General features: G+C 62.2%; 54 protein-coding genes and 1 tRNA gene (1 of these 55 only partly in view). 27 read left to right on the top strand and 28 right to left on the bottom strand.

The window, feature by feature from the left end:
- From ACZ5YV_RS09045 to ACZ5YV_RS09070, 6 genes are all read right to left on the bottom strand, one after another.
- A protein-coding gene (locus ACZ5YV_RS09045; protein ID WP_464787332.1) for an aromatic ring-hydroxylating oxygenase subunit alpha crosses the window boundary here: on the bottom strand, window positions 1-659 show its start. It extends 739 nt beyond the left edge of the window; 659 of the gene's 1,398 nt are visible here — the first part of the coding sequence; the start codon lies at window positions 657-659; the stop codon falls past the left edge of the window.
- A gap of 67 nt (window positions 660-726) precedes the next feature.
- Window positions 727-1,518 (bottom strand): glucose 1-dehydrogenase, encoded by a 792-nt coding sequence (locus ACZ5YV_RS09050; protein WP_464787333.1) that lies wholly within the window; start codon window positions 1,516-1,518, stop codon window positions 727-729.
- A gap of 50 nt (window positions 1,519-1,568) precedes the next feature.
- Window positions 1,569-2,108 carry a VOC family protein gene (locus ACZ5YV_RS09055; protein WP_464787334.1) on the bottom strand — a complete coding sequence of 180 codons (540 nt, stop codon included), beginning with the start codon at window positions 2,106-2,108 and terminating at the stop codon, window positions 1,569-1,571.
- Window positions 2,109-2,644: 536 nt separating this feature from the next.
- Complete coding sequence (locus tag ACZ5YV_RS09060) at window positions 2,645-2,839, bottom strand: helix-turn-helix domain-containing protein (protein ID WP_464787335.1); 195 nt, start codon at window positions 2,837-2,839, stop codon at window positions 2,645-2,647.
- A complete protein-coding gene (locus ACZ5YV_RS09065; RefSeq protein ID WP_464787336.1) occupies window positions 2,836-3,252 on the bottom strand; it encodes a CopG family transcriptional regulator in 417 nt (138 codons plus the stop codon). Before ACZ5YV_RS09065 ends, ACZ5YV_RS09060 begins: the two co-directional genes overlap by 4 nt.
- Before the next feature lie 79 nt (window positions 3,253-3,331).
- Window positions 3,332-3,946, bottom strand: a complete 615-nt coding sequence (locus tag ACZ5YV_RS09070; protein ID WP_464789183.1) for a DUF3363 domain-containing protein — start codon at window positions 3,944-3,946, stop codon at window positions 3,332-3,334.
- Between the two features lie 28 nt (window positions 3,947-3,974).
- Here ACZ5YV_RS09070 and ACZ5YV_RS09075 point away from each other — a divergent pair.
- From ACZ5YV_RS09075 to ACZ5YV_RS09085, 3 genes are all read left to right on the top strand, one after another.
- Window positions 3,975-4,743 (top strand): IS5 family transposase gene (locus ACZ5YV_RS09075; RefSeq protein WP_464787337.1). Its coding sequence is split into 2 segments (ribosomal slippage): window positions 3,975-4,283 and window positions 4,285-4,743, totalling 768 coding nucleotides; the frame shifts between segments, so codons are not numbered across the junction.
- A 144-nt stretch (window positions 4,744-4,887) separates the two neighbouring features.
- Window positions 4,888-5,256, top strand: coding sequence for a PH domain-containing protein (locus ACZ5YV_RS09080; RefSeq protein ID WP_257540705.1), 369 nt, complete (start codon window positions 4,888-4,890; stop codon window positions 5,254-5,256).
- Window positions 5,257-5,273: 17 nt separating this feature from the next.
- Window positions 5,274-5,633 (top strand): hypothetical protein, encoded by a 360-nt coding sequence (locus ACZ5YV_RS09085; RefSeq protein ID WP_460989372.1) that lies wholly within the window; start codon window positions 5,274-5,276, stop codon window positions 5,631-5,633.
- Between the two features lie 208 nt (window positions 5,634-5,841).
- Here ACZ5YV_RS09085 and ACZ5YV_RS09090 read toward each other — a convergent pair.
- A tRNA-Thr gene (locus tag ACZ5YV_RS09090) sits at window positions 5,842-5,917 on the bottom strand.
- Between the two features lie 187 nt (window positions 5,918-6,104).
- On the opposite strand from ACZ5YV_RS09090, the gene ACZ5YV_RS09095 reads away from it, so the two are divergent.
- The 6 genes from ACZ5YV_RS09095 (at window position 6,105) to ACZ5YV_RS09120 (ending at window position 15,428) form a co-directional block, all read left to right on the top strand.
- Complete coding sequence (locus ACZ5YV_RS09095; protein ID WP_464787338.1) at window positions 6,105-7,379, top strand: PAS domain-containing protein; 1,275 nt, start codon at window positions 6,105-6,107, stop codon at window positions 7,377-7,379.
- Window positions 7,380-7,554: 175 nt separating this feature from the next.
- The gene (locus tag ACZ5YV_RS09100) at window positions 7,555-12,225 is read left to right on the top strand and encodes an NAD-glutamate dehydrogenase (protein WP_464787339.1); all 4,671 of its coding nucleotides are present in this window, start codon (window positions 7,555-7,557) and stop codon (window positions 12,223-12,225) included.
- A 199-nt stretch (window positions 12,226-12,424) separates the two neighbouring features.
- Window positions 12,425-13,063 (top strand): PepSY-associated TM helix domain-containing protein, encoded by a 639-nt coding sequence (locus ACZ5YV_RS09105; RefSeq protein ID WP_464787340.1) that lies wholly within the window; start codon window positions 12,425-12,427, stop codon window positions 13,061-13,063.
- 19 nt (window positions 13,064-13,082) lie between these two features.
- The gene (locus ACZ5YV_RS09110) at window positions 13,083-13,607 is read left to right on the top strand and encodes a DUF2271 domain-containing protein (RefSeq protein WP_464787341.1); all 525 of its coding nucleotides are present in this window, start codon (window positions 13,083-13,085) and stop codon (window positions 13,605-13,607) included.
- Between the two features lie 10 nt (window positions 13,608-13,617).
- Window positions 13,618-14,457 (top strand): DUF4198 domain-containing protein, encoded by an 840-nt coding sequence (locus ACZ5YV_RS09115; protein WP_464787342.1) that lies wholly within the window; start codon window positions 13,618-13,620, stop codon window positions 14,455-14,457.
- A 98-nt stretch (window positions 14,458-14,555) separates the two neighbouring features.
- A complete protein-coding gene (locus tag ACZ5YV_RS09120; protein WP_464787343.1) occupies window positions 14,556-15,428 on the top strand; it encodes an FAD:protein FMN transferase in 873 nt (290 codons plus the stop codon).
- A gap of 14 nt (window positions 15,429-15,442) precedes the next feature.
- Here the strand turns inward: ACZ5YV_RS09120 and ACZ5YV_RS09125 are convergent, their stop codons facing one another.
- From ACZ5YV_RS09125 to ACZ5YV_RS09165, 9 genes are all read right to left on the bottom strand, one after another.
- Window positions 15,443-16,126, bottom strand: a complete 684-nt coding sequence (locus ACZ5YV_RS09125) for a Fe2+-dependent dioxygenase (RefSeq protein ID WP_464787344.1) — start codon at window positions 16,124-16,126, stop codon at window positions 15,443-15,445.
- A 27-nt stretch (window positions 16,127-16,153) separates the two neighbouring features.
- On the bottom strand, window positions 16,154-16,921 hold the full coding sequence (locus ACZ5YV_RS09130; RefSeq protein WP_464787345.1) for an energy transducer TonB: 768 nt from the start codon (window positions 16,919-16,921) through the stop codon (window positions 16,154-16,156).
- A 176-nt stretch (window positions 16,922-17,097) separates the two neighbouring features.
- The gene (locus tag ACZ5YV_RS09135) at window positions 17,098-19,530 is read right to left on the bottom strand and encodes a TonB-dependent receptor (protein WP_464787346.1); all 2,433 of its coding nucleotides are present in this window, start codon (window positions 19,528-19,530) and stop codon (window positions 17,098-17,100) included.
- 68 nt (window positions 19,531-19,598) lie between these two features.
- A complete protein-coding gene (locus tag ACZ5YV_RS09140; protein WP_464787347.1) occupies window positions 19,599-19,892 on the bottom strand; it encodes a ribbon-helix-helix domain-containing protein in 294 nt (97 codons plus the stop codon).
- A complete protein-coding gene (gene phbB, locus ACZ5YV_RS09145; protein WP_464787348.1) occupies window positions 19,892-20,614 on the bottom strand; it encodes an acetoacetyl-CoA reductase in 723 nt (240 codons plus the stop codon). Before phbB ends, ACZ5YV_RS09140 begins: the two co-directional genes overlap by 1 nt.
- Window positions 20,559-21,614, bottom strand: coding sequence for a ferrochelatase (hemH, locus tag ACZ5YV_RS09150; RefSeq protein ID WP_464789184.1), 1,056 nt, complete (start codon window positions 21,612-21,614; stop codon window positions 20,559-20,561). The genes phbB and hemH overlap by 56 nt, the downstream gene beginning before the upstream one ends.
- Window positions 21,615-21,622: 8 nt before the next feature.
- A complete protein-coding gene (locus ACZ5YV_RS09155; protein ID WP_464787349.1) occupies window positions 21,623-23,899 on the bottom strand; it encodes a molybdopterin cofactor-binding domain-containing protein in 2,277 nt (758 codons plus the stop codon).
- Window positions 23,900-23,938: 39 nt separating this feature from the next.
- A complete protein-coding gene (locus ACZ5YV_RS09160) occupies window positions 23,939-24,373 on the bottom strand; it encodes a CoA-binding protein (protein ID WP_464787350.1) in 435 nt (144 codons plus the stop codon).
- A gap of 66 nt (window positions 24,374-24,439) precedes the next feature.
- Window positions 24,440-25,399 carry an Mrp/NBP35 family ATP-binding protein gene (locus ACZ5YV_RS09165; RefSeq protein ID WP_464787351.1) on the bottom strand — a complete coding sequence of 320 codons (960 nt, stop codon included), beginning with the start codon at window positions 25,397-25,399 and terminating at the stop codon, window positions 24,440-24,442.
- Window positions 25,400-25,472: 73 nt separating this feature from the next.
- Between ACZ5YV_RS09165 and hflK the strand changes: the two genes are divergently transcribed.
- From hflK to ACZ5YV_RS09205, 8 genes are all read left to right on the top strand, one after another.
- The gene (gene hflK, locus ACZ5YV_RS09170; RefSeq protein ID WP_464787352.1) at window positions 25,473-26,600 is read left to right on the top strand and encodes an FtsH protease activity modulator HflK; all 1,128 of its coding nucleotides are present in this window, start codon (window positions 25,473-25,475) and stop codon (window positions 26,598-26,600) included.
- Complete coding sequence (gene hflC, locus ACZ5YV_RS09175) at window positions 26,600-27,451, top strand: protease modulator HflC (protein ID WP_464787353.1); 852 nt, start codon at window positions 26,600-26,602, stop codon at window positions 27,449-27,451. Before hflK ends, hflC begins: the two co-directional genes overlap by 1 nt.
- Window positions 27,452-27,587: 136 nt before the next feature.
- Window positions 27,588-29,099: a Do family serine endopeptidase gene (locus ACZ5YV_RS09180; RefSeq protein WP_464787354.1), complete on the top strand. Its 1,512-nt coding sequence runs from the start codon at window positions 27,588-27,590 to the stop codon at window positions 29,097-29,099.
- Window positions 29,100-29,222: 123 nt separating this feature from the next.
- Window positions 29,223-30,854: a helicase HerA-like domain-containing protein gene (locus tag ACZ5YV_RS09185; protein WP_464787355.1), complete on the top strand. Its 1,632-nt coding sequence runs from the start codon at window positions 29,223-29,225 to the stop codon at window positions 30,852-30,854.
- 25 nt (window positions 30,855-30,879) lie between these two features.
- The gene (locus ACZ5YV_RS09190; protein ID WP_464787356.1) at window positions 30,880-31,284 is read left to right on the top strand and encodes a hypothetical protein; all 405 of its coding nucleotides are present in this window, start codon (window positions 30,880-30,882) and stop codon (window positions 31,282-31,284) included.
- Between the two features lie 104 nt (window positions 31,285-31,388).
- Window positions 31,389-32,693, top strand: coding sequence for an MFS transporter (locus ACZ5YV_RS09195; RefSeq protein WP_464787357.1), 1,305 nt, complete (start codon window positions 31,389-31,391; stop codon window positions 32,691-32,693).
- Window positions 32,690-33,619, top strand: coding sequence for a cysteine synthase A (gene cysK, locus ACZ5YV_RS09200; RefSeq protein WP_464787358.1), 930 nt, complete (start codon window positions 32,690-32,692; stop codon window positions 33,617-33,619). Before ACZ5YV_RS09195 ends, cysK begins: the two co-directional genes overlap by 4 nt.
- An 18-nt stretch (window positions 33,620-33,637) precedes the next feature.
- Window positions 33,638-34,954, top strand: coding sequence for a cell wall hydrolase (locus tag ACZ5YV_RS09205; RefSeq protein WP_464787359.1), 1,317 nt, complete (start codon window positions 33,638-33,640; stop codon window positions 34,952-34,954).
- 481 nt (window positions 34,955-35,435) lie between these two features.
- Here ACZ5YV_RS09205 and ACZ5YV_RS09210 read toward each other — a convergent pair whose 3' ends face one another.
- A complete protein-coding gene (locus tag ACZ5YV_RS09210; RefSeq protein WP_464787360.1) occupies window positions 35,436-37,922 on the bottom strand; it encodes an autotransporter domain-containing protein in 2,487 nt (828 codons plus the stop codon).
- A gap of 373 nt (window positions 37,923-38,295) precedes the next feature.
- Between ACZ5YV_RS09210 and ACZ5YV_RS09215 the strand changes: the two genes are divergently transcribed.
- Window positions 38,296-38,460: a hypothetical protein gene (locus ACZ5YV_RS09215; RefSeq protein WP_464787361.1), complete on the top strand. Its 165-nt coding sequence runs from the start codon at window positions 38,296-38,298 to the stop codon at window positions 38,458-38,460.
- Between the two features lie 208 nt (window positions 38,461-38,668).
- Here the strand turns inward: ACZ5YV_RS09215 and ACZ5YV_RS09220 are convergent, their stop codons facing one another.
- Window positions 38,669-39,517: a cold-shock protein gene (locus tag ACZ5YV_RS09220; RefSeq protein WP_464789185.1), complete on the bottom strand. Its 849-nt coding sequence runs from the start codon at window positions 39,515-39,517 to the stop codon at window positions 38,669-38,671.
- 242 nt (window positions 39,518-39,759) lie between these two features.
- On the opposite strand from ACZ5YV_RS09220, the gene ACZ5YV_RS09225 reads away from it, so the two are divergent.
- The 4 genes from ACZ5YV_RS09225 (at window position 39,760) to ACZ5YV_RS09240 (ending at window position 42,571) form a co-directional block, all read left to right on the top strand.
- Entirely contained in the window at window positions 39,760-40,377 is a 618-nt protein-coding gene (locus tag ACZ5YV_RS09225; protein WP_464787362.1) for a ribonuclease D, read from the top strand.
- A 21-nt stretch (window positions 40,378-40,398) separates the two neighbouring features.
- Entirely contained in the window at window positions 40,399-41,046 is a 648-nt protein-coding gene (locus ACZ5YV_RS09230; RefSeq protein WP_464787363.1) for an LPS export ABC transporter periplasmic protein LptC, read from the top strand.
- Window positions 41,046-41,594, top strand: coding sequence for an LptA/OstA family protein (locus ACZ5YV_RS09235; RefSeq protein ID WP_464787364.1), 549 nt, complete (start codon window positions 41,046-41,048; stop codon window positions 41,592-41,594). Before ACZ5YV_RS09230 ends, ACZ5YV_RS09235 begins: the two co-directional genes overlap by 1 nt.
- A 149-nt stretch (window positions 41,595-41,743) precedes the next feature.
- Window positions 41,744-42,571, top strand: a complete 828-nt coding sequence (locus ACZ5YV_RS09240; protein WP_464787365.1) for a hypothetical protein — start codon at window positions 41,744-41,746, stop codon at window positions 42,569-42,571.
- A gap of 114 nt (window positions 42,572-42,685) precedes the next feature.
- Here ACZ5YV_RS09240 and ACZ5YV_RS09245 read toward each other — a convergent pair whose 3' ends face one another.
- The 4 genes from ACZ5YV_RS09245 to ACZ5YV_RS09260 all read right to left on the bottom strand — a co-directional run bounded on the left by ACZ5YV_RS09245 (window position 42,686) and on the right by ACZ5YV_RS09260 (window position 46,376).
- A complete protein-coding gene (locus ACZ5YV_RS09245) occupies window positions 42,686-43,276 on the bottom strand; it encodes a histidine phosphatase family protein (RefSeq protein WP_464789186.1) in 591 nt (196 codons plus the stop codon).
- Between the two features lie 4 nt (window positions 43,277-43,280).
- A complete protein-coding gene (gene kdsB / locus ACZ5YV_RS09250) occupies window positions 43,281-44,075 on the bottom strand; it encodes a 3-deoxy-manno-octulosonate cytidylyltransferase (RefSeq protein ID WP_464789187.1) in 795 nt (264 codons plus the stop codon).
- A gap of 8 nt (window positions 44,076-44,083) precedes the next feature.
- A complete protein-coding gene (locus ACZ5YV_RS09255; protein ID WP_464789188.1) occupies window positions 44,084-45,091 on the bottom strand; it encodes a KpsF/GutQ family sugar-phosphate isomerase in 1,008 nt (335 codons plus the stop codon).
- 286 nt (window positions 45,092-45,377) lie between these two features.
- Window positions 45,378-46,376 carry an NAD-dependent epimerase/dehydratase family protein gene (locus ACZ5YV_RS09260; RefSeq protein ID WP_464787366.1) on the bottom strand — a complete coding sequence of 333 codons (999 nt, stop codon included), beginning with the start codon at window positions 46,374-46,376 and terminating at the stop codon, window positions 45,378-45,380.
- 191 nt (window positions 46,377-46,567) lie between these two features.
- Between ACZ5YV_RS09260 and ACZ5YV_RS09265 the strand changes: the two genes are divergently transcribed.
- Together ACZ5YV_RS09265 and ACZ5YV_RS09270 are read left to right on the top strand one after the other, a co-directional pair.
- Complete coding sequence (locus ACZ5YV_RS09265) at window positions 46,568-47,698, top strand: GNAT family N-acetyltransferase (protein WP_464789189.1); 1,131 nt, start codon at window positions 46,568-46,570, stop codon at window positions 47,696-47,698.
- Complete coding sequence (locus ACZ5YV_RS09270) at window positions 47,695-48,555, top strand: cupin-like domain-containing protein (protein ID WP_464787367.1); 861 nt, start codon at window positions 47,695-47,697, stop codon at window positions 48,553-48,555. Before ACZ5YV_RS09265 ends, ACZ5YV_RS09270 begins: the two co-directional genes overlap by 4 nt.
- Here the strand turns inward: ACZ5YV_RS09270 and ACZ5YV_RS09275 are convergent.
- The 3 genes from ACZ5YV_RS09275 to ACZ5YV_RS09285 form a co-directional block, all read right to left on the bottom strand.
- The gene (locus ACZ5YV_RS09275) at window positions 48,533-49,603 is read right to left on the bottom strand and encodes a GNAT family N-acetyltransferase (protein ID WP_464787368.1); all 1,071 of its coding nucleotides are present in this window, start codon (window positions 49,601-49,603) and stop codon (window positions 48,533-48,535) included. The genes ACZ5YV_RS09270 and ACZ5YV_RS09275 overlap by 23 nt on opposite strands.
- A 58-nt stretch (window positions 49,604-49,661) precedes the next feature.
- Window positions 49,662-50,027, bottom strand: coding sequence for an Mpo1-like protein (locus tag ACZ5YV_RS09280; protein WP_464787369.1), 366 nt, complete (start codon window positions 50,025-50,027; stop codon window positions 49,662-49,664).
- 63 nt (window positions 50,028-50,090) lie between these two features.
- A complete protein-coding gene (locus ACZ5YV_RS09285; protein ID WP_464787370.1) occupies window positions 50,091-51,062 on the bottom strand; it encodes a serine hydrolase in 972 nt (323 codons plus the stop codon).
- A gap of 84 nt (window positions 51,063-51,146) precedes the next feature.
- Between ACZ5YV_RS09285 and ung the strand changes: the two genes are divergently transcribed.
- Complete coding sequence (ung, locus tag ACZ5YV_RS09290; protein WP_464787371.1) at window positions 51,147-51,839, top strand: uracil-DNA glycosylase; 693 nt, start codon at window positions 51,147-51,149, stop codon at window positions 51,837-51,839.
- 158 nt (window positions 51,840-51,997) lie between these two features.
- Here ung and ACZ5YV_RS09295 read toward each other — a convergent pair whose 3' ends face one another.
- On the bottom strand, window positions 51,998-52,669 hold the full coding sequence (locus ACZ5YV_RS09295; RefSeq protein WP_464787372.1) for a spermidine synthase: 672 nt from the start codon (window positions 52,667-52,669) through the stop codon (window positions 51,998-52,000).
- 145 nt (window positions 52,670-52,814) lie between these two features.
- On the opposite strand from ACZ5YV_RS09295, the gene ACZ5YV_RS09300 reads away from it, so the two are divergent.
- The gene (locus ACZ5YV_RS09300) at window positions 52,815-53,261 is read left to right on the top strand and encodes a hypothetical protein (protein WP_449474674.1); all 447 of its coding nucleotides are present in this window, start codon (window positions 52,815-52,817) and stop codon (window positions 53,259-53,261) included.
- A 211-nt stretch (window positions 53,262-53,472) separates the two neighbouring features.
- Here ACZ5YV_RS09300 and rpoZ read toward each other — a convergent pair whose 3' ends face one another.
- Complete coding sequence (gene rpoZ / locus ACZ5YV_RS09305; protein ID WP_449474068.1) at window positions 53,473-53,817, bottom strand: DNA-directed RNA polymerase subunit omega; 345 nt, start codon at window positions 53,815-53,817, stop codon at window positions 53,473-53,475.
- A gap of 123 nt (window positions 53,818-53,940) precedes the next feature.
- Here rpoZ and ACZ5YV_RS09310 point away from each other — a divergent pair, with 123 nt between their 5' ends.
- Window positions 53,941-55,143, top strand: a complete 1,203-nt coding sequence (locus ACZ5YV_RS09310) for a phospholipase D-like domain-containing protein (RefSeq protein ID WP_464787373.1) — start codon at window positions 53,941-53,943, stop codon at window positions 55,141-55,143.
- Window positions 55,144-55,153: 10 nt separating this feature from the next.
- Here the strand turns inward: ACZ5YV_RS09310 and ald are convergent, their stop codons facing one another.
- Entirely contained in the window at window positions 55,154-56,269 is a 1,116-nt protein-coding gene (gene ald, locus ACZ5YV_RS09315) for an alanine dehydrogenase (protein WP_464787374.1), read from the bottom strand.
- Between the last annotated feature and the right edge of the window lie 228 nt (window positions 56,270-56,497).

Genomic DNA, 56,497 nt, shown 5'->3' on the forward strand with positions numbered 1-56,497 from the left:
CAATTGGCCTCCATGACCTTGGTTACGCGGGTGGCCAAGTAGACGTCGTCCCGAGACCAGTCGGCAAATTCCTCGATCAGCGGCCCCAAATATGTTTCCAGCGATGGTGATGCAGCGTCGCGATTGACGAATACGAAACCTCCCCAGATTCCAACACGAGCTTCAGGTAGTGCAAGTTCGGAGTCTTCGACCGGATCGAAATCCCAGCGGGCAGGCAAATTCTGAAGGGAGCCGTCGAGGTTCCAAGTCATGCCATGATACGGGCAGCGTATTTTGTTTACGCTCGTATCCGATGCGCATAATTTCATGCCGCGATGCAGACATCCATTATAGAAAGCTTTGATCACGTCCGGAGCACTGCGCATGATGATCAGCGACGCACCGGGCGAATCATACAATACGCAATCACCAACTTCCCTTACTTCTTCGACACGGCAGGCGACTTGCCACGTGCGCGACCACATCCGTTCCTTTTCCAAGTCGAAGAAAGCCTGGCTGGTATAACGCTCGCGAGGGACGCGCGGCATTTCGATATGCGTGGGATGGATTTGGCGTAAGCTCGCCGGCGCCTCGATGGGGTCGCGCGCAATTACTTGCTGATATGTCGGAGCAGGGCTGTCCCGGTAATCGGGTGCGCCATTGGTATCGAAATCAGTCATGTTCAGTCTCCCATCGGGGGTGGGGTCGATTCAAGCTGGCTGTCCAGCGTAGCTTTCGCGGGCCACATCACCCCGCTGGGATCGCGCCGGTCAGCAAATAGCCACCTTCAACAGGAAGCGCGTGACCGGTGACCAATGAAGCTGCGTCCGAACTCAACCACAGAATGGCAGCGGCCAACTCGTCGGGGCGTCCGAGACGTTTTTCCAGATTGGCGACCTGTTCGATCATGGAACGCTCCGCTCCCACGAGGTCCATCTTAAACGCCAACATCGGTGTGTCAGTCACGCCAGGGCATACCGCGTTGATGCGGATCTTGCGCGACGTGTAAGCCAATGCCGCGCTTCGCGTCATGGCAAGAACAGCCGCTTTTGTACCATCGTAAACGGCACTGTCCGGCCGCGGTCGAAGTGCATTCATCGAGGCGACATTCACGATCGAGCCACCACCCTGATCGAGCATTTTGTCGATCTGGCGTTTCATGCACAAAAATACGCCCATGAAGTTGATCTCGACAACGCGGCGGGCCTGCTCATCTTGCACATCAGCAAGCCCGGTATCCTCCAGTTCCACTGCCGCGTTATTGCAGGCGAAATCGAGACGTCCGTAGGTGGCAATGCAGGTGTCGATCAATGAATCGACGTCATCGGATGACGTCACATTGAAGCGAACGAAAATGGCCCTGCCACCAGCCGCCGTGATGGCGTGTGTCGTTTCCTCACCACCTTCCGCCTGGATATCAGTGACAACCACATTCGCACCAGAAGAAGCGTAAGCGATTGCCGTCGCCCGACCGATACCACCGGCTGCTCCTGTGACCAACGCTGTCTTGCCCGCGAAATTATAGGTCAAATCGGCCATCTGCCCAAAATCCTTGTATTTTGCAGTCGGCAACTAGCCTCCGACTGCTGCTATATGAGGGAGAAATCGCGTACCGGATCGGTGCCGTCGAAATTCACGGATGCGCTCTTGACCCGGTGATAAACCGACAGGAGCGGTATCGAGGGTTCGTACAACTCGACGAAGTGGCCGAATTGTTTGGTCGCATCCATCATCGCAAATCCGGACCCCGGCTGGACTTCGCCGTAAAAGCCCTCTGGAAATCCTGCGGACTCGAATTCCTTCATGGCCGCGGGTAGGTCGTCGACGATCAGCGCGATGTGATGGAAACCGGTCCCGCCATTCGGGAAAAGATCTGAAAAGACCGAGGGTTCGGGACTGTGGACCTGAACCATTTCGATCATGACGTCACCCCATTGTCCGTAGGCGGAGGAATGATCGAAAACGCCCGGCTTGCCGCGATAGCGCGCCAGGCTCATGGGAATATGCTCCATGACGAAGTAAGGGCCTGAACCGAAAGCCTCCGCATGCTGACGGGCGGCTTCGCGCACGTCGGGCACATAAAATGCGACCTGCCGGATCGGATAGCGCATGAATGTCTTAGTGGACATGCGGGATACTCCTGGAAGCACGATCAGGCAGGGAGGGGGCGATCACTTGGCCGATAATCCGACCGGCGGCGGCGCCAAGCACGACGGCCACTTTTCCATCAAGCCACATCTATATCCTCTCCTTATTGTTAGCATGCATCCTAACGCGGCAAAAGCTCGCCCGTCAATATATTTAGGCGACATAATATTGACCTGACTGATCACCTCGTGGTGCTGATCAATCTGTGGCCATTAGGATGGTGCTGGCCAAACGACACAGGTGCCGAGCGGTCCGATACAGCCAAAGTCAAGTCAGGAGGATTTGCAGCAGTTCCGGGCACCGAGCAGGCTCGTTGACGCGTCCCCAAGTCCGCTGGTGACAGACTTCGTCCCGCCGGACGCCGCCCTGCGGCTGCTGGAGCTCGGCGCGAACATCGGACAGGCGAGCGCAGCATCGTTTAACCTGTAGAGAGCTACAGAATGTGCCAACCCCAGTCGTAATTTTAATGTCCGCTCCTAAGCGCAGGGAGATCGCAGTGAACGCCGAAAAATGGCGCTCACCGGCTATCCTTTTGACTGCGAAGAAACGCTTCAAGCGACGCAACCGACACAAGCGTCATGCTACCCACCTTGATGGTCTCGATCGCGCCCTGGGCAATGAGCAGGTAGAGCTTAGACCGCCCGATCCCCGTCATGCGGCAGGCATCCTTGATCCGGACCGTGATGGGGGCGGGCGATGGATCAAGGCTCATGCCTGTTCCTCCTGTTTCGCGAGGGCTGTCGCTTCACCGCTGTCGGCTCGCACTAGCCGGCGCTCGACCAGTTCCATGAACCTGAGATAGCGGGTCTTGCCCAGCCGGGCGGTGTCGCTGTCGAACGCGTGCTGATGGGCCACGAGCGTCAACTGATGGAGAATGAAGACACCCAGCATCTCGGTCAGCACGTCGCCCTTGCGCTCAAGCCGCTCGGCGGTCCGGTTCTGGCGGTCGAGCCGCGGACCGAAGCGCTTGTCCAGTTCCTGCGCGCCCTTGCGGTCGAGCCAGGCGTTGAGCGCGTCGGTCAGGATCTGTGTCTTCGACGTGCCCGGGCTGGCGGTCAGTGCGTCCAGCTTCGCCGACAGGTCATCGGGCAGGTAGAATTGATGGCGGGTCTTGAAGGTTTTCATGACCCGCAGGATCGACCATGCCGCGCCCGGACGACAGTGCCTCCATGGTGCCGCTGGATGCCTGTCCGAGGGCAGCCGGTCAGCCCATGCCTAGCCCCCTGTTCCTGCCGCCAATGGTCCAGCTGATCGGACCGTCGCGCTTGATTCCCGATACAGGCTTGCCGACGGTGCGCTCGAGCACCGGCCGCCAGGGCACCAGGCTGAACTCATGCGCCTTCTCGATCATGGCATAGCGCTGGTCCCCGACCATGACGGCCCGGCGGTAGACCCCTTCGACCATCTCGCCGCGCCGCGGCATGACATGCCTCAGGCCCGTTTCCTGTTCGATCTGCTGGCTGGTTCGGCTGAGCTCGCGCTGCTGGAGGACGACCAGCACGTCGCGGCGGAGGCGGACAGTCTGCCCCTCCTGTTCTGCCAGCCCCTGCTCGACGAGCCATGCCTGGCGCTGAGCCAGGCCCTTCCTGACGTCCGCCCCGAACCCGTCGGCAAGCTGCTGGGGCTGGTGGCTGGCGATCTCGCGGTCCAGCCATGTCGCGCCATCATGGTGGGGGAGCTGTTCGAGTGGCCTGACGGAGAGCGTCTCGATGCGGACCGGCAGGCGTCGACTCTTATCCCGTTCATAGCGTTCGGCATCTGCCAGATGGTCTAGGTTACATACCCATAAACGGGATTTCCAACGGGCGTGATTTCTGATTCAGTTTCCCGATGAAGGGAGACTGGCTTTGGCGCGTTTTGATCTGACGGATTTCGAGTGGTCGGTGATCGAGCCGCTGCTTCCGACCAAGGTTCGCGGAGTGGCGCGGGTCGATGATCGGCGGGTACTGAACGGGATATTCTGGCGGTTGCGCACGGGTGCGCCCTGGGCGGACATTCCGGCACGCTATGGTCCGCACACGACCTGCGTGAACCGCTTCAACCGCTGGCGCAAGGCAGGTCATTGGGCGCGCATATTGCAAGCGGTGTCAGCAGCTTACGAAGGGGATATCCAGATGATCGACTCCTCGTCGATCCGTGTCCACCAGCACGCTGCCAACGCCCAAAAAAAATGGCCGATCCCGTTGCATGGGTCGCTCGCGCGGCGGCCTGACCACCAAAATCCATGCACTGGTCGATGCGCTTGGCCTCCCCATCGGGCTAAAGCTGACCGAAGGACAGGCCCATGACGGACGATCGGCCGACGATATGCTTGATGGTCTTGGCAAAGGCTGCGTCCTGCTGGCCGACCGTGCCTACGATAGCGACGCCATGCGCAATGCCTTGGCGGCGCGCGGTGCATGGGCCTGCGTCAAGCCAATGCCAAACCGAAAACGCATCCCGGCCTTCAGCCCGTTCCTCTATCGCTACCGCAATCTCGTCGAACGCTTCTTCAACAAACTCAAGCATTTCCGAGCCATCGCCACCCGGTACGACAAGCGAGACGACAATTTCCTCGCCTCCGTCCAACTCGCCTCAATCAGGATTTGGTTGCGGCATAATGAGTCGGTGACCTAGAGCAGCTTCGCAATAGGCGTTTGATTCCGCCTGTTCATATAAGATGGGGAAATTGCCGCGCGATGGTTGCCCCACCGGAACAAAATCATCTTGCTCTGTGCCAAAAGCTGGACAATTAATCCCGTCTAGATTCAGGGGGATGGGATGATTGATTTTAAGAGCGGCGCGCTTTTCAAGTTGAAGGCGAATGAAGAATATCGCCACACTGTAGATAGGCTTTTGGTTCAGGGCGAAACGGTCGTCGGTTCGTTCAAAGGGATCCGTGATGGCGTCGTTTTCACCGACAAGCGCATTATCGCCGTCAATGTGCAGGGCATAACCGGAAAGAAGCGGGATTTTTCTTCTCTTCCCTACAGCAAGGTTGTCGCCTTCTCCGTCGAAACAGCAGGCACCTTCGACCTCGATGCCGAACTGGAACTTTGGTTTTCCGGCCTTGGTAAGGTGAAGTTCGAATTCACTGGTCAGACCGACATTGCCGAGATCTCTCGCTTGATCGCTGGCTACGTTCTTTGACTGTCAGGGATGCAATAATGAAGAAGGCTTTTATCGTTGTAGCGGCCATCGCGGTTGCCAGCGCCGGAACTGGCAGCGCGCATGAAATCACGGAAACGATGGCAACCCCCGTCCGCGCCACTCTTTCAAGCGCGAAACGGCCCATCGACCTGGAGTTTTGCGTTGCAGACGCCATTACCCAAATCGGTGGCGCGGTGCCTGTCGCCATCCGTGACGGGGACAACAAAGTCCAGATGCTGGGCTATGGCCACACGCCCAAAATCATCGTGTCCTTGATCGGCTCGGATCGGGGGACCACCATCGAATTGCGCACGAAAAGCGGCGATATGGATGACAAGATGGTCAAACATCTGAAAGACGCTTGCCAGATTTCTTGACAGGCAGGCCGCCCGCTGTTCGGCCTTGGGTCGGAGATGAGATGCCCCAGCAGCAATGACCGGCATCGCGACAATCCCATTTCCGCCCCACGCTTCACCCATTGGACACTTCCGGGATCAAGCCAAAAGCACATAAACAAGCCAACCTCTCAGCCATCAGCCGAAAGGCACTTTCGCTAGGATTTTCAGGAAGTTCCTACGGAAGGACTGGTGCCGCTTACGTGACTCGAACACGTGACCCCATCATTACGAATGATGTGCTCTACCAACTGAGCTAAAGCGGCGCTGGGTGGGCCAGATAACAGCGGTTGGTGCGCAGGACAAGCGGGCAATGCATCTTCGTGCACCATCTCTTCCGGGGCATGGGGCAAGGGCGTTGCGTCAGGCGCCCCGCTTCTTCACGGCATGTTTACCATCCCATGGCAGTGTCGAGTCTCAGGAAAGCTTTTCTTCTGGATTAGGACCGACCGGATGGACACTCTGCGGGGGCAGGAAATCTCCAATGAACAGGATGATTTCGACTATGCCGATCACGACGCGATGGAGCCGCCGTCCAGCGTAGGCTCCGACGAGCGACGCATGCAGGTGCGCGCCTATAATTACTGGGCATCCCTGCTGGGCGACCGCACGCTTCCGTCGATCGAGGACTTGTCACCCGATCATCTGGAGGATTTCGGCCCCAACAGCGTCCTTCTGGATTTCAGCACCGGGCTCGACAATCCGGCGGTCGTGTATCTCGGCACCGCGCTGCGCCGTGAGTGCGACGTCACCGGCGCCATCCAGTTCATCAACGATGTCCCGTCCCGCTCGCTGCTGTCGCGCCTGACGGATCATTATCTACAGATCATCGCCAACGCCGCGCCGATCGGTTTCGAAGCGGGCTTCCTCAACCAACGCGGGTCGGAAATCCTCTATCGCGGCATCCTCATGCCCTTCTCCTCCGATGGCGAGACGATCGATTTCGTGTTCGGCGTCATCAGCTGGAAGGAACTGGCGAGCCAAGCCGTCGCCGACGAGCTGGGCCGTGAAGTCGATGCCGCCCTTCGCAGCAGCGCCGCTCCGCATGCGGTCGCACCGATCTGGGCTGATGGTCCCGCGGCGGGCGAAGATGACGACACGCTCGACCTCTCCGGCATGGAAAGCCCGGCCGAGGACGCCCCGCTTGCCGACTGGCTCGCCCTCGCCCGCGACGGCGCGGAGCAGGCCCGCACCAGCGAAGCCCGCACTCACGGCGCCCTCTACCACGCGATCGGCCTCGCCTACGACTTCGCCCTGATGAGCGAGGCGTCACCGGAAGATTATGCCGAGATGCTGGCCGACGCCGGCATCAAGCCCCAGGCGCGCAGCCCCCTCACCGCCGTGGTGAAGCTGGTCTTCGGCTCCACCTATGACAAGACGCGCATCACCGAATATGCGACCGCGCTGGAACATGCGAAGAGCGCGGGGCTCGGCCTCGGCGCGCTTGGCGACTATCTTGGCGAATATCCCGGCGGCCTCAAGGCGCTGATCCGCGACGAGCGCGCCCAGCGCCGCTCGCTCCTGCCCCCTCGCCCCGACTCCGGCCAGACCGCGCGCGCCGCGATGAAGGCCGCCGCGCCCATTGATCCCTTTGCCATTCCCACCGACCAGGACGGCCTCGCCATCGTCATCGCCCGGCGGGAAGCGGACGGCACTCTGGCGATAGTCGGCGCCCTTCCCGATGGATCGGACCTTGGTCAGCGGGTGATCGTCGCAGCCGCCGCCTAAGCGAACGACAACGCTCATTTTATTTCGACGGCCAGTAACTTTATTCCATTTCTCCAATTGAGCCTCCCCCGGCGCTAGCGCATAACAAGGCGAGCCGGGGAGTCGTGTGGCAACGTTCCAACGTCGTCTCCGTTCAGGCAAAGCGGCATACAGCCGCAGCGGGAAGAGGTTACGCATGACGGCATTGTCCGAGCCGAAGACCGGCCGAGTAAACGCATCGATCCGCAAGGCGCTTGAGGCAGCGCTGGAAAGGGGCGCACTACCGGGGGAAAGCGAGGATTTCGATCATGAGGCAGCGGCCGCCGCAGCCGCCTTCCTCGGCCGCACCGCCGACGTCCGCAAATCGGGCCAGCTTGCCATTTCCATCGAAACGCTCGGCGAAGGCGCGACCGGCCGCTACATGCGGATCGCCATCGTCAATGACGACATGCCCTTCCTGGTGGATTCGATCGCCAATGCGCTGGCGTCGCATGACGTCACCATCTACCGCCTGCTCCACCCGGTCCTATCGATCGACCGCAGCGATGGGGGCAAGCTGACCGCCATTCTGGACGACGAAGCTCCCGGCGCCCGCCGCGAATCGATGATCTATATCGAGGCGGATCGCGCCGATGCGAAGGGTCGCCGCGCGCTGGAAAAATCGCTGCGCCAGACGCTCACCGATGTCCGTGCCGCCGTTACCGACTGGCCGAAGATGCGCGACGCCATGAGCCGGGACGCGGACGCCATCCCCGACGGTGAAGGGGCCGCCCTCCTTCGCTGGTTCCTCGCGCGCCACTTCACGCAAACGGGCCACGAACGCCGCCTTCGCAACGGCAGGGCAGAAGGTCAGCTGGGCATCTGCACGCTGGATGACACGCCGCTCCTCGCGCCCGCCTCGCTCGAAGCGGCCTTCACCTGGTTTGAAGAGGGCAAGCGCAACCCGCTCATCATCAAATCGAACAAGCTCTCCCGCGTCCATCGCGCCGTCCTGCTCGACCTCATCATCGTGCCGGTGCGGGAGGGGAAAAAGCTGGTCGCCCTCTCGATCCACGCGGGCATGTGGACCAGCGCGGCGCTGTCGGCCAGTCCAGACAAGGTGCCGCTGCTTCGTTCCGCCCTTTCCGCGCTGATGGACAAGTTCGGCTTCGATCCCGGCGGCCATGCGGGCAAAGTGCTCGTTCACGCGCTCACCGCCCTGCCGCATGACATATTGATCGGTTTCGATCATGAAACGCTGGAACGGCTCGCGCTCACCTTCATGTCGCTGACCGACCGGCCGCGTCCGAAGCTGGCGCTCGGCACCAGCGCCCTCCCCCGCCATCTCTACGCCTTCGCCTGGCTGCCGCGCGACGAACTGACCACCGCCCGCCGCCTTGCCGTGCAGGACATGCTCTCGCAAGCGGCCCATGCCCCCGTGCTCAGCTGGTCGATCGCGCTTGAGGAAAGCGGCCTTGCCCTGCTGCGCATCACGCTCGACCTGCGTGATGGCGGCGTGGTGCCTGACGAGGTGCCACTCGACCGCAAGTTGAAGCAAATGGTGCGCGGCTGGCTTCCCGCCGTCGAAGAAGCGCTTGCCGAAACCGAAGATCCCGGCCGCGCCGCCGCGCTTGCCCAACGCTATGCGCCCGGCTTTCCCATGGCCTATCGCAACGGCGCTGGTCCGGCCGAAGCAGCGATCGACATCCGCTTGCTCCACGGCCTGGGCGGCCCCGGCGACAAATCGATCCGCATCTACCGCAATGGCGAAGACACGCCCGAACAGCTGCGTCTGAAGCTCTACAGCCACGATGTGATCGCCCTGTCCGAAGTCGTCCCGGCGTTCGAGAATTTCGGTTTCCGCGTCATCGACGAAATGACGACGGCGGTCGATGGCGGCGCACAAGGGCATGTGCAGCGCTTCGTCCTTGAACTCCCCACGGGCGGCAGTGGCGAGGCAGTCGTCGCCCGCGCCGCCATAGTGACCGAAGCGATCGCGCAGGTGCTGGAAGGCCGCGCCGAAAATGACCGGTTCAACGAACTGATCGTGACGGCAGGGCTCGCGCCCCGCGCCGTCGTGCTGTTCCGCGCGCTCTTCCGCTATCTGCGTCAGACCGGCATGGCATACGGCATGGCGACCTTCGCCGAAACACTGCGCCGCGAACAGGAGATTGCGCGCCAGCTGATCACCCTGTTCGAGGCACTGCATGACCCCGCCGCAAAGGACGGCCCGGCCCGCGCCGAACAGGCGCAGGCCGCCATCAATGCGGACCTCGAAAAGGTCAGCGCGATTGACGAGGACCGCGTACTGCGCCTGCTGCGCGCCGTCATCACGGCAACATTGCGCACCAATTTCTTCAGCAATGCCGCCGCCGAAGCGCTCGCCTTCAAACTCGACAGCGCGCAGGTCCCCGGCCTCCCCGCACCGCTCCCCTGGCGCGAAATCTGGGTCTACTCCCCCCGCGTCGAGGGCATCCACCTGCGTGCGGGGCCGATCGCACGCGGCGGCCTGCGCTGGTCCGACCGGCGCGACGATTTCCGCACCGAAATCCTCGGCCTCATGAAGGCGCAGCGGGTCAAGAATGCCGTGATCGTCCCCACCGGCGCGAAGGGCGGCTTCTATCCCAAGCAGCTTCCCAGCCCACAGGTCGATCGCGACGCATGGATGGCGGAGGGCACTGAAAGCTATCGCATCTTCATCCGCGCACTTCTGTCGGTCACCGATAATATCGTGAAGGGCAAGGTCCGCCATCCCGCGCAAACCGTCATTCACGACGGCGACGATCCCTATTTCGTGGTCGCGGCGGACAAGGGCACGGCTACCTTCAGCGACGTCGCCAACGCCATCGCGCTGGATCACGACTTCTGGCTGGGCGATGCCTTCGCCAGCGGCGGCTCGCATGGCTATGATCATAAGGCGATGGGCATCACCGCGCGCGGCGCGTGGATCAGCGTGCGGCGGCACTTTGCCGAAATGGGCGTCGATGTGCAAAACGAGCCGGTCAATGTCGTCGGCTGCGGTGACATGTCGGGCGACGTGTTCGGCAACGGCATGCTGCTGTCCAAATCGATCCGGCTGCTCGCCGCCTTCGACCACCGCCACATCTTCCTCGATCCGGACCCCGATCCCGCGAAGAGCTGGAAGGAACGCGACCGCCTGTTCCAACTGCCCCGGTCCAGCTGGGACGATTATGACAAGTCGCTGATCTCAAAAGGCGGCGGCGTCTATCCCCGCACATTGAAAAGCATCCCCCTCAGCGCTCAGGTTCAGGCGATGCTGGGCGTCACTGAAACCGAAATGGAACCGGCGGCTCTCGTCAGCGCCATCCTCAAAAGCCCTGCCGATCTTTTGTGGTTCGGCGGCATCGGCACCTATGTGAAGGCCGCTGCGCAAAGCCATGGCGATGTGGGCGATCCCGCCAATGACCGCCTGCGCGTCAATGCGGAGGATCTGCGCGTCAAGGTCGTGGGCGAAGGCGCCAATCTCGGCGTCACCCAGGCCGCGCGCATCGCCTTTTCGCTTCGCGGCGGCCGCATCAACACGGACTTCATCGACAATTCGGCGGGCGTCGATTGTTCGGACAATGAAGTGAACATCAAGATCGCGCTCAACCAGGAAATGGCGGAAGGCCGTCTGGCCTTCGACGCGCGCAACAAGCTGCTGGAAAGCATGACCGATGCCGTGGCCGACATCGTGCTGGAGGATAACCGCCTTCAGGTGCTGGGCCTGTCCATCGCCGAATCCGGTGGAACGGCGGACCTAGCCAGCTATGTCCGGCTGATCGAAACCTTCGAGGAAAGCGGGCGGCTCGACCGGCAGGTGGAAGGGCTTGCCGCCAATGACATGCTGCTGCGGCGCGGACAGGATGGCTTTGGCCTCACCCGTCCCGAACTGGCGGTCCTGCTCTCCACGGCCAAGCTCGCGCTACAGGATGCCATCGAACAGGGGCAACTTGCCCTCGACCCCAGCATGGGTCCGGAACTCGCTGCGGCCTTCCCGCCCGCCATGCAAAAGAAGGAGGCGGACGCCATTGCCGCCCACGCTCTTGCAAAGGAAATCCTCGCGACCAAGGTCGCCAACCGCATCGTCAATCGCCTCGGCCTCATCCACCCCTTCGAACTCGCCGAAGAGGAAGGCTGCTCGCTCGCCGATCTGGCCAGCGCGTTCCTGATTGCGGAGCGTCTCTATGACATCGGCACCCTCTGGGCCGACATCGACGCCGCCACCATGTCGGAAACGGCGCGCCTCGCCCTGTTCGCCGACGTCGCCAATGGCGTGCGGATACAGATTGCCGACATTTTGCGCAGCCTCCCCACCGGAGCGCTGCCCGGTGCCGGTCACGCCCTGCTTGCCAGCGGCGTCGAAAAGCTCGCGCGCGATGTCGACGACCTCCTCACCAGCGAAGCTCTGCGCCGCACCAATGCCGTCATCGACCGCTTGGCTTCGCTGGGCGCGCCAGAGAATCTCGTGCGCCGCACCGCCGGTCTGTTCAAGCTCGACGGCGCCGTCGGCATCGCCGCGCTTGCCGGGCGGCTAAAGGTCGATGAAGTCGCCCTCACCCGCGCCTTCACCCATCTCGGTGAAACGGTCGGCATCGATTGGGTGCAGTCAACCGCCGCCCGCATGGCCCCCAGCGACCCGTGGGAAAGGCTGCTCATCTCCGGCGTCGCCCGCGACATGCAGCAGGTCCGTCTCGACTTCCTGGAACAGGGCGGCAAATCCAACGGCAAGGACATCCTCGCCCATGTCGACGCATGGCTCACCGAAAAACACCCCCGCATCACCCAATTCCGCGCCCTCGTCCACCGCGCCAAGGCAGCTGCGGCACCCAATGTAGCGATGCTCGCGGAAATAGCGGGGCAAGCAAGGGGGCTATTGGGCCGGTAAATCTGAAGCCTTCGTCTCCAGGATCATCCCCTTCCCGACCCGTCATCCCAGCGAAAGCTGGGATCTCGTGCGGCGACGCGCATCCTCTCCGGAACACCCCAACCCATACACTTTAATACAATTTCTCCCCTCTCCGTGTTTGCAATTGCGAGTCGTTCGCGTTATCCGGTCCACCTCATCATCAGGACCGACCCTCCCAATGCACGCCCCTGCCCGCCTCCAGCCCAAGAAAAAGAAGAAGACCTTCTGGCTGAAGCAGCTGCACAGCTGGCACTGGATCAGTTCCGCGATCAGCCTCATCGGCCTCCTGCTCTTCGCCTTCACCGGCATCACCCTCAACCACGCCGCCGATGTCGAAGCCTCGCCGCAGACCGTCGAAAAGTCCGCGACCCTCCCCCCGCCGCTCCTGAAACAAGTCGCCCCCGACAACCATGCGGACAGCAAGAAACCCCTTCCCATCCCCATCGCCGCATGGATCGAAAAGGAAATCGGCACTCGCGCAGCAGGCGAGGCGGAATGGTCCGCCGACGAAATTTACCTCGCCCTCCCCCGCCCCGGCGGCGACGGCTGGGTCTCGATCGACCGGCAAAGCGGCGCGGTGACGAGTGAAAGCACCAGCCGCGGCTGGATCAGCTATTTGAACGACCTCCACAAGGGTCGGAACACCGGCACCGTCTGGAAATGGTTCATCGACATCTTCGCCGTCGCTTGTTTCGTTTTCGCAATGACCGGCCTCCTCCTCCTCCAGCTCCACGCCGCCAAGCGCCCCAGCACCTGGCCCATCGTCGGGGCAGGCCTCATCATCCCAACCGTTTTAATTCTCCTTTTCCTTCATTAATTCAGGGGACCAGCAGCCAATGCAAATCCGCTACAAACTCATCCTCGGCAGCAGCGCCGCCTTCGGCGCAGCCGCAATCCCCGCCACCGCCCAGACGCTGAACGTCAACGTCGCCATCCCGCGCCTCTCCGTCGCGGAATATCACCGCCCCTACGTCGCCATCTGGCTGGAAAAGGAAGGCGCCACCCCCCGCACCCTGTCGGTCTGGTATGATGTCGACAAGGCAAAGGGCGAAGGCACCAAATGGCTCCGCGACCTGCGCCAATGGTGGCGCGTCTCCGGCCGATCGCTGAAAGTCCCCGCCGACGGCATCACCGGAGCAACCCGCGCTCCGGGTGACCAGAAGGTCGCCTTCGCGCCAGGCAAAGGCCCGCTCGGGCAACTCGCACCCGGCAACTACACGTTAGTGATGGAAGCCGCGCGCGAAGTCGGCGGCCGCGAACTGCTCCGCCTGCCTTTCAGCTGGCCAGCAAAGCCAGGCACCGTGGTCCGCGCAAAGGGCAACAATGAATTGGGGCAGGTCAGCCTCAGCGTCAGCAAATAAGGGGACTGTCATGAAAGCCAAATATCTGATCGCAGCAACCCTCGCCGCGCTGATGACCACCAGCGCTGCTCAGGCGCACCGCCAGTGGATGCTCCCGTCCTCGACCACCCTGTCCGGAACGGACAACTGGGTCACCGTTGACGCGGCGGTCTCAAACGACCTCTTCTACTTCGAACATATGCCGATGCGTACCGACGCCGTTGCAGTGACGCAGCCCGATGGATCGGCTGGCCAAATCGAAAACGCCGCGACCGGCAAATATCGCTCCACCTTCGATGTCCACCTGACGCAGCCCGGCACATACCGCGTCGCCAGCGTCTCGACCGGAATCATGGGCAGCTACACACTCAACGGCGAAGTAAAGCGCCTGCCTCGCGGCACGACCAAGGAGAAGCTGGCCGAAGCGATCCCGGCCGGAGCCACCGACGTCCAGACGGTCGAAGCCACCAACCGCAACGAAATCTTCCTGACGCTGGGCGCGCCTACCACCACCATATTCAAGCCGACCGGCGTTGGCATCGAACTGGTGCCCGTCACCCATCCGAACGACCTGGTGGCAGGCGAAGCGGCAACCTTCCAGTTCCTCCTCGATGGAAAGCCCGCCACGGACCTCAAGGTAACGGTGATCCCCGGCGGTATCCGCTATCGCGACACGTTGGGCCAGCAGGATCTGGTCACCGGCAAGGACGGAAAAGTTTCGATCAACTGGCCGCAGCCTGGCATGTACTGGCTGAACGCCACGGTCGGCGGAAATCGTGAAGGTGGCGAAGGCGCTCAGGCGACGTCGCCTGGCGCTCCGGCACCACGCCGCGCATCCTATGTCACCACCTTGGAAGTGCTGGCCCCCTGACCGGCATTCGCATCGCCATTCCCAACACGCCGCCCGCGCAGATCCCATCGGCTCAGCGGGGCGGAGCGGGCGACATTACAGAGCTTTCCGGACCGACCATGGGCACAAGCTGGTCGGCCCGGATCGTCGATGCTCCACCCGGCTGCGCGCGCGCGATCGATGACGTACTCGCTCGCATCATCGAGCAGATGAGCAACTGGCAAGCCGATTCCGACATCAGCCGTTTCAATGCACTGCCGATCGGGACCTGGGCAACGCTTCCCTCCGATATGATGATGGTGCTAAAAGCCGGGTTGGACATGGCTCGCCTATCCGGCGGCGCATTTGATCCGGCAATCGGACAGATAGTCGAACGATGGGGGTTCGGCTCATCGGGCATAACAGGCCCTGAAATGGTGCCTGCGCATCCCGCACCCTGGACCATGGTCGAGATCGCGGATCAGAGCGCCCGTCGCCTTGCTGACGTGAAGCTGGACTTTTCTGGCATAGCAAAGGGTTTCGCAGTCGATGCGGTTTCAGAAGCTCTCCGCGATCGGGGCGCTCGCGAATTTCTGGTCGAGATCGGTGGGGAATTGCGCGGCGATGGCCTCAAGCCCGATCATCAGCCCTGGTGGGTTGATGTAGAGGCACCGCCGGGTCTCGCAGTGCCCACCCTCCGCATCGCCTTGTGCGACCTGTCTGTAGCCACTTCGGGCGATTATGTGCGCTTCCAGACCAAGGACGGCGCGCACCTGTCTCACAGCATCGATCCGGCAACTGGCAGGCCCATCGCCAATGATGTCGCGTCGGTCACAGTCCTGCACGAACGCGCGATGCTGGCAGATGCCTGGGCGACTGCAATCACGATTTTGGGGCATGAACGCGGCATGGCGTTGGCGACACGTCACGATGTTGCCGCACGCCTCATTCTCCGCATCGAAGACGGCGCCAAGGAATATATAACGCCTGCTCTAGCCTCGATGTTCGATTAGGCCAGCCAGCCGTTTCAGGCGTCTGCCCACCGCCGCAGCAGATTGTGATAAATGCCCGTCAACCGGATCACCTGGACATTGTCATGGCCAAGATCAACGGCCAGCGCCTGTATGCTGCTATCGAGATCGAACATCATCTGACGCGCAGCATCGTCCCGAACCATCGACTGCAGCCAGAAAAAGCTGGCGATCCGTCGCCCGCGCGTCACCGGCTCAACGCGATGAAGCGACGAGGAAGGGTATAAAACCGCATGTCCCGCCGGTAGCTTCACCCGCTGCACGCCGAAATTTGTCTCGACGGTCAATTCGCCGCCATCATAGCTTTGCGGGTCTTCCAAGAAGACGGTCATCGAGAGGTCAGATCGTACCCTGAACCCGGTGCCCGCTTGCACCCGGACAGCGTTATCCACATGTACCCCAAATGCTTGCCCGCCTTCATAACTGTTGAACAGGGGCGGGAATATCTTGAGCGGCAGCGCAGCAGCGATAAATAGCGGCGAGCGCCCCAATGCTTCCAAAATGATCTGCCCCGCCTGCCGCGCCTCGGGCGCGTCCTCGGGAAGCTGCATGTTGCGCTTGGCAAGTGCCGACTGATGACCTGAGGTCACATTGCCGTCGATCCATTGCGCGGCGTCGATGAGCGTCCGGACGCGCTGCACAGTGGCAGGATCGAGCAAATCGGGGATAACGGTCAGCATGTCGAAAACTCTGTCAGCGCCTGTTGTTCACGCGTCCGCGCTGCGCAGCACGAAGGGGATTTCAACGACGCCCTTAACCCGTACCGGCTGGCCGTCCCGGATCATCGGCTTCCACCGCCAGCTTCGCACGGCTTCGCGCGCCGCGGCGTCCAGACGGGAAAAGCCGCTGCTCTGCGCAATAGTCAGGCTTTCAACAGCGCCATCAACGCCCAGCGTCAGGGATAGAATGACAGTTCCCTGCTCACGCTTGCGACGGCTTTCGATCGGGTAGCGCGGCGGCTTGCCCGCCACCATCTGCGTCGCCAGGTCGCCCCCCTGAACGGTACTCGGCGAGGCAGGAACCGCCGGTGCGGCAAGCACAGGCGCCCGGATTACAACAGGCGTTGGAGGAACCGGGACTGGAGAAGGATCAGGCGTGGTAGCGATCGGCACCGGCGGAACTGGCACTTGAACCAGCGGCGGAGGCGCCACTACCGGGGGCGCAGATGGGGGAGGCGGAGGCGTTTCCGCAGCTGGCGGCGGCGGGGGCGGCATCAAGTTGACGACCGACAGGCGGGCTTCGCGAACATACTGAACATGTTGTCGGGCGTGAATGAGCGCGAAGATCAAAACACCGTGAATGAGGATAATGAGCAGGATTGTGGGTAAATTGATCTGGCGTCGTTCACCATAGCGCGAAGCATTGGTTGCCGGGACCTCCGGCAGCTTGATGCTCGGAGATGGTGTCGGGCTATGTAGCGGAGAAACGGAGGATGCAGCATCATCTGCAATGAACCGTTCCGCTGCATCGAACATGCCACTTTCCCTTTCACGGCGATTCCCCGCAGAACAGGCACATAACGCCGGTTCTAATGCGAATCAATCGCACCCCTCTTCTTTCTTCAGAAAACGGGCGGATGGCGATCCGAGGAGGAGTGCATCGCCATCCGCCTTTTCCCCCGGCAAGGGACGATGCCGGGGGACGGTGGTCATTAGAAAGTGTAGTTCAGGCTCAGCACTGCGGATCGGGTCGCGGCGGGCTGTGCCCAGCTGCCGTTCACATTGTTGCGCACAGTCGTCACATACTTCTCGTTGGTGAAGTTCTGGACGTTGAGCTGCGCCTTAAGATTTTCGGTGATCGGGTAGTTCGCCATGAACCGATGGATGGTGTAGCTCGGCACATGATAGCCGACATAGTTGCCTGCCACGAGCTGCGCCAGCGTCGGCTGGTTCAGCAGGAACTTACCTTGGTAGGTTATGCCGTAACCCAGCTCCAGACCGAAGCCGAAGCGATAGGTGGTGAACAAGCTGCCTGAATGCTTGGGAGTATTCGTAAGCGAATAACCACGAGTGGGATCAAGGAAATCGGCGTTGTTAGCGCAATTGCCTGCCGTCGTGCTGGTCGATCCCGGATTGTCGAGGCAGAAGTCGGACACGCCCTGCCTGATCTTGCTCTTCAGATACATGTAGTTGGCGGAAATCGTCCAGTTGCTGGTGATATTGCCCGATGCGCCCAACGAAATGCCCTCGACCCGCTGGTGACCATCGGTCGCCTGATCGGGAAGGAGTACATTGCCGGACACCACCTTGATCTGGTTACGATCGTTGCGGAAGGCCGCAGCGGTCAGCAGCAGTTTGGCGTCGAACAGGTCAGCCTTGACGCCGATCTCATAGTTCTTGGTCGTTTCCGGCTTCACGTTGCAGGTCCCACCGCCGGTGCCCGTGTCGATGGCGCAGGAGCCGTCAACCGACGCCTTCGAAGGCAGCTTCGAATTGCCATAGGCGACATAGAGACTGGTGTTGGACGTGGGCTTCACGACTAGACCAACCCGATAAGACAAGAGGTTATCGTCAAATTTCGCCGGGGCTGATACGCCGGTCGGGTTGCCCAGGGTGGCAGAACCAGCAACCGTATCGAAGCTAACGTTCTTGCTGCTTCCCTTCACCTTCTCATAACGGATACCGCCGTTGAGTTCGAGCCAGTCTGTGAACTTCATCGCATCGAACAGATAGGCCGCGTAACTTGTCTGCTCACCCAACGCCCGCGTCGCCCGGATGAAGTTGATGGGTCCGACATAGTTGTTGCTGCCATAGACGAAGCCTGCCGGACCCTGCACCACTTCACCGGGATTGGAGATGCTGACGAGCGGATAGGAGGTCGTGAACGGATTTGTGCCATCGGCCGCACGCAGGCTGTTTCCGGCAAGCTGGTTATATTTTTCCCACAATGCAGACGCGCCGAGGACCAGCGTATGTTCAATCCCGCCTGTCGCGAAATCTGCGCTGAGATCAATCTGGTTATAGGCGGTTTCGTTGTTGATGAAGCGTGTATTGCCTCGACCATTGCCGCGGTTTGGCATAAAATAGCCGGGGGCGACCGTTGCGGCACAAGCCGATCCATCAGGTTGTACGCCTGAAGACAGGCAGAAGTCACCTGTCGGCTGGCTGGTGATGGTGTTCTGGCTGATCTTTTCATATCGCGTCAGGTTGCGTACCTTCAGGCTGTCGCTGAACGCATGGCTGAAGATCGCCTGCAACGACTTGGTCTTGCTGTCCTGCTTGTCGATATTGGCAAAGCCATAATAGCCTGAGCGGTCAAACTCATCCAAGATGCCACCCTGCGCCGGATAATAGCGCAGGCCATATTGCGGCATCGCATCGTCATCCAGATACTCGCCCTGCAAAGTCAGGCTGGTCGGACTGTCGATGCCGATCGTGATCGCAGGTGCGATGCCCCAGCGCTTGTAATTTTCGACGTCCCGGCCGGGCACGTCATTTTCGTGATACACGGCGTTGAGGCGCACAGCGATCAGGTCGTTGATGCGCTTGTTCGCATCCACCGTCGCACGGTAATAATTGTCGGTGCCGATCCCCGCGTTCAGGATCGTCTGGTCATCCGCCAGTGGCCGCTTGGTCACGAGATTAATCGTACCCGCAACCGAACCGCCGCCGTTCATCACGGAGTTCGCGCCGTTGGTAACTTCGACCTGCTCGATATTATAAACTTCGTTGCGGTTCAGGAATGCGCCCGATCGCACGCCATCGACGGTAACGTCGTTCTTCGCGTCCTGACCGCGCAGGATGATGCGGTCGCCATAACCAAAACCGCCCTCGCCAGCACCGAAGGTGATGCCTGGCACAGTCGATAGCACGTCGCGCAGGGTGAGCAGATTCTGCTGCTGGATCGTTTCCTTGTTGATCACAGTGATCGTCTGCGGCGTGTCCAGCAATGGGCGCACATATTTGGGCGACCCCGCGCGTTCGACCTTGATCTCCGAGGCGTCGATTGCGGTGTCCGTCACAGTCATCCCGCCAAGCTTGGGCGCCGGTGCACCGTCTTGCGCGTGGGCGGCCGAAGCAAAGGCAATTGCGCTCACGCAGCCAAGCGCCAGGAAGGACGGGATCGATTTGGAACTGCTGGACATCGAACGAAAACCCCTTTTCTCACTAATCGTCCGGGGTCAGCTATTGCGAATTGTTCGCAGAGTCAACGCTATTGCGAATAATTATTATCGCCGGGCAGCGCATTAGCGAAGAGCCAGCAGCGTATGGCGCTGGCCAAATTAGGCGGGCTTGGAGCCGCCAGCCGCGCAAGATCGATCTGCGCGATCAAGGCATTGAGAGGCAAACTCTCTCGCGCAGCGGCCGCGCGGAGAGCCTGCCAGAATATGGGTTCAAGACTGATGGCAGTCTGGTGCCCCGCGATCGTCACGCTTCGCTTGACGGGAGGCGAGAAGGGCGACCCGGCTGACGGCACTGCGCCTTCACTGTGGTCGCCCTGCGCCATCAATACATATGCTGTCCGCCGTTGATCGACATCGTGCTCCCCGTGACGAAGCCCGCCTCTTCGCTGCACAAAAAGGCTACGCCGCGCGCGATCTCTTCGGCTTGGCCGAGGCGGCCGACAGGAATCTTGGCGACGATCTTCTCCAGGACCGGAGCAGGCACCGCGGCCACCATGTCGGTGTCGATATAGCCCGGCGCGATCGCGTTGACAGTAACGCCAAACTTCGCCCCTTCCTGCGCCAGCGCCTTGGTAAAGCCATGTATACCGGACTTGGCGGCGGCATAGTTTACCTGCCCATATTGGCCAGCCTGACCGTTGATGGAGCCGATATTGACGATCCGCCCCCAAGCTCTTTCCCGCATGCCCCCGAAGGTCGCCTTGGCCATGTTGAAACAACCGCCAAGGTTGATGCGCATCACCTCATTCCAGTCGTCGAAGTTCATCTTGGCAAGCACGCCGTCACGGGTGATGCCTGCGTTATTGACCACGATATCGACGGGACCCAGCCTTTGGGCGACCGCTGCACAACCGTCGAGACAAGCCTGATGATCTCCCACATCCCAGCGGAAGGCCTCAATACCTGTCCTCTCTGTGAAGTCCCGCGCCTTTTCATCGTTTCCGGCATAATTGGCCGCGACTTTGCAACCCAGTTGCTTGAGCGCGAGACTAATCGCTTCCCCGATGCCGCGTGTTCCGCCCGTTACGATGGCAACTCTGTCCATAATCCCTCCCATGTTGAACTGGACGAAACGCTTCCTGAACCCAACCGGCCAGTTCTCGGCCGATCAGTTCGCGGTACAGTATCATAGCTTCTGGCGATGCATTCAAACAGCGCAAATGGGCGAACGCCTGGCCTCCAGCCGCCAGGAATTCCTCCTGCCCCCGGATAGCGATTTCCTCCAACGTCTCTAGACAATCGGCCGAAAAACCGGGGGTAAGCACAGCAACGGATCGAACGCCCTGCCGGGGAAGCTCCTGCAACGTCTCATCCGTCGCCGGGCCGAGCCATTTCGCTCTTCCAAATCGTGATTGGAACGACAGCCTCACTTCCCGGCCAAGCGCTTCCTGCAGCAGATTAGCAGTGACACGGCACTGATCATAATAGGGATCACCCAAATCGCGCGTTCGCTCAGGCATTCCATGGAAGCTCGCCACAAGCAGGTCCGGTTTGAAGTCCAGTTCAGCCAGTTGGCTTTCGGTCGAACTACGCAGCGCCTCAATATAGGCTGCTTCCGCAAAATATGGGGGCAATGTGCGGATGGCTGGCTGGGCTCGTAGGCCAGCCAAAGTGGTATAGCAGGCGTCCAGAGCGGTGGCAGTCGTCGCCGCGCAATATTGCGGGTAAAGCGGAGCCAGCAGGACGCGGTCGCATCCGGAGACGATCATCGCATTCAGCCGTTCGGCGATGGACGGTGATCCATAGCGCATGGCCCAATCCACCCTAACCTCCGGACCGGTAATTTGCTGGAGTGCAGCAGCAGTTTCACAAGTATAAACGGCAAGCGGCGAGCCCTTGTCCATCCACACTTCCCGGTAAGCCTTCGCAGACTTGGCCGGGCGCGTAAGAAGGATTGGACCGCGCAATATCGGCTGCCACAGAAGCTGGGGGATTTCCACCACGCGTGGGTCGGAGAGAAACTCACCCAGATATCGCCGCACGGACGCCGCGTCCGGTGCGTCGGGCGTACCCAGATTGATGATAAGGACGCCGATATTTTCCATATTCAATGTCATGTCCGCGCCAAGATCGGCAGCTGGCGGAATCGCTGCCCTGTAACTGTAAAAAGAGCGTTCGCTATGGCCGGAGCAATCGCAGGCGCCCCAATCTCGCTGAGCCCGGCCGGGGGTGCGGTGCTACGGATCAGTTCCACCGTGACCTCACCTATATCCTGCAACAGAGGAAGGCCCATGCGGGAGATGATCGAGCGCGTGGGCATTCCCTTCGCGTAAGGCACCGAAGCACCCGTTGCGGAAGCCAGGCCATAAATTATGCCACTTTCCACTTGCTGACGTGCGATGTCCGGATTGACCTGCTCCCCGCCATCTACCGCAGCGATGATCCGCCCAACCTTGAGCCGACCACCCTCGATCGCTGCCTCGACCATGACGGCGACATAAGCGCCATCTATGACATGCGCCGCCAGACCTTGACCGCTACCTTCGATACCTCCCTGCCATCCCCCCATCGATCCGACGGTCGTCAGGCAATGAGCCAGTCGCGGGTTGCCACCAAGCATCTGAATGCGGAAAGAGAGCGCCTCCATACCGGCAAGATGAGCCAGTTCATCAATGAAGCTTTCCGTAAAGAAGGCGCCATGAAGATGAGCATTGCCGCGCGCAAAGCCCAGCGGCAGTCCAACATCGGCCGGGAAATGATCGACCGCCCAATTCGGCAACGCATATGGCAGTTCCATCCCCGCCACAGCGAGACGGCTGGATGCGTTGGCAGTATCACGGCTCGCTTCATGCGGTAATTTGCGATCGGCGATGCGATTCCATGTCTGGGTCATGGCACAAGGCGCCGCCACTTTCGCGAGCCATCCTTCAATCGCACCGTTGCGGCCGAGCTTGGCCGCCATACGGGCATGGGCAGGAGCACTGGGACGATCCTGGATTACATCTTCCAGCCTTGACCAGAGCAGTTGGACGGGCCGCCCAACGTCTTTCGCTATCAACGCTGCCTGCACGCCAACCTCAAAATCCATCTTCCGGCCGAAAGAACCCCCGGCATGCAGGGGGTATAGCACCACCTGCTGATCAGGCAGATCGAGAGCATCCGCGATCGCGCTACGCGCGAGTGCAGGAGCTTGCGCGGGCATCCATATCTCGGCGAGTCCGTCGGTCACACGCGCGGTCGCGCAAGGAGGCTCCAGCGCCAGATGCAGCCCCGGGGCAACGGTAAACTCGCTGGCCATGATGGTGGCGTTGTCGAAAAGCGGCTTGAGATCGCCGCGCGAGTAAAGCCGCCGGCCATCCGAACCCGAAAAGGCTTCTTCAAGCGAAGCATCTATGCTGGTGCTGCTGACTGGCGTGCTCGATAATTCAAAAACCGGATCGCTAAGATCAAGCACCTTGTTGGCGGCCCACCAGTTGGTTGCGACAGCGGCCACCCACCGTTCGGTGCGCACCAGCTTGATAAAGCCGGTGACGGACTTCGCAGCCTGCTCGTTCACCCTTGTGAGCACGGCATCGCCGATCGGCCCTTGCCGGATGGAAGCGAAAACCATGTCCGGCAGCCGGACATCAGCAGTGAAGTTATGGCTGCCATCAATCTTCGAAGGCGTGTCGAGGCGCGGCAAATCCTGTCCGAAGAGCCGGTCAACCTGATCTTGGCGGAACGGCAATATCTCGGGCAGCTCGAATTCTGCTGCTTCCGCCGCCACCTCACCGATCGTCAATGTGCGCTGGCCGCCATCAGAAATGATGCCGTTCTGAATGTCACAACTTTCCCATGACACACCCCAGCGCGCCGCAGCGGCCTTACACAAGAGCACGCGCGCGGCGGCGCCCGCTTCCTTATAGGATTTGTGGAACATTGGCACGGACGTCCCAGCGCCAGTCAGCATCAAAGCACGCCGCGTCGCATATTGCTCGATCGTCCAATTGCCGACGTCACCCGCGAGCCTCGACCAGTCGCTCGCAAGCCACTTGCTGGCTAACAACGTGTTTGCATAGAGCGGACTGATGGGCGCACTTTGCACACCTACGGTGCGCCAGTCCGCACCCAGTTCATCCGCCAGTATCTGCGGCAGCAGCGTCGTCACGCCCTGCCCTGTTTCGGCCTGCGGCACGACCACGAGTACCCTGCCTGCCTTATCGATCTTCAAAAAGGCATTGAAGACGGTTTCGCCCGACGCTGTATTCAGATTTGGGCGGTAGCTGCGCGGCCATGCGCCCCAGGCCAGTAAAAGCCCAGCCGACGCTCCAGCGCCTACTAAAAGCGTACGCCGATCAAGCCGCCTTGCCGTGCCGTTATGATTTGCCTGCCTCCGCAGTGCGCGCGTCATGAGAACGTTGATAAAGAGGCTTGCGGCAGCTGGAAAGCGCTAAAGCGCGTGGACGTGCGGGATATTGAAACGGGGAATGTCGATGGCGGGGCAGCGGTCCATGACGACCTTCAATCCGGCAGCCTCCGCGCGCCGGGCGGCTGCCTCATTTATTACCCCCAACTGCATCCACACCGCCTTGGCTCCTGCGGCGATCGCATCGTCCACAGCCTCCCCCGCTGCTTCACTGCGACGGAAGATATCCACCATGTCGATTGGAACGCCGATGTCGGCAAGCCGCGCCCAGACAAACTCCCCATGCACATGCTCTCCCGCAATCTGCGGATTGACCGGCAACACGCGATAACCATGGTCCTGCAGGAACTTCATGACGCCATAGCTCGGACGACCGGGCCGATCAGAAATGCCAACCAAAGCGATGGTCCGCGTTTCCCCCAAAAGATCGGCAATTTCCTGCGGCAGCGTCAGCGGCATATCTTTGTTTCCTTCTCGGTCATCCTAAAGACGCAGGATGCAATGAACCGTTCCCCAACGCCGCCTTTAGCCCCGCAACCACGCCGCCACTTTGCTCGCGATTGCAAGGAAAGCCTCGCCAGAGGGATCATCCGTCGCTGCTGGAGGGTCGCCCCCATCCGACCGGCGCCGAATGTCTATCGCCAAAGGAATACGCCCTAGGAAGGGCATACCCATGGCTGAGCCAGCCGCTTCCGCCCCACCCGCGCCGAAAGGATCGGATATCTCACCGCAATGCGGACAGCTATACCCGGCCATATTCTCCACCAGCCCGATCAAGGGCACCTGTGTCTGCTCGAAAAGGCTGACCGCGCGCGTGGCATCGATCAAAGCCAGGTCTTGAGGCGTCGATACGATCACCGCTCCCGCAGGCTTATGCTTTTGCACCATCGAAAGTTGCACGTCTCCGGTTCCCGGCGGCATGTCCACGACCAGCACCTCAGTCTCACCCCAATCGGCATCGATCAGCTGCGAAAGCGCATTGCCCGCCATAGGCCCGCGCCAGGCCAGCGCCTTGCCGGGTTCGACCAGGTGCGCCATCGACAGCATCGGAATGCCTAACGGGCTTTCGACGGGGATCAGATGCTTGTCGCGCGCTTGGGGCTTTTTATCTTCGCTGGCCATCAGTCTGGCCTGCGACGGTCCGTAAATATCGGCGTCCACCAGACCTACCGCAAAACCCATTCGTTTGAGACCAACGGCAAGATTTGCCGAGAGGGTGGATTTGCCCACTCCGCCCTTGCCGGATGCAACGGCAATGATGCGGAGAGCCTTTCTTTCGGCTGTCATGGCGATCCGGACATCCTGCACACCTGCCACCGACAGCCCTCCTTCCCTGATCGCCGCAGCGACGGCATCCCGCCGTTCGGGGGAAAGACCGCCTACATCGAGCGCCAGGCTCATGATTCCATCCTTGATCCGGGGCGTGCTGGCGCGGCCCTCGGTCAAAGTCTTCAGTCGGGCGGCGAAACTCTCAAGATCGGTCATGACAGCACCTCCTAGGCAATAATCGTTGCGAAGGGCACTGTTTTTCGCGACCCAGCCTTCCTATAGAGACGGAATGAAGAGATTTTTCGGGTGGATGCCTGGCATCGCTAGCGCAATGGTCCAAGGCCCTTGGGGCGGCAAAAGCGACGGCCCGGGTGGCGATGAAGGTTCGGGCAAGGGAGGCGATGGCGGCCCCCGGAATCCCTGGACGCAACCGGGGAAGACGCCGGGCGGCAAAGGACCTTCCGCGATTGAGGAGCTGCTGCGCCGCAGCCGGGAGAGCTTCGGCCAAGGCGGTGGAGGCGGGTTTGGCAACTTGCCGCCTCGGCCCACCGGAAAAGCGCTTTGGCCAGCTGCCGTCGGCATCCTCATCTTGTTGTGGCTCGTGCTCACTTGCTTTCACCGCGTCGGCCCGCAGGAGCGCGGCGTCGTGACGCTGCTCGGTAAATATAGCCGGACCTTGTCGCCGGGGATCAGCTTGACGCTGCCCGCGCCCTTCGAGAATGTAACTACGGTCGATGTGGAGGAAATCCGGGCCATCGATATCGGTTCGCCCAGCGCGCAGAGCGAAAATCTGGTATTGACCGGCGACCAGAATATCATCGACCTTGCTTACTCGGTTCGCTGGAATATCCGCAGTCCTGAGCTTTATTTGTTCCAGCTGTCCGACCCTGATTCAACGGTTAGGGAAGTCGCGGAAAGCGCCATGCGATCGGTTGTCGCCAGCGCCAGCCTGGACGACGCGTTAGGTGCGGGCCGCACTGAAATCGAGCAGCAGGTCGAACAGCGGATGCAGGCAATATTGGACGGATACAGGTCCGGTATCCGTGTGCAGGGCGTCGCGATCAAGCAAGCCGATCCGCCGACGGCGGTCAACGACGCGTTCAAGGCGGTCTCTGCGGCGCAACAAACGGCCCAGACCTATTTGAACGAAGCGCGCGCTGCCGCGCAGCAGGTTACCGCCAAGGCTCAAGGCGAAGCTGCGGCATTCGACAAGGTGTATGAGCAGTATAAGCTGTCGCCCGACGTGACGCGCCGCCGCATGTATTACGAAACCATGGAGGGCGTTCTGTCCAACGTCGACAAGACGATCGTCGAAAGCGGCAATGTCACCCCGTTCCTGCCGCTGCCGGAATTGAAGCGGCGGGCGCAGGGAGCGTCCGCTTCTTCCGGCTCCGCCGCTGCGGAAGGGGGCCAATAATGCCGACGCTTATCCGCCATCCCGTAGCCTTGGCGCTGTCCGTCATAGCATTGCTGCTGCTTATCGGCAGCACCGTTGCCATCGTGCCCGAAACCAAGCAGGGCGTGATCGTGCGCTTTGGCGATCCAAAGAAGATCGTGAACCGCTATCGTGCCAACGAAGAGTTCGGCAAGACCGGTGCGGGCGTCATATTACGCTGGCCGTTCATCGATCAGATCGTCTGGATCGACAAGCGCGTCCTGTCGGTCGAAATGGAAAGACAGCAAGTGCTATCGACGGATCAACTCCGGTTGCAGGTCGACGCCTTCGCGCGTTATCGGATCGTCGATCCGTTGCGCATGTATATTGCGGCAGGGAATGAGGATCGTGTCTCCGATGCCCTCCGGCCGATCCTCGGTTCGGCGCTTCGGAATGAGCTTGGCAAACGTCCTTTCGCTGCGTTGCTGTCGCCCGAGCGCGGTCAGGTCATGGACAATATTGAGGCCGGTCTCAATCGCGTAGCCCGTCAATATGGGGCGCAGATCGTCGATGTACGGATCAAGCGGGCAGACCTGCCCGACGGCGCACCGCTGGAAAGTGCTTTCACCCGAATGCGCACCGCCCGTGAGCAGGAAGCGCTGACGATCAGGGCTCAAGGCGCGAAGCAGGCGCAGATCATCCGCGCCGAAGCCGATGCGAACGCGGCGCGCATTTATTCGGAAAGCTTTGGCAAGGACCCGCAATTCTACGATTTCTATCGGGCGATGCAGGCCTACAGACTGACCTTTGCACCCGATCGGCCGGGCTCGACGACGATGGTGCTGTCGCGCGACAATGAGTTCCTGAAACAGTTTCAAGGCAAGGATCGATAACCGTGAAATGCGGAAGAGGGTTGTAGATCATTTCGGAACCAGCTTCATTCAATGAGGGTTAAGGCTAGGCGGCGCATCCGACTCTACCCAGAGTCCCGCCTTTCCTTCGCCAAAGTTCACGAGAGGACCGTCACGAGTGCGTTACGCTTATGCCCTTACCGGCGCCCTGCTGCTTGGTGGCACCGCCATCGCCGTAACCTCCAGCCCGAATGTCGGCGCGCAAGTCGCGCAAAATGAGGGCATGCAGGCCGCCGCGCCCGCAGGTGCCCCTGCCAGCCTGGCTGACATGGTCGAAAAGTTGCAGCCTGCCGTCGTCAATATTTCCACGCGACAGCGCGTCCAGGTTCAAAACCCATTCGCTGGCACGCCCTTTGGCGATCTGTTCGGCCAGGGCCAGAGCGGCAAGCCGCAGACCCGCCAGGCCCAATCTCTCGGTTCGGGTTTCATCATCTCGGCCGATGGCTATATCGTCACCAACAATCACGTGGTGTCCGCAGGCGCCGAAGGCGCGTCGGTGGATGCGATCACGGTTACCCTCACCAATCGCGAGGAATATCCGGCAAAGCTGATCGGCCGTGACCCGGCGACGGACATTGCGGTGCTGAAGATAGAGCCGAAAAAAGCCCTGCCTTTCGTCAAGTTCGGCGACAGCACGAAGGCACGCGTCGGTGACTGGGTCATCGCCATCGGCAACCCGTTCGCCTTGTCGGGCACCGTGACCGCAGGGATCATCTCCGCGGTCCATCGTGGCACCGGTGGCACCTACGACAAATTCATCCAGACCGACGCGTCGATCAATCAGGGCAATAGCGGCGGCCCGATGTTCGACATGCGCGGCAATGTGATCGGTATCAACAGCCAGATCCTTTCGCCCTCTGGCGGCAACGTTGGCATCGGCTTTGCGATTCCGTCCGAACAGGCGGCGCCGATCGTCGATACCTTGCGCAGAGGGCAGAGCGTCAAGCGCGGTTATCTGGGGATCCAGATCAGTCCGCTGGGCGAAGACCTCGCCGATTCCCTGGGTCTTGCGAAAAATCGCGGCGAATTCGTTCAGGGCGTCGAACCGGGCAAGGGCGCCGACCGCGCTGGTATCAAGGCGGGCGACGTCATCGTCAGCGTGGCCGGTCAGGAAGTGACACCGGACCAGAACCTGTCGTCTATCGTCGCATCGCAGCCGATCGGCTCCCGCGTGCCGATCGTTCTGCTGCGCAATGGTCAACGTCAGACCGTAACCGCCATCGTCGGCCAGCGTCCGTCAGAGGATGAACTCAACAGCTTCGCCCAGCAGCAGGATGATGACTTCAATCAACAGCAGGATGACCAATCCAGCGGCGGGCAGGCGACGCAGCAGTCGCTGGGCATTTCGGCCATCCCCCTCACGCCCAACATCGTTCGCCAGTTGGGCGTTGCGGCGGATACGCGTGGAATCGTGATCACGGCGGTGGATTCTTCGACTGACGCAGGAGCAAAGGGCCTGCGCCGAGGCGATGTGATTATCACCGCCAACAACCGGCCCGTAGCTAGCCAGGCGGAGCTGGACGCAGCCGTACGCCAAGTGTCCTCGCAAGGACGCAATGCCATCCTGTTGCAGGTTTTACGTCGCGGCCAGCCTGCCGTATTCTTGCCTGTGCGCCTGCGGGACAAATAGCCCGGCAACAGCGCATCGGACGGATCATAGCGGGTCGCGCTTGCCGGAGGTCCTGTCTCGCCCTTAAGATGGCAAGACAGCACTTCCGACGGGCGCGGCCCGCCGCTTTTGGGAGCATGACGCATGAGCGACGGCATTTTCATCGGTCTTGGCGCAGCGGACAAGGATGGCGGCATTCCACAGACGCTCAACCTGCGCCGCGCCAATCGTCATGGACTGATTGCAGGCGCTACCGGAACTGGCAAAACGGTAACACTGCAGGGTATCGCCGAGAGCTTTTCCGCGCTGGGTGTCCCGGTCTTTCTCGCCGACGTGAAAGGTGATCTGTCGGGCATCGCGATGGCCGGGTCGCCGACCGCGAAAAACGCCGACAAGCTGGTCGCTCGCGCCAAGGAGATCGGCCTGGAAAATTACAGTTATGCCGACAATCCAGCGATCTTCTGGGACCTTTACGGCGAGCAAGGGCATCCGATCCGCACTACGGTCAGCGAAATGGGACCGCTATTGCTGGCCCGGCTCATGGGCCTGAACGAAACCCAGGAGGGCGTACTCTCCATCGCGTTCAGATATGCCGATGACGAAGGACTACTGCTGCTTGATCTCGGCGATCTCCAGGCCATGCTGGCCTATTGTGCGGAAAATGCCGACGAACTGTCCAGCCGCTATGGCAATGTGACCAAGGCGAGCGTCGGCACCATCCAACGCCAGTTGCTGCAATTGGACAGCCAGGGCGGCGGCCATTTCTTTGGGGAGCCGGCGCTCGACATTCACGACTTCCTGAAAGTGGATGATCAAGGGCGCGGCTATGTCAACATTCTGGCCGCCGACAAACTGATGCAGAGCCCCAAGCTCTACGCGACCTTCCTGCTCTGGCTCCTGAGTGAGCTTTTCGAGACGCTTCCCGAGGTCGGAGACCCGGAAAAGCCTATTCTGGTCTTCTTCTTTGACGAAGCGCATTTGCTTTTTGACGACGCCCCCAAGGCCCTGACGGACAAGATCGAGCAGGTTGTCCGGCTGATCCGTTCCAAGGGCGTGGGCGTCTATTTCGTGACCCAGAACCCGATCGACATTCCCGAAGACGTGGCAGGGCAGCTTGGCAACCGCGTTCAGCATGCACTGCGCGCATTCACCCCGCGTGATCAAAAGGCCATAAAGGCCGCAGCCGAGACATTCCGAGTCAATCCGGACCTGGACGTTGAAAGTGCGATTACGGAATTGAAAGTCGGCGAAGCGCTGGTCTCGCTGCTTCAGGAGGATGGCTCGCCAGGCATCGTCCAGCGCACCCTGATCGCTCCACCCCGTTCACGTTTGGGGCCGGTAGACGCAAAGGAGCGGGCGATCATTCAATCCATCTCCCCATGCGCGGGCAAATATGATGACGCGATCGATCGCGAGTCCGCCGAGGAGATATTAGCCGCCCGCGGTCAAGCCGCCGCTGCTGCCTCGCAGGCTGCCAAGGCGAATGCCGAAGCAGACAAGGCCGCCGCCGCGCAGGCAAAATTGGAGGCCAAACAGCGGGAAGCAGAACTCAAGGAGCAGGCAAGGCGCGACGCGGCCGCCGCGCGCGAGGCGGCCAAGCCTTCAGCCCTCGACCGAGCCGTTCAGTCAGCCTCCCGTTCGGCCGCGTCTTCGGTCGGGCGGCAGGTTGCCAATGAGCTCGGTCGGGCCGTATTTGGAGGAACCAGCCGCCGTTCCTCATCAGGCGGCTTGGCGGGACAACTTGTGCGCGGCATATTGGGTAGCCTTTTCAAATAAAGGCTAGCCGCAGAGGAGGCATAATATGCATATCGGAAGCATGGCTATTTGCGCCATCAGCCTGGCAACTGCCTTGCCTGCCCACGCGCAGGATTATCGCGATCTGCACCGTGCGGCCGATGCAGCAATTATCAGCGATGTCGTTCGTGACCGGCAGGAGGAACGTGACGCGAAGCGGCAGCCTTATGCCTCTCCTCGATATGGCTCTATCCATAGCACAGCCGCAGCGCGCAATGCCTGCGCGGCCAAGGCCCGTCAGGAAGCAGGTCCGGGTGCGCGCATATTGGGTCGCGTGGAAGCGAGATCCATGTCGACCGGATGGGAGGTCGAAGGAGAGGTCGGCCCGGCCGACGAGCGCCGGTCTGTTCCCTTTGTCTGCTCGGTTCGCAATGGGTCGGTGAGCGGCATCCTGCTGGACCCCGACCGCTAAAATTTCGCGAGGTTGCAAGCGAGAGTTTCGCGGCTGCAAAAACTGCTTTTGCCATTCTCTACCGCTGTAATTGCGTAATGCTGTGCAGGCGATAAGGAAATCATATGAAGGCCCCCGCCGACTCCCGCCATCCACTGCGCTTCGGCGATTTCCGCGCCTACCTGCTGGGGCGGCTGGCGGGCGTACTGGCCCAATATGGCATGATGACCGTGCTTGGGTGGCAGGCATACAATATCGCACGCGAAAGCATGAGCACCTCCGGCGCCGCCGCTCAGCTAGGCCTGATCGGGTTCGCGCAGTTTGTGCCTCTGTTCTTTCTGACACCGCTTACGGGTTGGGTCGCGGACCATTTCGACCGCCGCGCCATTGCGCGCCTGACCTTGGCACTGCTCATGGCAGCGTCGGGATTGCTGGCTTTTGCAACCTATGAAGGCTGGGTGAGCCTATCCCTGATTTTCGGCATCGTCGGCGTGGTGGGAATCACGCGCGCGTTCAATGGGCCTGCCTACAGCGCATTGGCGCCCAACCTGGTCCCGCGCGACGTGCTGCCCAATGCGATCGCGCTGTCCAGCGTTGCATGGCAGGCAGGGATGATCATTGGCCCCGCATTGGGTGGCTATGTCTACGCCATGACGCCTTGGGGCGCTTATGCTCTTACATCGCTACTGTTCGCGATTGCCCTTTGGGGCATGTTGCTGATCGGCCCGGTCAAACAGCCGCCGCGGGACACAAGCCGCCATCCGGTTCGCCAGATGCTTGACGGCTGGACTTATGTGCGATCGAACCGTCTCGTGCTGGCCACCATCACTCTGGACCTGTTCGCGGTGCTGCTGGCAGGAGCGACTGCGCTTTTGCCCGTCTACGCACGCGACATATTGAAGGTTGGATCGGCGGGACTGGGGCATCTGGCCGCCTCTCCCGCTATCGGAGCGGCCATCGTCGCGCTTTTCTTCTCCTTTCGACCCATGCGATCAGAGGTCGGGTTGAAGATGCTGGGCGCGGTCATGATCTTTGGCCTGTCCACGATCCTTTTCGGCGCCACAGCCTTCATTCCCCGCAATATTGCGATGGAGATCGGCATCGGCGCACTAGTGTTGCTGGGCGCTGCGGACATGGTGTCCGTTTACGTGCGCCAGTCGCTGATCCAGCTTCATACGCCCGATGCGATGCGGGGCCGAGTGTCCAGCCTTTCACAACTCACCATTTCGGCGTCGAACGAATTGGGGGAAGCGGAGTCAGGCTTCCTCGCCGCGCTGGTTGGTCCCGTTGCGGCCGTGATTGGCGGCGGGATCGGCGCTATAGTCATCACAATTTTATGGGCGCGGCTCTTTCCCGAATTGCGCCTTGCACGTACCTTTGACCCACCCGACTTAAGGGAGGCCGAGATTAGCCAGGAGAAGGCGAAATGAAAGCTGCCAATATTCTCGAAACCATCGGCAACACGCCGCATATTCAGGTGAGCCGCCTGTTTGCAGACGCGCCTGAGGGCACCGAAGTCTGGATCAAATCGGAACGCGCCAACCCGGGCGGATCGATCAAGGACCGTATCGCGCTTGCGATGATCGAGGCCGCCGAGGCGTCGGACGATCTGAAACCCGGCGGAACGATCATCGAGCCGACGTCTGGCAATACGGGCGTCGGCCTGGCCATGGTCGCGGCGGTGAAGGGTTACAAGCTCATCCTCGTCATGCCGGAAAGCATGTCGGTGGAACGGCGCCGGTTGATGCTGGCTTATGGCGCGTCCTTTGACCTGACTCCTCGCGAGAAGGGCATGAAAGGCGCGATCGAACGCGCGCTGGAGTTGATCGAGCAAACGCCCAATTCCTGGATGCCCCAACAGTTTGAAAATGCCGCGAATATTGACGTGCATGTTCGCACGACGGCGCAGGAGATCGCGACAGATTTCGCGGACAGCCCGCTTGACGCTCTAATTACCGGGGTCGGCACGGGCGGTCACATCACGGGTGTTGCCGAGGTACTCAAAAAGCTGTGGCCCAACCTGAAGGTCTATGCGGTTGAGCCTACCCTTTCGCCAGTCATCAGCGGCGGACAGCCGGGTCCCCACCCCATTCAGGGTATCGGGGCTGGCTTCATCCCCGCAAATCTGCACACGCAGTTGCTGGACGGCGTGATCCAGGTCGATCCGGTCGATGCCAAGGAATATGCCCGCCGGGCGGCACGGGAGGAAGGCATGCTCGTGGGCATCTCGTCCGGCGCGACTCTGGCCGCGATCGCGCAGAAGCTGAAGGAGCTTCCACCCGGCAGCCGCGTTCTGGGTTTCAACTATGACACTGGTGAACGCTATCTGTCGGTGCCTGACTTCCTGCCCGAATAGGATGGCGCAGGGTCAGGAATGATCGACGCTTCTACCAGCAGCCAGCCACATCGCGCGATGTGGCTGATCTGGCTCCTGCTGTTCGCCGGTTTGCCTGCGCTGGTGGCGCGGTGGGATGCGCGGGCACCTGCGGCCGACGCGGCACGGACGGCACTGGTTCAGCGCGCGCTGATGAAGTGGCCGACCACAGCGGCACCCGTTGTGCAGCCAGTGGAACTTTACACGCTGGATCGTGATCAGGCGCGGGCGTTCAACGGGGCCGTGCCTTTCTCGCGGCTCCCCAATCCGGCAGCGCGGCCATTTGTGTTCACTGGCTCGGAAAGCGATCTGGCGCGGGCCACGGACTGCCTGGCGGCCGCGCAGCTTTACGAGGCGGGCGATGACGCGGTGGGCGAGCGGGCAGTGGCGCAGGTGATTTTGAACCGGGTTCGGCATCCCGCTTTCCCCAAAACGGTGTGCGGGGTCGTGTTTCAGGGGCAGGAGCGATCGACCGGCTGTCAGTTCACTTTCACCTGCGATGGCGCGATGGCGCGGTCGCCGGGGGAAGATGCCTGGAACAGAGCGCGGGAGATTGCGAAGGCTGCGCTGGCGGGCAAGGTGTTCAAGCCGGTCGGCTATGCCACCCACTATCATACGGATTGGGTTGTCCCCTATTGGAGCGGGAGCCTGGACAAGATCACGGCGGTGGGGACGCACCTTTTCTTCCGCTGGCGAGGATGGTGGGGAACGCCGCCCGCTTTCCGGTTGGCGCGGGATAGTGTGGAGCCGGTGATTGCGCGGATCGCTCGACTGTCGATGGCGCATCAGGACGGGAACAGCGAGGGGTCGGGCGTTCTGGCGCCGGGTGGTAGCAGTCTGGCGGCTTTGACGGCCAAGCCGCGGGAGGCGATCGGCGCGGACTCGCTGGGCCGGATAATGGGCGGCGCAAGGTTGATCGCGATCGCGCCGGGAGCGCGGAGCTTTCTGGTGGAACTTGGCAAGGGGACGACGCCCGACAACTGGCCGGTGATGGCGCAGACTTTCTGCGCGGGACGGCCGGAGTGTCGGATCATGGCGTGGCGAGCGGGGAGCGCTCCTGCCGGGTTTCCGCTGTCGGGGGATCAGATGGAAAGCATGAGCTTTGCCTATATTCACAATAGCGCAACGGGATTGCAGCGGGCCTTGTGGAATTGCGGGCAGACGGCGCGGGAGAACAAGGGAGAATGCATGCGACAGCGGGTGCCGACGGAGCAGGTGAATGTTCCACCGCCGCTGAACGGAGTGCGGCGGAAGGAGCGGTTTGAGACGGTAACGATCGTGCCGCCGGTCAAAGTCGTGAATGAAATGGCGGATTGAACGAGTTTTCGGCGGTTTCCTATTTTTCCTATTTTGGGAGGGGCCTTCCCTGCTCTTCCTCCGGCGGCGGCGTGGGGAGTGGGCCGCGGGCGTCGAGGCTGATCTTTACGTTTCAGAAGCGATGCCTCATGCGGGTTTTGGCCCGCGAACGTCGGAAGATCAGGCGGTGCTGAAAGACAGCCAAGGGCCGGTAGGCGAATGTCGGGTTTGGAGCTGAGATGCAGGGGTAGCTGCCTTTGCGTGGCGCCGGCTCGCAACCAGAGCCGTCATTCAATTCTGCCCTCACGAACGTCCGGTCGTGGCGGAAGCTGTCGATCATGTACTCGAAGAAGACGATCGGCAATCGCCAAAAGGTCCCCATGGTTTTGCCAGCGTCGCGTCTCCCGACCGGCCCCATAGAATGAAAATCCGGTCGAAGGCGTCTACCGCTCCTGTGTACTATGGGTGCCGCGGCCTGATCGACCGCGGCACCCATTTTCATTTAGAAGCGGATGCGCAAGCCCGCTCGTCCGCCAGCACCTTCAAGGCTGTTGGAGCCACCGCCGTTGCTGAAAGTGCGCACATAATTGGCCTCCAAGAAGCCGGAAATGCCGCTCGTCTGACCAATGGTGACGCCCAGGACCGCTTCACCATAATCTTTCATGCGGTCATTGGTGAAGGCAACCGTCTGCACGCCGTTGCTGAAGCTCACCTCGTCCCGTCCCTTGAACTCGTGGACATAGTTAGCCCCTACATAGGGCGCCAGCACGGCCGTGTCCCCAATGTGCACCTGTCCGCCGATGCGCCCACCGACGCGGCCCCGCAGGCCATCATCCTCGTTGAAATCCACGGTCGTGCCGAGGACTGAGAAATTGTCGATATCCGAGCGCGTGTAGGACAGGCTTGCGGCAGGCTCGATGAAGAAGGCGTCGCTGCCGAACCGCAGACCGACCTCACCACGGACGCCATAGACAGAGCCGCTGAACTTCTGTTTGAAGCCGCCGGTCGGGCTGTTGGCATTGGCCCAATAATGATCATATTTGCCCAGCACGTTGGCAAATATGTTGCCCGAGGTGAAGCTACCATAGACACCGGCGTTCACCGCGTTGAAGTTGATCCTGTCCGGTGAACCGGCAAAGTTCTGCGAAGAATTTATATAGCCGCCGGTCACACCCAGGGCGAAGCCACCCTTTTCACCGACACCACCGCCGAAGTCGAAGCCGGCCTGTCCTCCGTAATAATCCTGCTTATAGCCGGTGTTGATGACACGGCTCTGACCGAAGCTGGACACCGTCCGCCTTCCACCATGATCCTCGACCGAACCGTGCATCTGTAGCCAGAACTTGCCGGAGTTTGCGGCATCGCCATGTGCCCACAGTGAATCGCGGCGCGCCCTCAGTTGTGCGGTCACCACGTCCGCTGACTTCATCCAAAGGCTGCGGGCGCCATCTGCATAATTGAGTGTGCGAAACGCTGCGTCGCTTGGTCCGCTCGTGACACTGTAAGACAGGGTCGCGGGGTCATAAGCTACTTCATATCGAACGAGGCCAGCATTCTGGAAGCCCCCGCTGAACTGAAAAGCCGATGCAGCGGACGGGGCACCGGCCTGAACGATGACGGCGCCCGAGGTGAAGATGGGTGCGTTAAGGGATGGAGCGTCTAGCAATACCGTGGTGGTACCCGTGGCAGCGCCACCCAGGATGAGCCGATCGCTGCCGCCAGCACTCACATCGACGCCCAACTGGCTTGCGCCCGTACCCGAGAAAGTGCCCGGAAGCGTGAGGGTATCGCCCACTACGCCATTGCGAAGATCGACCAGGCCCGCGTTGGAAAAGCTCTCCAGACCCGTGAATGTCGATGCACCCGCCACCGTGGCGCCCGTGCCAACGCTGACCAAGCCAGTGTTCACGAAGGCGTCGCTGCCCGCTCCGAAATCGGGGTTGGCGCCAACGATGAACCTGCCGCTATTATTCACCGTATCGTCGCCGGCGGTCAGAACAATGTCGCTGGACAAGGAACCGCTGTTATTGATCGTTGCGGGACCGCCGAACGCCTGGACCGCCAGACCGTTGGGATTGGAACTGATCGTGCCGGAATTGGACAGGGTGCTGCCATTGACCGACGTCAGCGTGATGAGGTTGCCGTCAGCCGCCGACAGGCGACCATTCAGGCCCACAGTGACCGTCGCCTGATTTCCGCCAGTGACCGCCACGGCGTCAGCGCCAAGGCCGGAAGCCGAAACCAGGCCGTTCACGGTGGCACTGGCATTGTTACTGGCGGTCACCGCGACCGCGCGGGACGTGTCGCCGCTGGCCGCGACATTATTCACGACTGCACTGGCATCGCCTGCCGTCCCAGTCACGGAGATGGCATCGGAAGCACCACCCAAGGATGCACGACCCGCCGTCGTCACCGTACCAGTGGAAATCACCGCCGCGTTAGCGCCCTGCGCGAAAATGGCGCTCTGGCTAGTCGCTATGTCCGCGGGCAGCGCAGCAACGGTGCTGACATTGTTTGCGGAAACGAATGCATCGCCCGTCCCGGACACTGCCGAAATGCCTGCTCCGCCGCGGCCGGTGGAGGTGACGTTGCCCGTCGTTATCACGCTGGCAGTCCCGGTGTCTGATAGGGCGGATACCGCCGTCGATCCATCTCCAGTCGTTGAGACCGATGCCAGTCCCACGTTCGCCGAACCGCCCAGGCTGGACACCGTCACGCCGTTCGAAAGCGCACCACTTGTCGCTACGGATGCGCCGCTGCCGTCGAGCGCCAGATCACCCGCGCCCAATATTTGAACGCCGGGAGTTGCCGACGTGGACGTCTGAATGGAAAGGTTCGCGGGCAGGACCACCGTCAAGTCGGCCGTGGGAAGGTAGGTGATGCCGGCCGGATAAGGACTGCCGGACGCGGGACAGGAAATCAGCCCGCCGACCGCGGGCAGCACGCCGCATTCATTCTGGGCCAGCGCAACGTTGGGCACGGCCAACATCAAAATTCCGAGCGATCCTGCGAGGCCAGTCGCGCCCAAAAATGCGCGTGAAGGCGCAGCATTCCGACGAGCGGAATGCCCAGAGTTTTTCGAATTCATATATAAATCCCTTTTTTTGCCCCCTGGTAGGAAGCTGCTTCGGGAAACGATGATGATAAACGAAAGTTCCTTCGCTTCTTCAATAAGATCTGGTCACGGATTAAACTTTCATCGTGCGTTGTTTACAATTTTAATATTGTACTGTCGCATAAACCACCTTCAGAAATGCCATGGATATTGATATGGATCAATAACAGGTCGGGTCGGTGACCTGGATTCAAAGTGGCTGACGATGTCCAAGGTGCAGCAGCCAGGAGCGGCATTAACGTGCAAGGTGACGCTGGCCGCCCGCCATATTCGGTCGCCGGGGTGGATGAGCGACACGCGCGCAACCGCATTTGGGCGGCTCGACCCGCATCCGTTCGCTGCCTTTAAAGTCTCCGTCATGGAATTTACGCGACGCGACATGGCTGCCTTCGTTGCACCAATGGCCGGTTAATCAGAAACCGGTCATTCATGGCCATGAGCAGTAGTGGCGGATTTAGTCCCAACAGCCGGGCATAATTCGAATGTCCGGTTTTAAGCGCGGGGAGATCGGTGACGAAGGACGAGGATTGGTGCTAAGCCGCAGCACCCCACAACAAAAAAGGGGCCGCCGGGCAGGCGACCCCTTCTATCCTCTCCGCTTATGCGGGCAGAGTTATGTGTCAGTCGGCCTTCGACTGAAGGTTGACGGCTGCGTGCTTGCCGCGGCGGTCTACTTCGAGTTCGAAGTCCAGGCGGTCGCCTTCGTTGAGGGCGGACATGCCTGCGCGTTCGACTGCGCTGATGTGCACGAATGCGTCGGGCTGGCCGTCGTCGCGCTGGATGAAGCCGAAGCCCTTCATGGCGTTGAAGAACTTCACCGTGCCGCTGGCGCGTTCGCCGGTCAGCTGGCGCTGCGGGCCACCACGATCGCCGCCGCCGAAGCCGCCACGGTCACCGCCGAAGCCACCCGGACGGGGTTCGCGGGGTTCACGGGGACGATCGACGACCGGAAGGGGCTCGCCCTCGATCTTGAGGTCGGTTGCCGAGATCTTGCCGCCACGGTCCACCAGGGTGAAGCCGAGCTGCTGACCTTCGGCGAGGCCGGTGAGGCCCGCCTGCTCAACGGCGCTGATGTGGACGAACACGTCTTCCGCGCCGTCATCACGAACGATGAAGCCGAACCCCTTTTGTCCGTTGAAGAACTTTACAACACCGGTGCCTTCGCCAACGACCTGGGCAGGCATGCCGCCGCCGCCGCCACGGCCGCCGCCGAAGCCGCCACCACCGCCGCCGCCGCCGCCGAAGCCGCCGCCACCGCCGCTGCGGAAGCCACCGCCGCCGCCGCCACCGCCGAAGCGATCACCGCCGCCGCCGAATCCGCCGCGATCACCACCGCCGAAACCACCACGATCTCCGAAACCACCGCCGAAGCCGCCACGATCGTTACCGCCGCCGTAAAAATTGTCGTCGCCAAAACCGTCGCGCTTGTCCTTGCCGCGCCCGCCGCGGCGACCTCTATCAAAACTCATGCCCTGTTGGTCACTTTCGCTTCGCCCCCGACTAAATCGGACAAACATGCCGGGCGAAATGACATGCAGAATCCACCGCACGTATGCGGGTTTGAGAATCACTATATCAACTTTTCAGCCATGCGCGAATGATTTTAGCCCGATTGCCGCCACATTTGCCCGAATGAACCAGTGCGGGGCATTTTGGCAGCGCCGAAAAAGCGTCGATTGAGTTGCCGCCGCTTTCGCCATAGAGGGGTTGGATGACAGTATATTTCCACGAAGCGGACCTGCCCGCAGACGTCCTTGCCCCCGGCCCCGTCGCCGTCGATACCGAAACCATGGGCCTTATCACGCCGCGCGATCGCCTGTGCGTCGTGCAGATCAGCGATGGCAAGGGCGACGAGCATCTGGTGCGCTTCATGCCCGGCAGCGATTATGCGGCGCCGAACCTGCGCGCGGTGCTGGCCGATCCGGCACGGTTGAAGCTGTATCATTTCGGGCGTTTCGACATCGCGGCGATCAAACATTATCTGGGCGTGGTGGCGGCGCCCGTCTATTGCACGAAGATCGCTTCGCGCCTGATCCGCACCTATACCGACCGCCATGGGTTGAAGGAACTGGTGCGCGAATTGCTGGGGCAGGAAATCAGCAAGCAGCAGCAGTCGAGCGACTGGGGATCCCCCACCCTGTCGGACGCGCAGAAGGATTATGCGGCGTCGGACGTGCGGTATCTGCATGCACTGAAGGCGGAACTCGACAAGCGATTGATCCGCGAAGGACGGATGGAACTGGCGCAGGCCTGTTTCGATTTCCTTCCTCACCGGGCCGAACTGGACCTGGCGGGATGGCCGGAGATCGACATCTTCGCGCATATGTAAGGGGCTTAGAAGCGCTTTCCCATGTCCATACAGGCCGATCAGCAACGTCATGTCAGGCGCCATTGGGCGCGGCCGGGTGGCAGCCATGACAGGCTGGTCGCGCGGCTGAAAAACTGGTTGCCGGTGCTGGTGGGCGTGCTGGCGGCGTTGCTGGTGATGGCGCCCTTTACCGGCGGGGACAAGGTGAGCTTCGTGCTCGACAAGAACAAGGTCGAGGTGGCGAAGGAGCGGATGCGGGTGAGCGAGGCGCTGTATCGCGGCGAGGACAGCAAGGGGCAGCCCTTTTCGCTGCGCGCCGGGAGCGCGGTGCAGAAAAGCTCCCGCGAGCCCATCGTGGACCTCAACGACATGTCGGCGCGGATATTGCTGAGCGAAGGGCCGGCCGTGCTGAATGCGCGCAAGGGGCGCTATGACATGGACAAGGAGCGCGTCGCAGTGGACGGGCCGGTGCAGTTCGAGGCGGCGGGCGGATACAGGCTGACGACGCGGGACGTGGGCATCGACCTCAAGAGCCGGCGCATGCGCAGCGCGGGGCGCGTCGATGGCCGGATACCCATCGGCACGTTCAGCGGCGACCATCTGGACGCCGACCTGAATGCGCGGACGGTTACGCTCAATGGCAGGGCGAGCTTGCGCATCGAACAAAATGGCATCAAAGGGCAAAAGTGATGAAGAGATCGCTGATCCTGCTGTCGAGCGCTGGCGCCATGGGCGCGGCGATGGTCTTTGCTGGCGCCGGGGCGCAGGTGCTGAAGAATCATGACAGCAACGCGCCGGTAAACTTCACCGCCGACCGGATCGAGGTGCAGGACCGCGCCGACCGCGTCGTCGTTTCCGGCAATGTGCAGGTGACGCAGGCGGGCATGACGCTGAACGCTGCGCGGATGACCGTCGCTTACCGCAATGGTACGGGCGGGAACGGCGTGGAGGTCGACCGGATCGACGCTTCGGGCAATGTCGTCGTGACGAAGGGCACCGAGACGGCGCGCGGCAATGTCGCGATCTATGACCTTAACAGCCGCCTGATCACGATGCTGGGCAATGTGACGTTGACGCAGGGGAGCAACCGGCTGACGGGTGGGCGGTTGATGATTGATCTTACCAGCGGGCGGTCCACTGTGGACGGGCGATCATCCGGCGGCGGCGTGCCGGGGGTTTCGGGCGGATCGGGGGGCCGGGTTTCGGGCACCTTCACCGTGCCGCAGCGGAAGAACTGACCCTTTTAGCAGCGCTGAATGCGGGCGTGGCGGGGTGCTTTTTCGGGCGCTCGGGCTGGCCTATGTCCATTAATAAACATGGCATTTTTGGGGCAAAATGCTATCATCGGGATCAGCGGGTCGCCTCTTTCGATTCTGCGAGGTCCATCATGTCACGGTTGCAGATGGCGGCGGTTGCCGCCTGTGGTTTCGTTGCGCTTTCTTCTGGCCAAATAGCCGCCTCCACCCCCGGCCCGTGCTGGCAACCCTATGAGATTGAAGCGGCTAAAGTCCGGGATCTGCATGTGATGCTGATGCTGGGCGCTCTGCGGTGCAAGGGGGTGAACAAGGAGATTGAGGCGAAATATTCCGCCTTTGTCGATAAGAAGATCGGCCTGCTGAGCAGTTATAATAATGTGCTGAAGACGCGCTTCATGCGGGTGAACGGCATTGCTGATGGGCAGCGGGCCTATGAGCAGTTCAACACGAAGCTGGGCAACAGCCATTCCGGACTGGCGCAGGCCGGAAGCTATTGCCTGATGACCGACACGCTGCTGACTTTGGCCACCGAGGCGCAGGATCGGGAACTGCCGCAGCTGGCGACGAGCTTTTCTGAAAGCGCGCTGGGGATTGATGCGGTGTGTGAGGCGCAGCCGGTGGTGACGGCCGCGGCTCCGGCTGCGGGGACGGCTCAGGTCGCGTCGGCTTCGGTAGCGGCTCCCGAGGCTGGGACGGGAAGAGCAGCGCAGGTCGATGCGCCGCATGAGGCGATCACAGCTGCGGGAATGACTGTCGTGAAGACTGGGGAACCGGCTGGACAGTCAGGTTCCGCGGCGGCAGCGCTGGAAGCGGCGGCGGTCGCTTTGCAAAATGCGGCGGCGAGCCTGAAGGCGCAGGCTGCGGCTCCGGAAGCGGCGGCGGACAAATCTGTTGCAGCGCCCGAGGCGAAGCCTGCCGTGCTGCAACCTGTGACGGCCAGCTCAATGCCCGTGGGGTGAGCGGCGTGGTTTGACAGGAGCAATCGGAATCGGGGGAGAACGCCCATCCCAACCCTTCAAACGAGTCACGTGCCTCGTTTGAACCTGAAGGGGAGATTTGGGTTGTGGCGACGTTCAGGGTCGTTGGTCCCAGTTGCAGAGGGTAACGGCGCCGTCAGGCGCGACGGTCAACTCACCATAAGCGCCGGTGCGCAGCTTTAGCGAGGCGGACGAGAGGCCGAGCGCTAGCAAGGCAAAGCGAGCGGCACCGTTGCTGGTGACGAGCAGGTCCGTCCCCTCCCCGCCTTGCGTGAAGTAGCTTTGCCAGGCGGCGATGCGGGAGGGCGCGTTGACGATCCAGCCGGGGGGCGGGAGGGCTTGTGCGTCCCATTGGGTGAGCGCCTGTTGGCCGATGCGGGCGAGGACTTGCGCTTCGGGGCGGCCTTCGTCGGGGCCGTGGTCGATTTCGTCGAGCCAGGGGAGCGTGCCGGTGACGGGCTGGTTGAGCGCGGCGGCGATCCGGCTTGCGGTCTCACGGGCGCGGCTGAGGGGGCCGCTGTGGATGTGACCGGGGTTCAGGCCTTGCGCGGCGAACCATTGGCCGAGGCGGTCGGCCTGGGCGCGACCGCTTTCTACGAGGGGGAGGTCCGTGCCCTCGCCGATGCGGCAGGCGGTGGCGCTGCTTTCGAACGTGTTGCCGTGGCGGATGATGAAGATGCGGCGCATGGGGTCAGGCGGGCGTGGGGTCGCCATGGGTGGCGATGAGGGCCTCTACGCGGTGGATGTCGGCCTCTGTGTCTATGCCGGAACTGTCGAAGATGGGCGGGTCGACGGCGACGGTGGTGACCGGGATGCCGAGTTCGAGGAGGCGGAGCTGTTCCAGACCCTCCAACTGCTCGAGCGTGGTCGGGGGTGTTTGCTCGAAACGGGTCAAGGCTTCGAGCGTGTAGCCGTAGAGGCCGACATGGCGCCAGACGGGCGAGAGCGGCTGGGTGGCGCGCAGGGCCTGTTCGTCGCGGATGGCGGGGATGATGGTCTTGGAGAACCAGAGCGCGCGGCCATCGGGCGCGCGGGCGCAGGTGGTGCCGCTGAAGGGCGAGCGGAGCTTGTGATCGCGCAGGGCGTCGAGCGCCTGCCAGTCGAGGGCGATGACGGGGGTCGCGACCTCAGCGCCTGCGTGCAGCGCGGCGATGACGGCGCGCAGGGCACCCTGCGGCTGGAAGGGCGAGTCGCCTTGCAGGTTGACGACGAAGCGCGGGGGTTTCGGGCGCTGGAGCGCGGCGGCAAGCGCGCGGCCGGAACCGGTCGCGATGGCGCTGTCCGTCATGGCGGCGGCGCAACCTGCGGCATTGGCATGATCGGCGATTTCGCGGTCGTCGGTTGCCACCACGAGCTGTGCATCGGCAATGCCGCAGATGGCGGCGCGCGCCATGGCGATGGTCCGGTGCAGCAGCGTCCGCCCGGCGATCAGGCGCAAGGGCTTGCGCGGCAACCGGGACGACCCCGCCCGCGCCGGAATGACGATGATGCTGTTCAGGCGACCCCGGCGTGCAGCAGGTCGTGCATATGGACGGCACCCGCCAGCCGCCCGCCTTCGCAGACAAAGAGCAGCGTGATGTTATGCATGTGCATCAGGCGCAGCGCTTCGGAAGCCAGATCATCAGGCCCCACGGACAGCGGGGGTACGGTCATGAACTGGCCGACGGTTTCGGTCAGTTGCCGCGTATCGGTGAGCGTTCGCCGCAAGTCGCCATCGGTGAAGGCGCCGATCAGTTCGCCAGCGCTGTTGACGACCGCCGTGCCGCCAAGGCGCGCGCGCGTCATTTCGATGGTGGCGTCGAGCAACGACGCATCTTCGGCCACGCGTGGGACATTGTCACCGGCGGCCATCAGATCGCGAACCTTCAGCAACTGCGCGCCGAGACGGCCATTGGGATGGAATTTATGGAAATCATCGGCCGAGAAGCCGCGCATTTCCATGAGCGCGATGGCAAGCGCATCGCCAAAGGCCATCTGGACCGTGGTGGAGGTGGTGGGCGCCAGTTCGTTGGGGCAGGCTTCGCGGACGGCGGGCAAAAGCACGCAGACGTCGGAAGCGCTGGCGACGGTGCTGTCCGCGCGCGCCGTGAGGCCGAGCAGCGGAATGCCGAACCGCTTGCAATATTGGATGATGGGGCCAAGTTCGTTGGATTCGCCCGAATGGGACAGCATCAGAACGATGTCGTCAGGCGTCACCATGCCAAGGTCGCCATGACCCGCATCGGCCGGATGCATGAAGAGCGCGGGGGTGCCGGTCGAGGTCAGGGTCGCCGTCATCTTGCGTGCGACGATGCCGCTTTTCCCCATGCCGGTGACGATCAGGCGCCCACGCACGCTCATGATCATGCCAGCGACGCGCAGGAATATTGCGGCGAAATCACGATCGGAGAATTTGGCCTCCAACGCGTTCAAGCCCTGGGAAGCGACGGACAGGGTTCTACAGGCGGTTTCCACGATCCGGCTGCCGGAACCAAAAGGCACAATTTTCGATAGTGTCGACACAAGTTCGCCCTTTTTTCCATGACGCACGGCAGGTTTTCCTGATCGATGCGCCATGCGGCGGCCGCCATCCGGCGCTCCGCCCTAAACCTCGTTATAAGCGACCCATTTCGGCTCGAAGCCGTCCCGGTGACGGGAATAGAACCGTTAACGGCAGAATGGCAATTTAATTTGCCAACATGAGCGAAGATTTGCGCGCCTTTATTGCCACATATCCCGCAAATTATTGCTTATATGTTGAGGGCCGGAACTTTCCACCGAAGCGTGCGTAGTGCCGTGGTTTTGCCGGTTATCCTGCGTGATAGTCGCGATACCAGGACACGAAGCGCGGCACGCCGACCTCTATGCCTGTGGTCGGCGCGAAGCCGATATCCTGGGCAATCGCGCTGATGTCCGCGAAGGTGGCGGGCACGTCGCCCGGCTGCATGGGCTGAAAATCAATCTCCGCCTTGCGCCCGATCGCCTGTTCCAGCACCGATATGAGATGCATCAGCTCTTCCGGCCGATTGTTGCCGATATTGTAAAGCCGGTGCGGCGAGCGGCTGCCGCCCGCCTTTAGCGATCCATCATCCGCAGGCGCGTGATCGAGGCAGCCGATCACGCCATTCACGATGTCGTCAATATAGGTGAAGTCGCGCTGCATCCGGCCATGGTTGAACACCGGGATCGGCTCCCCCGCCAGGATCTTCCTGGTGAAAATCCACATCGCCATGTCCGGACGGCCCCAGGGGCCATAAACGGTGAAGAAGCGCAGGCCCGTCATCGGAATGCGGAAAAGATGGGCGTAAGTCTCGCTCATCAATTCATCGGCGCGCTTGGTCGCGGCGTAGAGCGAGACGGGATGGTCGGCGCGGTCCTCCACGCGGAAAGGCAGGCTGTCATTGCCGCCATAGACCGAGGAGGAGGATGCATAGACGAGGTGCCGCACCCGCCGTTCGCGCGCCAGTTCGAGCATGTTGACGTGCCCGGCAAGGTTGGAGCGGACATAGGCATGCGGATTGATGAGCGAATAACGCACGCCCGCCTGCGCGCCCAGGTGCACGATCGCCTCCACCGTCTGCCCCGCGAGCGCGGCGTGGAGCGCGTCCATGTCGGCGAAATCCAGTTCGGCGAAGGTGAACAGCTTTCCATGGCGCTGTTGCAGCGTGGCGATCCGGTCGCGCTTCAACGAGACCTGATAATAGTCGTTCATATTGTCGATGCCGATCACCGCCCGCCCGGCGGCGAGCAGCTGGTCGGCGACGGCCATGCCGATGAAGCCGGCAGCGCCAGTGACGAGAATGGTCATGCGGCCACCACGCTATATGACAGGATCGGGTGGGTCGCCATGGGAATCTCTTTCAGCCGTCGCGGGTTAGCTTCATCGTTAACAGACAATCCGACGCGCGATGTAAAGGGCTTTCCCCCAAAGAGGCGGTCGGCTGCCCCAAATGAGGCAGTTTAGTCTTTCCCTAATGATTGAAGTTTATGCGCTTTCCCATGGACATGGCATCGCATCCCCTGCCCAATGGCACCCGTGCCTATGGCCCCGCGCAGCGCGCCCGTTGGACCGCTTTGGCGGCGGAGGCGGCGGAGGCCAACGCCTTTTACGCGCCCGACATGCTGTGCGCGGCGCTGGACCATCTGGCCGGAACACCGGGCGTGCGGATGGTCGAGGCGCATGCGGGAGGGAAGTTGATCGGGCTGTTGCCGGTGACGGTGGCGGCTCGGCACGGTCGCCTGCCGATTTCCTGCGTCACCAACTGGATGCATGAACATTGCTTCTTTGGCGCGCCGTTGATCCGGCGGGGTGATGAGGTGGCGGCGTGGCGGGGATTGCTGGCGCAGTTGGATGACGCGCATTGGGCGCCGGGATTTTTATACCTGCGGGGACTGGATGCGGCGGGCGCCAATGCGGCTGCGCTGGAGGCCCTTTGCGTCGAGCAGCGGCGGGGGCGGCGCGAGGTGCATCGTTATGATCGAGCGATGCTGCGATCCGATCTGGATGCCGATGCCTATTGGGAAACGCATGTGCGCGCGAAGAAGCGCAAGGAGATCAGGCGGCTGCAAAAGCGGTTGGCGGACCTTGGCATGGTGAGCCAGCGCCTGCTGGTGGATCGGGCGGAGCTGCCGCATTGGTGCGCCGATTTTCTGGCGCTGGAGGCTTCGGGGTGGAAGGGGCGCGAAGGGTCGGCGCTTGGCTGTTCTCCGCAGGACGCGGCCTTTTTCCGGGCGGCTTGCGCGGCGGCTTTCGACGCAGGGCTGCTGCATTTCCTGCGCATTGACCTTGATGGGCGGGCGATCGCGATGCTGGCGAATTTCCGCCATGGCGAGGGCGCCTTTTCCTTCAAGATCGCCTTTGACGAGGAGATGGGGCGCTTTTCGCCCGGCGTGCTGATCGAGCTGGCGAACCTGCATGCGGTGCAGGGTGATCCGGCGATCGGGTGGATGGACAGCTGCGCCGCGCCTGATCATCCGATGATCGACAGCCTGTGGGCGGAGCGGCGGACGATCGTGCAATATCGCGTGGCGCTGCACGGGAGCGGGATCGACCGGATCGGGCGGACAGCGGCTTTCGCGCTGGCCAATGGCGTCGAGGCGATCGCCAGCCATATGAAGGGACAGGGATGACTGCTCACTTGCCGATCAGCGCGCAGGTTTTCGATGAGGATGCGCGGGAGATATTCGCGGGCGCCTATCCGGATGCGTCGGTGAAGTTGCATCATGGGCTGGTTGGGCATCCTCTGCTGGCGATCGACGCGCTGGCGGGATTGGCCGAGCGGATGCCTGCCGCGTCGGTCGAATATAATCTGGGCAAGCTGCCGTTGGGTGTGCGGCCGGAAGATACGCCTGCCAACGGGCTGACATTGGGCGAGACGATCCGGACGATCGAGACCAATGGCAGTTGGGCGGTGCTGAAGAATGTCGAGCGGGATGCGGCCTATGGGGCGCTGCTGGACGCGGCCTTGGCGGAATTGGAGCCGATGGTGGACGCGCGGACGGGGCCGATGTTGAATCGGGAGGCGTTTATTTTCCTGTCGTCGCCGGGCAGCGTGACGCCGTTTCACATGGACCCGGAGCATAATATCCTGCTCCAGATTATGGGCGAAAAGGTCATGACCGTCTTTCCGGCTGGTGATCAGGAGCTGGTTCCCGCAGTGCAGAGCGAGGCTTTTCATGCGGGCGGGCATCGCAATCTGAATTGGCGGGATGATTTTCGCGGGCGCGGGACGGCGGTGAAGCTGCTGCCCGGTGATGCCATCCATGTGCCGGTGAAGGCGCCGCATTTCGTGGAAAATGGCGCGGGCGTTTCGGTGAGCCTGTCGGTGACCTGGCGGTCGGAGCGAAGCGTTGCGGAAAGCGAGCTGCATGGGCTGAACGCGCTGCTGCGGCGGCGGGGATTGCCGGTTGGACGGATCGGCGCTGCGCCGGAGCGGCAGGGCGCGCGGCGGCTGGCCTATCGGATCATGCGGAAGCTGGGCGTTTAAGCAACCGGCGGAGCAGCGCTTCGGCTTCGAGGCGGGGCGAGAAGCGTTCGAGGACCCACCATTCGAGCGCCTCTTCGCGGGTGGCGAGGCTTTGCTTGTAGCGGTCTTTCCCTGCGAGGAGGGAGTAGAGGGTTAGGCCCCGCTCTGCATAATAGGCGACGGCAGCGGTGTGACAGAGGAGGCCGGGCTTGTCCTTGGCCGTGCGCGGGGCGGCGAAGGCGGACTGATAGTTCAGCGCCTCGCCCCTGTGGATGAAATTGACCAGCAGGCCGACCCGGCCGCCTTCATCGGTGAAGCGGAGGAGTTCGACTTCGCCGCTGGGGATGCCTTTGCCAGCGAGAGTGAGGAGGAAGCGGCGGAAGGCTGGGGCTTCCCAAGCATTGTCGTCGTGGCGGCCTTCGTTGAGCGCGCGCATTTCTTCGAGCCATGTGACGGCTTCGTCTGCGGTGGTGGCGGCGGTGACTGTGGGGAGGCCGTTATGGTCCTTGATGGCGCGGCGGATCTGGCTGCGGGTGTTAGCGCTTAGCAGGGAGAGATAGTCGCCATTGGCGGCGCGGACGGCTTCGAGATCGGCCAGGTAGACGGGCGAGCGGTCGAGGAGGGCCGCGCGGTGGGCTGGCATCGCAAGCAATGGGGAGCCGGGCGTAATGCCGCTGAGGCGAAGGGCGCGCCAGTCGGTGCGGCGCTGGAGGGCGGCGTGGAAAGCTTTGGCGGCTTCTGCTTCCAGGCCGCGCCCGGCGAGGAGGCCGTTATATTCGACGAAAGGCCGGTCGGCGGCGGGATCGCCCGACTGGTTGAGCGAGAGGGTGGCGCAGCGGCCGAGCAGGCGTGGCTGCATCGCATGGCCCGTGAGTGCGAGGGCGACGTCCCTGCCCTCTTCATCGGTAACGCAGAGCAGGTCGAGTTGGATGGCGTAGCTTTCGAGCCAACTGCTGGTCCAGGTCCAGCCGAGGAAGAAGGAGGCGTCTGATGCCGCCTCAAGCGCCTGCCAGCGTGGGGCCAGCGTGGCGAGATCGGGCAAGGGGGAGAAGTGGGCGTTAAGGGCCATCGCCGCCTCTTGTGGCAGAGCGGCGGGGGCGGTCAAGTCACTGGCGTGAGGGGATGCCTTAGAGGTTGAGGCGCTTGGCGGGATCGACCGATCCGTCAGGGCGGACGCCTGCGTGGGCGAGATCGCGACGCATGCGCCCGGTGAGGAAGCGGAACCACATGCGGAAATCGGCGCGCAGGGACCAGAGGGGATGGCGGAGAGTGGCGGGCTGGTTGCGTTCGATCAGGGCGTGGGCGGCCCAGGCAAAGCCGTAACCGGCGACAGGCAGAGCCGGAAGCAGCCACCAGCGGCCGGTCAGCGGCATTGCGCCGAGCAGCAGCACAACGGCGCTGGTTCCGGCATAGTGCATCGCCCTTGTCGCGGGGCGTGCATGTTCCTGAAGATAATAGGGCCAGAAATCGCTGAACGCCGCGACATCGCGCATGCCATCCTCCCGCTGCGGACGACCGGGCTATAGGCAAGTTCAATCCATGTTAAGGGCGATGCGTCAGGCCGTGCGCGATTCAGGGGCGAAAAGGAAATAGTCGTAGGCCGCTCGCGCCACTTCGGCCATGATGCGGTCGCGCGCGGCGTGGCCGCGATGGTCCTTCATGACGAAAACGGAAATGGCGATCGGGCGGCCGTCCGGCAGGGTGATGATGCCCGTGTCATTGCCCAAACCGTTGAGCGTGCCCGTCTTGTGCGCGATCGGCGTGCCGGGCGGGAGCATGGCGACGAGGCGCGCCTTGCCCGTCTTGCACCGCGCCATGATGCCGAGCAGCATGGCCGTGCTGCCCTTCTTCAACGCCTTGCCATGCTGGATGGTGGAGAGGAGATCGTTCATCGCGCGGGGCGTGGAGGTGTCGCGTGGATCGGCGGCGAAGGCGAGGTTGGGCATGTCCATCGCGTCGCGCGATCTTGCTGACGGGGCGCTTTCGACCTCGTCCCCTGCCCCGCTCGCTCCCACCTTCGCGCGGGCGAGCAGTTGGGCGGTGTTACTGTCCACCCGCTGGCCGCGAATGCCGAGCGACTGGAGCCAGCCATTGACCGCCTGCGGCCCGCCAGCGCGGGCGACGAGCGCGTCGGTCGCTTCATTGTCGCTGCGGGTGAGCATCAGGTCGAGCAAGGTCGTGACCGGCATCGGCGTGCCGAGGCGCGGGAGCTTTTCATCGAAACGTAGCGTGCCCGCGTCGGCGAGCGACAATATCTTGCCCGCCACCGCAACCTTGTAAGTGCTGGCCATGGGGAAAAGCGTGTCGCCATTCAGCTCCAGCGTCTCGCCATTACGCAGGTCGCGCACCGCTATCCCGACGGTGCCGTCGCTGAGCGCGGCGAAACGGGTGAACTCACCGAGCAGACGCGATTGCGCGCTTTGATGCACCCCATTGGGCTGGGGACCGAAGGCGTCCGCCGTTGGCAGGGGTGCGAGAAACAGGCCGAGGCCCGCCACAAGGGCGGTCGTGAAGGAAAGGCGCGGCATGATTTTCCTTTCCCTCATTTTCAGGCGCGGAGCAAGGCCGCCGTGCGGTTGACAGGCCGTTGCCGGGCAGGTCATCAGGCGATCATGACCGCAACGATCAAGCTCGACGAAAGCTGGCGCACACCGCTGCGCGAGGAATTCGACCGCCCCTATATGCAGGCGCTCAAGGCATTTCTGGAAGAGGAGAAGCGGCAGGGAAAACGCATATTCCCCAAAGGGAGCGAATATTTCCGGGCACTGGACCTGACGCCGCTGGGTAATGTGAAGGCGGTGATATTGGGGCAGGACCCCTATCATGGCGAGGGTCAGGCGCATGGGCTATGCTTCAGCGTGCAACCGGGGGTGCGGACGCCGCCGTCGCTCAAGAATATCTACAAGGAGTTGAAGAGCGACCTTGGCATCGACCCGCCGCGCCATGGGTTTCTGGAGCATTGGGCGCGGCAGGGCGTGCTGCTGCTGAACAGCGTGTTGTCCGTAGAGATGGGGCGCGCCGCTTCGCACCAGAAGCGCGGCTGGGAAGAGTTTACCGATGCGATCATTCAGCTGGTGAACCGACAGGAGGAGCCGGTCGTGTTCCTGCTGTGGGGTGCCTATGCGCAGCGGAAGGCGGCGTTTGTGGATCAGACGCGGCATCTGGTGTTGAAGGCGGCGCATCCTTCGCCGCTGTCTGCGCATAATGGTTTTTTGGGGTGCCGACATTTCTCGCAGGCTAATGCCTTTTTGGAAGCGAGGGGGCGTGGGGGGATTGATTGGGCTTTGCCGGAATGTGGGACTTAGCGGTGATGGTCACTGCTTGGCGTCATGCCAGCGGAGGCTGGCATCTCGGGAGGTAGCGTTCGGTCTGGTGGCCTGAGGTCCCAGCGTTCGCTGGGATGACGGAGTTTTTGGGAAGGGGTTGTCGCGCCCCTCTCCCGTTCGCGGGAGAAGGGTTAGGCTTATCGCTTCTGGGCGAACCAGATGACGTGGCGGGGGCCTTTGCCGTTATCGCGGGCTTTGACCGCTACCTCATCGACCAGAAAGCCTGCGTTTTGCAGGCGGCGGGTGAAGGCGGCGTCGGGGGCGGCGGACCAGATGGCAAGGATGCCGCCGGGCTTCAGCGCGGCCTTGGCGGTGGAGAGGCCAGCGGAGGAATAGAGGCGGTCGTTGGCGGGCGCGGTGAGGCCGTCGGGGCCATTGTCGACGTCGAGCAAGATGGCGTCATAGCGTTGCTGGCTGGCGGCGATCTCTGCCGCGACGTCACCTTCGATCAGGGTGACGCGCGGGTCGTCCAGACAGCCTGCCGCCAGTTCCACCATCGGACCCCGCGCCCATTCGATGATCTTGGGCACCAGTTCGACGACCGTGGCGCGACCGTCCTGCCCCATTCCCGCCAACGCCGCGCGCAGGGTGAAGCCCATGCCGTAACCGCCGATCAGGAGATGCGGCGCCTTTCGCCCCTTCAGGCGCTCAAGCGACATGACGGCTAGCGCCTTTTCCGAACCACTCATGCGGCTGCTCATTAGCTCGTTGCGGTCGAGAACGATCATGTGATCGCTGCCCCGGCTATAGAGCTTCAATTCCTGTCCGCCCGGCACGGCGGCGGTGTCAATGAGTATGCGAGGGGTCACTGGCAGGTCCTTGTGTCGATGGCCCCGCATGGCAGCTTGCTTGAGCCGAGGCAAATCATCAAAGGCTGGCGCAAGAGGCGCCCTGCCCCTATCTCGCGGGCAGTCCCTTTCCCCTTTCCCCTTTCCAGCAGGCAGTCCTTTTTTCATGCGCTATTTCCTCGACACCGAATTCAACGGATTTGCAGGCGCGCTGATCAGCGTCGCGCTGGTGCCGGAATTTGGCGACGATGAATTTTACGTGTCGCTGCCGCTGGCGGAGGAGCCGCATGGCTGGGTACAGCGCAACGTCATCCCCTATCTGCGCCATGTGCCGCCGGGGATCGACATGGAGTTGGGCCGGGTCGAGGCCGCGCATCATCTGGCCGACTATCTGGCGGGCGATCCGGAGCCGGTGATCGTTGCCGACTGGCCGGAGGATCTGGCCCATTTCTGCGCGCTGCTGGTGACCGGGCCGGGGCAGATGGTGGATATGAACGGGTTGCAATTGCAGCTGGTGAATGCGGCGGGATTTAGTGCGGCGGCGAATAGCAGGATACCGCATAATGCGCTGCATGATGCGCGGGCTTTGCGGGATTTTTGTTTGGGGAATTGAGGGGTGAGATGTTCCCTCTCCCCTTCAGGGGAGAGGGTTAGGGAGAGGGGAGCGAGGGTTGACTTTACAGTCCCCTCTCCCGCCTTCGCTGCGCTCGGCACCCTCTCCCCTGAAGGGGAGAGGCGATTAGAGTATGCCCCCCAAAACGGATCGAGGCCCGGTCCTGCTTGCGCAGGCCGAGCCTCATTCCCTCTCCGAACCGATAAACGGATCAGCCGTCGTAGTCGCCGCCGACATTCTGGTTGCGCGGCGGGGCGGCGGCGGTGAGGCGCAGGGCCTCTGCCGACTGGGCGATCGAACCGATTTCGTCCGGCGTGTCGTCGTCGTCGATCTGCACCTTTTGCAGCGACCCAACGAGCGAATCATGCAATTCGGCCGGGAAAACGGTTTCTTCAGCGATCTCGCGCAGGGCGACGACCGGGTTTTTATCGCGGTCGCGGTCCAACGTCAGTTCAGCGCCACCGGAAATCTCACGGGCGCGCTGCGCCGCAAGCAGGACGAGGTCAAAACGGTTGGTAACCTTGTCGACGCAATCTTCGACGGTAACGCGGGCCAAACGGGCGCTCCTGGCAAAATGATGGAAATCGTGAGGGCAGCGCCTATCAGCGGGCGAGCGGGGAGTCAATGAAAAGCCCATAAAGCCGTGGCGCATAGCGGCAATTAGGCGCATGAACGGGATATGGCGACCAACCGGCAGTCCCCAGCGAAGAGCGACGAGGCCGGGATCGGCCTGTCCATCCGGGGGCACCGGCTGGACGTGATCGAACATGGTCCCGCCCTGCGAGAGAGGCTGATCGGCCTGATCGATGGCGCGCAGGACAGCCTGAAGCTCTATTATTACATCTTCGCCGCCGACGAGAGCGGGCGGATGGTGCTGGACCGGCTGATCGCGGCCCGAGGGCGCGGCGTTGCCGTGACGTTGATGATCGATGCGTTCGGATCGGCCGACACGCCGGTTGCCTTCTTCGACCCGTTGATAAAGGCCGGGGGGCGGTTTGGCCGATTCGGCGCGCGGCGGTCTACCCGCTACCTGATCCGCAACCATCAGAAGATGACCATCGCGGACGACCGGCGGCTGCTGCTGGGCGGGTTCAATGTGGAGGATGCCTATTTCGGATTGCCCGAAGAGGATGCCTGGGTGGACCTTGGCCTTCTGATCGACGGGCCGCAGGTCGCGGCGATGACCAACTGGTATGGGCAGCTGTGGCGGTGGGTATCGACCAGCAAGCAGAGTTTCCGCACATTGCGGCGGATGGTGCGGCATTGGCACCCGTCGCTGTACCATGATCCCGATGATCCGATGCGATGGCTGATCGGTGGGCCGACCCGACGCTTAAGCCCCTGGGCGCAGGTAGTGAAGCATGACCTGGAGCATGCGCGGCGGGTGGACATGGTGGCCGCCTATTTCTCGCCCGGACGCGGCATGCTGAAACGCATTGCGCGCGCGGCGCGGCGGGAGGGCGCGCGGCTGATCCTGCCGTCCCGGTCGGACAATGGCGCGACGGTGGCGGCGGCGCGGCTGCTGTACGGACCGCTGCTGCGGCGCGGGGTGGAGATATGGGAATATCAGAAGTGCAAGCTGCACATGAAGCTGATCGTCATCGATGACGCGGTCTTCATCGGATCGGCCAATTTCGACATGCGCAGCCTGTTCCTGAATCTGGAGATCATGCTGCGGATCGAGGACAAGGCGTTGGCTGACGAAGCGAGGGCGTTCATCAGCCGTCGCGCAGAGGAAAGCCGACAGATCACGCTCGAACGCTACAAGGCCCAGCGCGGGATGCTGACTTTGGTGAAGCAGTGGATCAGCTATTTCCTGGTGGGTGTGGTGGATTACACCGTCACCCGGCGGTTGAACTTCCGCAATCCGGACGCGGATTAGGGGGCGGTCATCAGGCCAGCGCTTCCTCCGCCGGGGTAAAGGGCAGGTCCAGCGCCTGCGCGACGGCCTGGTAAGTCACTTTGCCGTCCCAGACGTTGAGCCCTGCGAGAAGATGCGGGTCGGATTGCAGAGCCTTCTTCCACCCCAGATCGGCGATGCGCAGCGCATGCGGCAGGGTGACGTTGTTGAGCGCGTAGGTGCTGGTGCGCGCGACCGCGCCGGGCATGTTGGCGACGCAATAATGCACAATGCCATCGACGATATAGGTCGGATCGGCATGGGTGGTGGGATGGCTGGTTTCGAAACAGCCGCCCTGATCGATCGCGACATCGACCAGCACGGAGCCTTTCTTCATGGTCTTGAGCATGTCGGCGCTGACCAGCTTGGGCGCGGCGGCTCCGGGGATCAGCACGGCGCCGATGACGAGGTCCGCCTCCGCCACGCATTCGGCCAGATTGGCGCGGTTGGAAAAGCGGGTCTTGGCCCGCGCCTCGAAATAGATGCCGAGCCGTTCGAGCACTTCGGGGCTGCGGTCGAGGATGGTGACGTCCGCACCCAGGCCCGCCGCCATCTGCGCCGCGTTGAAGCCGACGACGCCACCGCCGATGACGCAGACCTTGGCCGGGAGGACGCCGGGCACGCCGCCGAGCAGCACGCCCCGCCCGCCATTCGCCTTTTCCAGCGCCGTCGCGCCCGCCTGGATCGACATCCGTCCGGCGACCTGGCTCATGGGCTTTAGCAGCGGGAGGCCGCCGCTTGCGTCGGTGACGGTTTCATAGGCGATGCAGACAGCGCCCGACGCCATGAGGTCACGGGTCTGATCCGGGTCGGGGGCGAGGTGCAGATAGGTGTAGAGGATCTGGCCCGGGCGCAGCATGGCGCGCTCCTCGGACTGCGGCTCCTTCACCTTCACGATCATTTCGGCCGCTTCGAACACGTCGCGCGCGCTCGGGACGATCTCGCCCCCGGCTCTGGCGTACAGCGCATCATGCGCGCCAATCCCCTCCCCCGCGCCGCTTTCCACCAGCACGCGATGGCCATGGGCCGCCAGTTCATGCACGCTCTCAGGCGTCAGGCCGACGCGATATTCGTGATTCTTGATCTCCCTGACCGTGCCTACAATCATGTTCAGCCTTTCCGTTCCGGAGAGATGCCGCGTCTGGATAGGGTATCGCCGGATGTAGCTATTGTTCCTGAATGTAGGTTGCGGCCGGACATTTGCCTATCCGTCACGGTCTATCGGACGCAACTGACAGGCAGTAAGCATAGCGCCGCGAAATTGAAGCAGGAAAGTCGCGGCATCCCCTTGCCACCCGCCGCGCGCCGCGATAGGGAGCCGCCTTCCAGTGCATGC

The sequence above is a fragment of the Sphingobium sp. TomTYG46 genome, assembly GCF_055396345.1.

Bases quoted from the DNA above. Each gene is read 5' to 3' on its own strand.
- ACZ5YV_RS09220 (WP_464789185.1), bottom strand. From the start codon at position 39,517: ATGAGTTTTGATAGAGGTCGCCGCGGCGGGCGCGGCAAGGACAAGCGC.
- ACZ5YV_RS09110 (WP_464787341.1), top strand. From the start codon at position 13,083: ATGCAAATCCGCTACAAACTCATCCTCGGCAGCAGCGCCGCCTTCGGC.
- ACZ5YV_RS09155 (WP_464787349.1), bottom strand. From the start codon at position 23,899: ATGACGCGCGCACTGCGGAGGCAGGCAAATCATAACGGCACGGCAAGG.
- ACZ5YV_RS09115 (WP_464787342.1), top strand. From the start codon at position 13,618: ATGAAAGCCAAATATCTGATCGCAGCAACCCTCGCCGCGCTGATGACC.
- ACZ5YV_RS09185 (WP_464787355.1), top strand. From the start codon at position 29,223: ATGAGCGACGGCATTTTCATCGGTCTTGGCGCAGCGGACAAGGATGGC.
- ACZ5YV_RS09205 (WP_464787359.1), top strand. From the start codon at position 33,638: ATGATCGACGCTTCTACCAGCAGCCAGCCACATCGCGCGATGTGGCTG.
- ACZ5YV_RS09225 (WP_464787362.1), top strand. From the start codon at position 39,760: ATGACAGTATATTTCCACGAAGCGGACCTGCCCGCAGACGTCCTTGCC.
- ACZ5YV_RS09095 (WP_464787338.1), top strand. From the start codon at position 6,105: ATGGACACTCTGCGGGGGCAGGAAATCTCCAATGAACAGGATGATTTC.
- hflC (WP_464787353.1), top strand. From the start codon at position 26,600: ATGCCGACGCTTATCCGCCATCCCGTAGCCTTGGCGCTGTCCGTCATA.
- ACZ5YV_RS09055 (WP_464787334.1), bottom strand. From the start codon at position 2,108: ATGTCCACTAAGACATTCATGCGCTATCCGATCCGGCAGGTCGCATTT.
- cysK (WP_464787358.1), top strand. From the start codon at position 32,690: ATGAAAGCTGCCAATATTCTCGAAACCATCGGCAACACGCCGCATATT.
- ACZ5YV_RS09245 (WP_464789186.1), bottom strand. From the start codon at position 43,276: ATGCGCCGCATCTTCATCATCCGCCACGGCAACACGTTCGAAAGCAGC.
- ACZ5YV_RS09265 (WP_464789189.1), top strand. From the start codon at position 46,568: ATGGACATGGCATCGCATCCCCTGCCCAATGGCACCCGTGCCTATGGC.
- ACZ5YV_RS09120 (WP_464787343.1), top strand. From the start codon at position 14,556: ATGGGCACAAGCTGGTCGGCCCGGATCGTCGATGCTCCACCCGGCTGC.
- ACZ5YV_RS09270 (WP_464787367.1), top strand. From the start codon at position 47,695: ATGACTGCTCACTTGCCGATCAGCGCGCAGGTTTTCGATGAGGATGCG.
- ACZ5YV_RS09080 (WP_257540705.1), top strand. From the start codon at position 4,888: ATGATTGATTTTAAGAGCGGCGCGCTTTTCAAGTTGAAGGCGAATGAA.
- ACZ5YV_RS09060 (WP_464787335.1), bottom strand. From the start codon at position 2,839: ATGAGCCTTGATCCATCGCCCGCCCCCATCACGGTCCGGATCAAGGAT.
- ACZ5YV_RS09160 (WP_464787350.1), bottom strand. From the start codon at position 24,373: ATGCCGCTGACGCTGCCGCAGGAAATTGCCGATCTTTTGGGGGAAACG.
- ald (WP_464787374.1), bottom strand. From the start codon at position 56,269: ATGATTGTAGGCACGGTCAGGGAGATCAAGAATCACGAATATCGCGTC.
- ACZ5YV_RS09240 (WP_464787365.1), top strand. From the start codon at position 41,744: ATGTCACGGTTGCAGATGGCGGCGGTTGCCGCCTGTGGTTTCGTTGCG.
- ACZ5YV_RS09140 (WP_464787347.1), bottom strand. From the start codon at position 19,892: ATGGCGCAGGGCGACCACAGTGAAGGCGCAGTGCCGTCAGCCGGGTCG.
- ACZ5YV_RS09235 (WP_464787364.1), top strand. From the start codon at position 41,046: ATGAAGAGATCGCTGATCCTGCTGTCGAGCGCTGGCGCCATGGGCGCG.
- ACZ5YV_RS09310 (WP_464787373.1), top strand. From the start codon at position 53,941: ATGGCGACCAACCGGCAGTCCCCAGCGAAGAGCGACGAGGCCGGGATC.
- ACZ5YV_RS09230 (WP_464787363.1), top strand. From the start codon at position 40,399: ATGTCCATACAGGCCGATCAGCAACGTCATGTCAGGCGCCATTGGGCG.
- ACZ5YV_RS09100 (WP_464787339.1), top strand. From the start codon at position 7,555: ATGACGGCATTGTCCGAGCCGAAGACCGGCCGAGTAAACGCATCGATC.
- hflK (WP_464787352.1), top strand. From the start codon at position 25,473: ATGAAGAGATTTTTCGGGTGGATGCCTGGCATCGCTAGCGCAATGGTC.
- hemH (WP_464789184.1), bottom strand. From the start codon at position 21,614: ATGGAAAATATCGGCGTCCTTATCATCAATCTGGGTACGCCCGACGCA.
- ACZ5YV_RS09275 (WP_464787368.1), bottom strand. From the start codon at position 49,603: ATGGCCCTTAACGCCCACTTCTCCCCCTTGCCCGATCTCGCCACGCTG.
- ACZ5YV_RS09260 (WP_464787366.1), bottom strand. From the start codon at position 46,376: ATGACCATTCTCGTCACTGGCGCTGCCGGCTTCATCGGCATGGCCGTC.
- ACZ5YV_RS09085 (WP_460989372.1), top strand. From the start codon at position 5,274: ATGAAGAAGGCTTTTATCGTTGTAGCGGCCATCGCGGTTGCCAGCGCC.
- ACZ5YV_RS09190 (WP_464787356.1), top strand. From the start codon at position 30,880: ATGCATATCGGAAGCATGGCTATTTGCGCCATCAGCCTGGCAACTGCC.
- ACZ5YV_RS09105 (WP_464787340.1), top strand. From the start codon at position 12,425: ATGCACGCCCCTGCCCGCCTCCAGCCCAAGAAAAAGAAGAAGACCTTC.
- ACZ5YV_RS09300 (WP_449474674.1), top strand. From the start codon at position 52,815: ATGCGCTATTTCCTCGACACCGAATTCAACGGATTTGCAGGCGCGCTG.
- ung (WP_464787371.1), top strand. From the start codon at position 51,147: ATGACCGCAACGATCAAGCTCGACGAAAGCTGGCGCACACCGCTGCGC.
- ACZ5YV_RS09285 (WP_464787370.1), bottom strand. From the start codon at position 51,062: ATGCCGCGCCTTTCCTTCACGACCGCCCTTGTGGCGGGCCTCGGCCTG.
- ACZ5YV_RS09195 (WP_464787357.1), top strand. From the start codon at position 31,389: ATGAAGGCCCCCGCCGACTCCCGCCATCCACTGCGCTTCGGCGATTTC.
- ACZ5YV_RS09125 (WP_464787344.1), bottom strand. From the start codon at position 16,126: ATGCTGACCGTTATCCCCGATTTGCTCGATCCTGCCACTGTGCAGCGC.
- ACZ5YV_RS09065 (WP_464787336.1), bottom strand. From the start codon at position 3,252: ATGAAAACCTTCAAGACCCGCCATCAATTCTACCTGCCCGATGACCTG.
- ACZ5YV_RS09050 (WP_464787333.1), bottom strand. From the start codon at position 1,518: ATGGCCGATTTGACCTATAATTTCGCGGGCAAGACAGCGTTGGTCACA.
- ACZ5YV_RS09130 (WP_464787345.1), bottom strand. From the start codon at position 16,921: ATGTTCGATGCAGCGGAACGGTTCATTGCAGATGATGCTGCATCCTCC.
- ACZ5YV_RS09135 (WP_464787346.1), bottom strand. From the start codon at position 19,530: ATGTCCAGCAGTTCCAAATCGATCCCGTCCTTCCTGGCGCTTGGCTGC.
- ACZ5YV_RS09280 (WP_464787369.1), bottom strand. From the start codon at position 50,027: ATGCGCGATGTCGCGGCGTTCAGCGATTTCTGGCCCTATTATCTTCAG.
- ACZ5YV_RS09165 (WP_464787351.1), bottom strand. From the start codon at position 25,399: ATGACCGATCTTGAGAGTTTCGCCGCCCGACTGAAGACTTTGACCGAG.
- phbB (WP_464787348.1), bottom strand. From the start codon at position 20,614: ATGGACAGAGTTGCCATCGTAACGGGCGGAACACGCGGCATCGGGGAA.
- ACZ5YV_RS09210 (WP_464787360.1), bottom strand. From the start codon at position 37,922: ATGTTGGCCGTGCCCAACGTTGCGCTGGCCCAGAATGAATGCGGCGTG.